Here is a 57,369-nt window from a genome sequence, read left to right as displayed (position 1 = left end):
CGCGCTGGTATGTGATCCAGTGCAAGGGAAGTGAGTCGTTTCGTGCCGCCGAGCATCTCGCCAATCAGGGCTTTGATGTCTTTCATCCGGTACTTGAGGTGCAGAAGAAGCGCCGTGGCAAACTTGCCTGGATTGCAGAGCCGCTGTTTCCCTATTATCTGTTCATTCGCCTGGATCGCATCGCCAGCAACTGGCGTCCGATCCGCTCGACTCGTGGAGTGCTCAAACTGCTGACCTTCGGCGACGAGCCGGTGGCGGTAGCCGATAGCCTGATCGAGACCCTGAGGCGCAATGCCAGTACATCGCCGGAGAACGAGACGGCCAACGTCTATTTCCGCGCCGGCGAGAGCGTCGAGATCATCGAGGGTCCCTTCCAGGATCTCAAGGCGGTCTTTGAATCCCAGAAAGGCGAGGAGCGTGCCATCGTGCTGCTCAACATGCTGCACAAGCAGCAGCGCTTGGAAATGCCCATCGCCCAGCTACGCCGCACCCAGTGAACGTAGGGCTGCGCGTCCAGTATTAGGAGTGTTCTACATGCAAATCGCCCCTCATCGGGTCGTCAACCTGCACTATCGCCTGACGGATGCCGACGGCACCCTGCTCGATGACTCCCGCGCCCGTGAGACTCCCCTCGAGTATCTACACGGCCACGTCAATATTGTGGCTGGCCTGGAGAGCGCCCTAGAGGGCCAGGCTCCCGGCGCTACCCTGAGTGCCACCCTGGGCCCTGATGACGCCTATGGTCAGCGAGACGAAGCCAAGGTGCAGGAAGTGGGTCGAGGCTCGTTTCCGGTCGCCGAGTTGACCCCCGGCATGCGCTTTCAGACCCCCGGTGAGGATGGCCCTCAGGTTGTAACGGTGCTTGAGGTCGGGGCCACCCAGGTCACCGTCGACACCAATCATCCGTTGGCAGGCGAGACCCTCACCTACGATCTTGAGGTTTTGTCGGTGCGTGAAGCGACTCGGGCGGAGCTGGCCAAGGGCCATCCGCTGCCGGAAGGCACCGATCATGCCAAGGTCGAAGATCGCAAGGTGCTGTGACGGCGGCGCGCAAAAACTGATCCACATCAAGCCCTTGGAGTGCTATGTGGCCGAGGCTTGAGAAAATTGATCCAGATCACCCCCCTTCCTGTCGCCGCCCGTTAGAGTGACGCCATCACGTCGCGGCAGGAGCAGTGCCTGTACTGGGATGAAAGCGTGGTTTTCGGACTGGGCACCCTGGGCTTGGTGATCGCCTTCATGATCGGCTTGTTAGGCTTCGTGAGGCGTGATCATCGGCGCAAGGGGAAACATCGGCACTGAACGGCGAAGACGCCCGCAGGGGAGTCCAAGTCGCGCGACATGAGTCGTCAGGGGAAGGGGGCTTTGCCTCCTGTGGCCGGCCTTCGGGTCGGCTTTTTTATGGCTAGACGTTTTGTGGCGGTTCACTTTTCTCCCTCGCGCAGTGTGGGCACTTCCCTGGCCTGAGCGTTGACGTGAGGGCTGAAGAGAGCTGACGTGAAGGATGACGTGAGGGGCTTAGGGCTGGCGTAGCATCACCGCATCGTGAAGGCGAGCCAGGCGCCCCAGTAAGCGGTTGCGCGGGCCGGCGGGCACGTCCTGGTCGACTAGTGCGGCACGCAGGTGATCGACTACGGCATTGAAGTGCGCGTTGGTGATGCCCATCTGCTGGTGGGCACGAGCCATCGAGGGACCCGCGTAGTCACAGGGGCCGTCGCTGATATCGCATAGCTGGGTGGCGAAGGCCTCGGCGAAGTGATCGATGTTGGTATTGGCGAAAAAGTCGACGATGCGCTCGTCCCCGGCAATGCGATAGAGAAAGTCATTGACCACGGCGTCGATCACAGGCTTTCCGCCAAGAGCGGCATACAGGCTGTCGTCACTGGCGTTTGCCACAGCGCGTGAGCCGGCGTCGTCGGTGCTCGCCTGATACTCCTCTGCACTGGGGGCGGGAGGGGAATGAGCGCAGCCGCCCAGCATCACAAGGCCGACGATCAGCAGGGCCGGCCTCCATGCTGCTTGGAAAGCACTGACCCGAAAAGCACTGACCCGAAAAGCACTGACTCGAAAAGCACTGCCGCCAGAGGCATCGTCTCGATAAGCGCGGCTCCGAGAAGCGCCGCCCGTTGGAGTGTGAAAACAGCCGATCATAGCGCCACCTGCAGCGAGAGATAGCCGCCTTGCTGATCGGCCAGGCCGGCGATATCGCCAAGATCGAGCCAGGCTCCGGTCAGCGAGACGTGCTTGTTGAAGAAATGTGCCACATAGACGTCGCGCCAGTCGTTTTCGGCGGCGACCCCCAGGTTGTCGGGTTTCTGGCGATACTCGACGCCGACGACCCAGTCCGGCGCCAGCATCAGCCCCAGCGAGCCCTCCACGACCAGTGACCGACTTGCCTTCTGATCGCCGCCGAATCCCAGCAGCCCGCCCTGGTTGGCGCGGGTCGAGCGCAGGGTCAGGTTGGTCAAGAGGTTCCGCCCGCCAACCGCCGCGAACCAGAGCTTGCTCGTCGCGAGATAGATGTCGGTGCCTGCCGTATCCTTGGCGCCAAGCGCCTTGGCCAGTTCGCCATCGACAATGCGCTTGTGCTGCACCCCCAGACTCCAGGTGCCCCAGGTGTCATACAGAGGGTCGCCGTAGAGGCGCAGCTTGGCGCCGAGGATGTCCTGCTCGAGGCGACCGCCCAGGGTGTTCAGATCGAAACGTTGTCGGGCCAGCGATAGCTCAAGGCGGTCCTGGATGTTGCCGGCGATACCGGCTACCCCCAGGGTGTAATCATCGACTCGCGCCTGGCTGACGCTGGCCGTGGCGGCGAACTCGCCTTCGCTCGCGGTGCCGGCCAGCACCCCCCAGGGCGATATCCCGCCCCCTGCCGCGCCCTCGACCTGGGTGACGCCGCCGGTGGCCAGCAGGCGGCTGCCCGCCTGGGTGGCAGGGGAACTCAGCAGGGCAAGAATGGCCAGCATGATGGGGGCAAAAGAGAACCCGGATCGCCTCATCCTCAGGCTCCTTGTGTCGGGGGTTGCTGGGCTTGATAACGCTCGACCCATAAAGTGACCTCGTCTGCGGGTAGTGGCCGGGCAATCAGATAGCCCTGCAGGTAGTGGCAGCCGAAGCCTTTCAAGATGGTGCGGCTTGCCTCGGTCTCGACGCCCTCTGCCACGACCTTGAGGCCGAGGTTCTGGCCGAGCTCGATGGTCGAGCGCACGATTACTTCATCGTCGGGGGAGTCATCCAGGCGCAGGATGAACGACTTGTCGATCTTGAGCTCCTGCACCGGCAGCCGCTTCAGTTGGGCGAGGGACGAATAACCGGTGCCGAAGTCGTCGATCGCCAGCGTCATGCCGGCGCCGCGCAGCTCCTCCAGATGACGCGTGGCGAGTGCAGGGTCCTTGATGATGGCGCTCTCGGTCACTTCCAGCCCCAACTGGTCGGGCACTAGGCCGTTCCTCTCAAGTACCTCTTTCAGTCGCGCTGTCAGGGTCTCGTCCATGATGTCTTCGGCCGACAGATTGATGGCCACGCGCAGACCGTGGCCCTGTGTCTGCCACTCATGAAGTTGGGCGCAGACGGTTTCGATCATCCAGCTACTGAGCATGCGGATATTGCCGGAGCGCTCGGCAAGGGTGATGAACTCGTCGGGTGGAATGAAACCGAGCGTCGGGTGCTCCCAGCGCATTAGGGCCTCGAACTGGACGATATCGCCGTTCGTCGCCAGTATCTTGGGCTGGTAGACCATGGTCAGCTGGTGCTGTTCTACCGCGTCATGCAGGTCGCGGATCAGGGTCAACTGACGCAGGTGCCGTTCGTCCTGGCCGGCAATGTAGCGCTGGTGGGCATGGTGATGATGGCGGGCGATGTCCAGGGCCACGTCGGCGCGCCGCATCAGCAGGTGCGGAGTGTCGCCATCCTCGGGGAATCGCACCTCGCCGAACGACAGTCGCGGACGGATGGGTGACCCCTCCAGATCGATTGGCTCGGCGAGCTCATCCTGGAGCGTCTCGAACCACCCGGGTGGGCAGGACGGGGCATCCAGGCGCAGCAGGAACTCATCCCCGCCCATGCGGTAGGCCTGCACGGTTGGTGCCGGCAACCGATCGAGTCGGCGTGACAGCGTGATCAGTACGCGGTCGCCAAGGGCGTAGCCGAAGGTGTCATTGATGCGGCGGAAGTCGCCGATCGCCATACGCAGAAGGGTGAAACCACTGCCTTTCTCGATATCGCCCTGAACGTCGTGCTGCGCCGACGTGCGGTTGGGAAGATCTGTCAGAATATCATGCCGAGACTGGTGCAGGAGGCTTGCCTCCCGCTGTGCGATGTCTTCCTGCATGGTCATGAGTGTGTCCGCAAGCACACGCATTTCGCCGTGCTGACCAGACTTGAGGTCGGCTATACGCTCGCCCTGGCCGATACGCCTGGCGGCATCGGCGAGTCGCCGCAGCGGGCGGCTGATGCCTCTGGCGCTGAACGCCGCGACCAAGGCGGTCAGCGTCAGGGTGGCGGCGAACAGCACCAGCAGCTGCCACTGAATATTACGATAGGGTGCCAGCAGGCTCGTGCGTGAGGCCTGGATCAGGGCGAAGGCTTCATCCTCACCGGCGCGGCGCAGCAAGCGGGCGCGGGTCAGATAGTCGGCGTTTGCATCCAGTTCCGCGACGGAACCCATGCCATCGAGTGCGCTAAGCAGTTGAGTCAGCTCTTCGGGCGGCAGGTCAGCGCGAGACGTCGCCGTATAGCTTGCCTGGTCCTGACCGAGGTGGTGGCCAATGAAGCTGACCGGCAGCTGGGTGAGGGCATCGATTTCTTTGGCGAGTTCGGCATCTAGCCGAAAGCCCATACCTGCCCAGCCGATCAGGTTGGGCGCACGCACGGGCAGCAGGACGAACTGGTAGGGAATCCCGTCCTGCAGCACTACCTCGACGCTGCCCTGGCCTTCCTGAGCCGCGCGCCACAGCCCCTTGAAAGGCAGCTGGCTGCCGGTCTCGTGATGGCTGCTTGCCAGCAAGCGCCCGCTGGGGTCGGTGAGCAGCACCATATCTGCCTCGGCGCGGCTGCCATGATTGATCAGCACCGATTCGAGCGTGGAGGTGTCCTTGGTGGCCACGGCACTCTTGAAACCGAAGTCGTCGGTGAGGATGTCGACCGTATCACGCAGCCGCTGGCCGCGCGTATCGAGCACCTCGCGCAGCACGCTCAGGCCGACGTCCAGGTCGCGCTGGCCGGATGCCATGATATCGGCGCGGATGGCGCTCAGGGTGGCGGCCGCGGTGACGACCTGAGCCAGTATCACCACCGAGAGCATGGTAATCAGCAGGCGGGAGCGGAATGTCATGCGGGCCTCACTGGCTCAAGGCCCGATTGAAGCGCTGTTGCAGCGAAGACTGCTCAGCCGCTGGTTTCGCTGCGACCGAAAGCGATAGGGAGACGCTGCGCAGGTCGCTGGCGCTGACCGGTCTTGGTGCTTCCCACCACTGCTGATGGGTTTCTTCAAGGCGAGGGTGCCATACCCGCAGTCGGTGCTCGCCAGGTGGCAGGTCCTCCAGATTGACTTGCCCATTCTCGTCGGTGATGGCGAATTTCTCGGCATCGCTGACCACGATGAAGGCCTGCATATGGTCGTGGATGTTGCAGCCGAGTACCGCCACCCCGGCAGTATCGAAGGGTACGGGAGGCGGTGTCTCCTGTCGGTAGAGGTTCAGGTCGAAGACACCGGTGGGGGAAAAGGAATAGACATGGTGGCGAGTGGTGTCGCGATTGGGAAAGCTGACGCGGCTGCCTACGCTTACGGCACTGACATGGGGATGAAAGGCGGCATTGCGTTGATAGACGTCCACCGATGAAGGGGCCGCCTTGGAAGCGCCCTCAATATCTACCTCGACCACCGCTTCTGGAAGCGGTTTGCCGGTTGCGGCATCGGTGACGGTGATGCGGGCGGCCTGGGCGGCCAGGCTGCTCAAGAGGCCTGTGGCCAACAGCAAGGAGCTCAGCAATACGTGAGGGGCTCTGGTCACATGGGTTCCTTTTCTCACAGGCGTTTCACAGGGATTTCGAGGCAGCCAGAGCATCGTGTCACCTGCATCATCGGTGCTGTAAGCAGCACAAACTGTTTTTCTGATAAAGCGTGAGTGCACCAATACCGGTGATAACCGGGCAGATCAAGGGGGCTGCCACCAGTGCTGGCGCCAGGCCCTCATCACCCGCTCAGGGTACCAAGTCTCGCCCCGGCTGCCGTTGTAGCGGGCCAGAGCGCGAGTCAGATCACCGTCCTCCACGTCCAGGTAGTGGGCGAGGATGGTACAGCCATAGCGAAGGTTGAGCAGAGGGTCGAAGAGGTCATCCTCGGGGCGCCCCAGAGCTTCGACCCAGAACGGCATCACTTGCATCAGACCCTGAGCGCCAGCACTGGAGACGGCATTGGACCGAAAAGCGCTCTCGACCTGAATCAATGCCATCACAATGCCGGGGGCCAGCCCCGCCAGCCGCGCTTCCTGTTGGATGTTGTCCAGCAGGCGTGAGCGGCGTGCGGGGTCTTCGATGTAACGGGAAAGTCGTGTCGCCATGGTCGAGCGCCACTGGAGGTCCGCCCAGAGGTCGATGGCGGGCCTTGGCGTGTCGAGTACGCTTTCCAGCGTCTGGTGAAGGGGCGCGGAATAGCCCGGGCCAGTATCAGCCCGGGCCAGGGAGTCGGCCATCAGCAAAGCCGAGCCCAGGATGGCCAGGCTCAGCAGCGCTGTGCGTGGCAGGCGGGGCCCGGCGACAGGCATCAGCCGATGCGAGAGCGCAGGAAGTCGACGATGGTGTCGGCAGGCACCATGGTGGCCTCTTCATCGCGACGTCCCTTGTACTCGAGTTCACCCTTGTCGAGGCTGCGGTCGCCGATCACCAGGCGATGGGGGATGCCGATCAGCTCCTGGTCGGCGAACTTGACCCCGGGGCGGATATCCCGGTCGTCGAGCAGCACATCGATGCCCTGAGCCTTCAGCTCGTGGTACAGGCGTTCGGCGGTCTCGCGTACTCGTTCCGACTTGTGGGCGTTCATGGGCACCATGGCTACTTCGAAGGGCGCCAGCGCATCCGGCCAGATGATGCCGGCGTCGTCATGGTTCTGCTCGATGGCAGAGGCCACCACCCGGGTCACGCCGATGCCGTAGCAGCCCATCCACGGGTGCACCGCCTTGCCGTCGTCGCCAAGCACGGTGGCATTCATGGCCTGGGAGTACTTGGTGCCCAGCTGGAAGACGTGGCCGACCTCGATGCCGCGCTTGATCGCCAGTTCGCCCTGACCGTCCGGCGAGGGGTCGCCCTCGACCACGTTGCGGATGTCGGCGACCTTGGGCAATGCCAGGTCACGCTCCCAGTTGATGCCGAAGTAGTGCTTGTCATCGATGTTGGCGCCGGCGCCAAAGTCGCTCATCAGTGCCACGCTGCGGTCGACGATCACCGGCATGTCCAGATTGACCGGGCCCAGCGAGCCGGGGCCCGCGCCCACGGCGGCACGGATTTCGGCCTCTGTCGCCATGGTCAGCGGCGCCTTGACCTCGGGCAGGTTCTCGGCCTTGATCTCGTTGAGCTCATGATCGCCACGCACCAGCAGAGCGATCAGGCCACCGGCGTCGGCATGAACCATCAGCGTCTTGATGGTCTTCTCGATGGCGAGGCCATGCTTGTCGACCAGCGCGGCGATGGTCTTGGTCTCGGGGGTATCGACCAGGCGCAGTTCTTCGCTCGCGGCAGCAGCAGTGACCTGACTGCCCAGCGGTGCCGGCAGGGCTTCTGCCTTCTCGATGTTGGCGGCATAGTCGGAGGCGGTGGAGAAGACGATATCGTCCTCACCCGAGTCGGCCAGCACGTGGAACTCGTGGGAGCCGGTGCCGCCGATGGAGCCGTTGTCGGCGATCACCGGCCGGAAATCCAGCCCCAGGCGGGTGAAGATGCGCACGTAGGCGTCATACATCGCCTGATAGGTTTCTTTCAGGGAGTCTTCATCGATATGGAAGGAGTAGGCGTCCTTCATGATGAACTCACGCGAGCGCATCACCCCGAAGCGCGGGCGGATCTCGTCACGGAATTTGGTCTGGATCTGGTAGAAATTCGACGGCAACTGCTTGTAGCTCGAGATCTCCTTGCGCACCAGGTCGGTGATCACTTCCTCGTGGGTCGGCCCCACGCAATAGTCGCGGTCATGGCGATCCTTGAGGCGCAGCAGTTCCGGGCCATACTGCTCCCAGCGGCCGGATTCCTGCCACAGTTCGGCGGGCTGCACGGCCGGCATCAGCACTTCCTGGGCTCCAGCGCGATCCATTTCCTCGCGGACCACCCGCTCGACCTTGCGCAGAGTGCGCAGGCCCATCGGCAGCCAGGTGTAGAGCCCCGAGGTCAGACGGCGAATCATGCCCGCGCGCAGCATCAGCTGATGGCTGATCACTTCGGCGTCGGCGGGCGTTTCCTTGAGGGTGGAGAGCAACAATTGGCTGGCGCGCATGGGTCCGGCGTTTCCTTCGTATCTTGAACGGGCACCGGCCGGCCTGATGGCCGGCGGGCAGAGTTACACGTATTGTACGGTGAAGCCCGGGTGGCGGCAAAAGCCTGTTGGGTGGGTGCCGCGTGGTCCGTGTTAAAAATGTCGATGTATTAGACAATTGCCGATAAAATCCGGATATCGATAGTGGAGTTATGATTTACGTGCAATCATTGAGCTTCTGAATTATCAACCCTGAGCGACGGAGGACCCCGGGCGTGCATGACGAGACCACCATTCAGGAACGTTGCCGCTGGCCCCATTGGCGTGATCGGCTGTGCAGCGCCGACGAGGCCGCCGCGCTGATCACCGACGGCATGACGGTGGGCATGAGCGGCTTTACCCGCGCCGGTGAGGCCAAGGCAGTGCCGCTGGCGCTAGCCGAGCGTGCGGCCCGCACGCCTCTCTCCATCACGCTGATGACGGGCGCCTCGTTGGGCAACGACCTGGATCAGCGGCTGACCGAGGCCAAGGTGCTGTCGCGACGCATGCCCTTCCAGGTGGATACCACCCTGCGTCGCGCCATCAATGCCGGCGAGGTCATGTTCATCGACCAGCATCTCTCCGAGACCGTTGAGCTGCTGCGCAACCGTCAGCTCGCCGATCTCGACGTGGCGGTGGTTGAGGCCTGTGCCATTACCGAGGAGGGCGGTATCGTGCCCACTAATTCGGTGGGCAATTCGGCCAGCTATGCGATCCTGGCCGACAAGGTGATCATCGAGCTCAACCTCGATTCTCCCGCCGAGCTGGAGGGGCTCCACGATATCTATATCCCGCAGATGCGCCCTACTCGCCCGCCGATCCCCGTGGTGGCGCCGGACTCGCGCATCGGCACCCCCTACATCCCCATCGATCCCGCGAAGATCGCCGCCATCGTCGTCACCCATGGCCACGACAGCCCCTCCACGGTATTGCCACCGGATGTGGATACCCGGAGTATCGCCGATCAGCTGATCGGCTTTTTCACCGCCGAGGTGGAGGCCGGGCGCCTGGCAGCCTCGCTGCTGCCGCTCCAGGCAGGGATCGGCAGCATGGCCAATGCGGTGATGAGCGGGCTGGCCGAGGGCCCCTTCGAGCACTTGACCATGTACTCTGAGGTGCTGCAGGACTCCACCTTCGATCTGCTGGACGCCGGCAAGCTGGAGTTTGCCTCGGGCTGTTCGATCACCCTTTCCGAGGCGTGCGGCAAGCGGGTATGGCCGCGTCTGGACGACTACCGTGACCGCCTGATCCTGAGGCCCCAGGAGCTCTCCAACCATCCTGGCATCGTGCGTCGACTGGGCATCATTGCCATCAACACCGCGCTGGAGTTCGACATCTACGGCAACGTCAACTCCACCCATGTCTGTGGCACTCGGATGATGAACGGCATCGGGGGCTCAGGTGACTTCGCCCGTAACGCCCAGCTGTCGATCTTCGTCACCAAGTCACTGGCCAAGGGGGGAGACGTCTCGAGCGTGGTGCCCTTCGTCAGCCATGTGGATCATACCGAGCACGACGTGGACATCCTGGTCACCGAGCATGGTCTGGCCGACCTGCGCGGCCTGGCTCCCCGGGAGCGGGCAGAGCGGGTGATCGAGCACTGTGCCGATCCGCTTTACCGTCCAGCGTTGCGGCGCTACTTCGAGCAGGCCAGGGAGCGTGGCGGCCATACGCCCCACTGCCTGGAGCAGGCACTCATCTGGCACGTGGCCGTGGAGCGAGACGGGCATATGCGCAGCTTCCGGGCCGATGAGGAGATGAAGGTCACCGCCTGACGGCCGCTTGCCTCAGCGGTGGGGCATTGCTTCGGGCCGGTAGCCTTCCAGCAGCGCCCAGAGGATCGCCGCGGTCTCGGCATCGGGGAGCCCGCGGTAGTCCTCCGGGCGAAAACGCATCTGGAAGGCGCGCAGCGCACCTCGGGTCGCTTCATCCAGGACCTCGCTTTGTTCCAGCGCGAAACCCCAAGCTGTAAGCCCCAGCTGCAGGTCGCCAAGCGAGGGTGGGGCTTGGGTGAAGTATCGATGATAGCGGGCGACCCTTGCCGGATCCGGCCAGGGGCCAATGCCCGCCGCGTGAAGCCGCTTCCAGGGAAAGGCCGGGCCGGGATCGATCTTGCGGGTCGGGGCGATCTCGGCATGACTCAGCACTGCGGTGGGGGCGATGTCGTGGCGGGCGATGATGTCCCGGGCGAGCGCGATCTGCGCGGTGACCTGGGCGTCGGGGAAGGGCGCCCAGGTCACGTCCGCACCGTCCTTGAGGTCTGCAAAGGGCCGATCCGGCCCCGCATTGACGATCTCGATGCCAATGGAGGTATCGTTGAGATTCTCACGCCCCGCCCAGCCGCTGGCACCGGCATGCCAGGCCCGCCGTGACTCGTCGACCAGCTGGTAGACAGGGGGCGGCTTGCCGCTACGCGGCGGGGGGATCAGATAATGGCTGCTGACCCGCGGACCGGTAAGAGCGCTGAGCGAGTCGGCCTCATCGGCATCGGTGTAGTGGATCACCAGGTAGCGCACCCGGCTCGAGTGAGACGTTGCGGTATGGCGATGATCGACGCTATAGCCGTCGCGAGTTTCTACTGCCGGGGCTGCGCAGGCACCAAGTCCCAGTCCCAGCAGTAAAATGACGAAGAGTCTGCCCATGAACTATTGGCCTTGATCATTGACGGTCAGGGGAGTGAATAACGTCACCTGTTGGGCTTGAGTAAGACAGGGCGCATCAGATGCGATCCCCTTACCTGTCAATCTTGAGTCACCATGATAGCCCTAAGAGGCCACGACGGTGGGGCCTTTATCATGCCAGGCGATCAGTGTGGCAGGTCGGTTTGCTCGCCTGGGGAACGACCCTGGACATGGGTCGATAGCGGCAAGGAACCTGCTTCGATTCCTTGAGGTCAGGCTCGATACGCTGACGGGCCTGACGACGTAAGCCGCTTCGCGCGACATGCAGGACGTGGCTGGTCATGCATGCAGTGATCAGGCCATCGCGCTGGTTTCCTCCCGATCGGTCCGGGTGACCGTTCGGCTTATCACCCGGTTGCGGCCGGTCTCCTTGCATTCGTAGAGGCCGGCATCGGCGGTGGCAATGATATCGTCGAGGCTGGCCGGTTCGCCGGAACGGGTGACGGCAACGCCGATGCTGACGGTGACCACGTCGGTGACACTGGAGGCTTCGTGCTCGATACCTACTGCTTGCAGCATGCCACGCATGGCCTCGGCCAGGCGCACGGCTTCCTCTTCATCGGCATCGAGCAGCACCACCAGGAACTCCTCGCCGCCCAGACGTACCACGATATCGGTCTCGCGCCGGAAGGTATCGCGCAGCACGTTGGCGATCTCGACCAGGCACTCATCGCCTGCCTGATGACCATAGAGATCGTTATATTCCTTGAAATGATCGACGTCGATCACCAGCGCTGACACCGCATGTAACCAGCGACGGCTAAGAGGCAGGGCGATATCGAGACGCTGTTCCAGCAGCCGGCGGTTGCCAAGTCCCGTGAGCGGGTCCTTGATCGCCTGTTCCTGCAGCTCGCAGTTGGCCGCGCATAGGTGGTCGACTCGCTGTGCCAACCGGTCAGCCAGCGATCCATGCATGGTCTGACCAGGTGGCAAGCGTTCTGGGTTAGAGGCCCCGCCAAGGGCGTCGATGCGTGCGATCATCTGCTTCAAGGGACGTCGGTAGCGGTGCTCGATCGACCACCAGGCGAGCACTATGGCGCAGGCAGGCATGATCAGGAGTAGCAAGGTAGACATGAATATCGGCTCGTCCATGACCGTGAGTGACGACGAGGTCAGCTAATTTAGTGTGTTTTCTAATATGCAAACCATCGGCCGAGATGCCCATACCTTTAATCACGCCTTCTTACTTCTTGTCACGCTTTGACATATTTGCAGTAAATTGCAGGCTCGCGAGCTGCCGATAGAGTGCGCTGGACTCCAAAAGGCTGGCGTGGCTGCCCGATGCGATCAGTCTTCCCTGGTCGAACACCAGCAGGCGGTCGGCGGCGATAACCGTTGCCAAACGATGGGCGATCACCAGGCTGGTGCGTCCTCGCATCAGGCGGTCCAGTGCCTCCTGGACGACGCGTTCGCTTTCCGCGTCCAGCGCGCTGGTGGCCTCGTCCAGCAGCAGCACTCGCGGGTCTCGCAGCAGGGCTCGGGCGATGGCCAGCCGCTGTCTCTGGCCGCCCGAAAGCTGCACTCCACCGGGCCCCAAGGGGGTCTCGAAGCCATCCGGCAGGGCCTCGATGAAGCTCAGAGCATTGGCGTCTCGGGCTGCCTCACGGACGTCCTGAAGGCTTGCCTCGGGCTTGCCGTAGCGGATGTTGTCGGCCGCGGAGCCCGAGAATAGCACTGGCTCCTGGGAAACCAGCCCCAACTGGGCCCTCAAGGTGTGCGGGTCGAACTCGCGAAGATCGATGCCATCCAGGGTAAGGCGTCCGGCCTGGGGGTCATAGAAGCGCAACAGCAAGTGAAGGAGTGTGCTCTTGCCGGCGCCAGAAGGCCCGACCAGCGCTACCCGTTCACCGGGGCGGATATGCAGGTTGATGCCATCAAGCGCTGGAGTGCCTGGACGGTTAGGATAGGCAAAGCGCACTGCCTCGATGCCGATCGCTCCCTCGACCCGGTCGGGCAGCGTTCGCGGCACGGCAGGGGCTGTGATCGTCGGGCGGGCGTCGAGCAGTTCCAGCAGGCGCTCGGCAGCGCCGGCGGCACGCTGTACATCACCGGCCACCTCGGCCAGCGCCGCTACACCACCGGCGGCCAGCACCGCATAGAAAACAAACGCCGACAGCTCGCCAGCACTCATGTCGCCAGCCAGCACCGCATGGCCCCCTTGCCAGAGCATCAGGCCGACGGCCGTGAAGACCACCAGCATGGCGATACCGGTCAACCAGGCTCGCTGACGGGTCCGGTTGATGGCCGTGGTGAAGGCGGTCTCGACCCGGGCTCCGTAGTCGCGTCGGTCGATATCCTCATGGCCGAAAGCCTGGAGCGTGCGGATGCCGGTCAGTGCCTCGCCGGCGTAGCGGCCAAGCTCGGCGACCTGGTCCTGGCTCGAGCGCGACAGGCGTCGGACCCGGCGCCCGTACCACAGGATGGGTAACAGCGTCGCAGGAATGCCCAGTAGGACAACCGCCGAGAGCCAGGGCTGGGTGGCCACCATCATGATCACCGCGCCGATCAGCATGAGCAGATTGCGCAACGCCACGGACAGTGACGAGCCAAACAGGCTCTGCAGCACGCTGGTGTCGGCGGTCAACCGCGACTGGATCTCTCCGGCACCGCCATGACCGGCTCCGCCGGCGGTGGCCGATTCCTGCTCGAAGAAGGCCGGCTCGAGGGTCAGCAGATGATCGAACACCTGGCGACGAAGGTCGCCGGCCAGCCGCTCGCCGATCCAGGTGACCAGGTAGTAGCGAAGCGCCGAGGCCCCGGCAAGCAGAGCAACGATAACCAGTAAGCCAAGCAAGGCCTGATTGAGGCGCGCGGCATCTTCAGCGATGAAGCCTTGGTCGATGACCATCTTGAGTCCCTGACCAACCAGCAGCACGCTACCCGAAGCCACCAGCAACGCGACTGCCGCCAGTATCAGGCGGATGCGGTAGGGGCTTAGCAACGAAAGCAGGCGAAGCAGGATGCGTGGATGCGGTCGTGATGTCATGGGGATATGTCAGGGCCTCGGTGGAACTGCAAAAAAGCGGTTAAAGAGCGATGAAAAAAACAGTGAGAAGAAGCCTCAAGAGCGGCGGCAACTTGATAGGGCGCTCTGCCTTGAAGGCAGCGGGGCGCTTGGCCATATTACGAGCGACTGACCGCTTTCTGACAATTTACGACTGAATCAATTCTTGGAGACATCATCATGACTGACTCATCAAACGACGCGACCGCCGACAGTCTGACACTGGCCTGCCCGCATTGTGCCGCCTTGAACCGGGTGGCACAGGCTCGGCTGGCTCAGGGCCGCTGTGGCAAGTGTAAGCAGGCGCTATTCACCGGCGCCCCCGTCGAACTTAACGGCGCCAACTTCAATGCCCTGGTCAATCGCAGCGATCTGCCGGTGGTCGTGGATTTTTGGGCGGCCTGGTGTGGGCCCTGCAAAGCGATGGCACCGATCTTCGCCCAACTGGCCGGTGAGCTTGAACCACGTATCCGCTTCGCCAAGCTGGATACCGATGCCGAGCAGGCACTGGCCGGGCGCTTCAACATCCGCAGTATCCCCACCCTGGCGGTGTTTCGTCACGGTCAGGAAGTCGCCCGACAGGCCGGTGTCATGCAGGGGCCGCAACTGAAACAGTGGCTGGCCCCGCACCTGCTTTAACGCATGCCTCAACGAATCTCGGCGCTGGACGTTGGCGCTGATAACGGAACGCAGCGTAGGGAACGCGATTGCTCGATAAGCACGCCATCCTGATTTCCTAAAAATGGCAAGCTGTATATAATACGAAGGTGGTAATGGCGTCATGGGTTGGCTTGGCAGTGCAATCCAGTTAATATTAGCATGCTAATCGTTTTTCTCGCAGTGATTCTCAAGCAAATCGTGCTGTCACTGTCTGGCGTGCCTCGACTGTCATTTCCGGTTTCCCATCATGCGTTCTACTCTCTTTCTTCGCTGGCGCTGGATAGGCGCCTGGACCCTGGCCAATATGCTGTTGGCCTGGTCGATCGCCAGTCGCTATGTCGACTACATCGAACCCAGCGGGCTTGCTCAGTGGGGCTACCTGGGGCTTGTTTTTGTAGGCCATATCTCGCTGCTGGTATGGCTGGGTGCACTGCCGCTTTTCGTGCTCGCACCGCTGGTGCGTGGGCGGGTGATGTGGCTATTCGGAACGCTCTGGGCCAGTTCGCTGCAGTTGCTGCTGCTGCTCGATACGCTGGTCTACGATCAATACCGTTTCCACCTGAGCGGCTTCATCCTCGATCTGTTGGTCAACGCTGGCGGAGACGTCTTCAGCTTCTCATGGGTGGCCATCTCGATCACCTTGGCGGGGATTCTGGGCATGCTGGTGCTGCAGGGCGTTCTTGGGCGCGTGCTCAAGAAGCGCAGCACCGGTGGCGCCAGCCGATTCGCGTTTGTGCTGACCTTCCTGGCACTGGTGGGCGTACATGGCTGGCATGCCTGGGCGGATGCCTTCTATGACCAGAAAATCACGGCCATGACCCGCCATTTTCCGCTGTTCTATCCGGCAACCGCCAAGCGGTTCTTTATCGAGCAGGGCTGGGTCGATGCGCAGGCAGTTCGCGATAACGTTGAGCTGGGCGCGTCGTCCAAGGCCAGCCATGGCCTCAATTATCCTCTTGCCCCGCTAGCGTGTCGTGCCAGCGAATCACCGGAGAACGTCATGTTGGTGGTGATCGACACCCTGCGTCACGACATGCTCAACCCGACAGTGATGCCGAATCTGTACCGCTATGCCCATAGCCCCGGCTGGATCAGTGCCTCAGAGCATTTCAGCGGTGGCAATTCCACCAAAGCCGGCGTGTTCAGCCTCTTCTATGGGCTGCCGGTGAACTACTGGGATGCCTTCACGGCGAGCCAACAGCCGCCGGTGCTGCTGGACACCCTCGAGTCCCAGGATTACCGCTTCAAGGTGCTGTCGTCGGCCACCCTGGTCAGTCCTGCCTTTGATCGCAACGTATTCTCGGGGCTCGATGATGTCTCCCTGTCGCCCGCTGAGGGCGAACCCTGGGAGCGCGATCAACAGATCACCGAGGACTGGCTGGCGTGGAACGCACGCAATGACAAGGTCGATGGCCAGAGCGGTGCTCAACGTGACGAGCCAGGTAATGATCAACGGCCATTCTTCGGCTTCCTGTTCTTCGATGCCGTCCACGGCTATAGCAGCCCGCCAGATTTTCCGCGTTTCACGCCTTACTGGGAGACCGTTAACCATTTGGCGCTGGGCCCTGATTTCGATGCCGAGCCTTATTTCAATCGCTATCGCACTGCGGCTCACTATGTGGACCAGCAGCTCGGCAGAGTGCTGGATGATCTGAAGGTACGCGGTCTTCTCGAAAACACGGCGGTGGTTATCACCGCCGATCACGGCGAGTCCTTCAACGAGCATGGCAAGAACTACTGGGGACACGGCAGCAACTACTCCCGTGAGCAGGTCGAGGTGCCCTTGGTCATGCATCTGCCAGGGCATTCGGGGGGCGAGATCGACTACCGTACTCAGCATGCCGATATTGCGCCGACGTTGCTCGAAGAGGTGCTGGGCTGTGAGGCTGCCCCACAGCGCTATACGCTGGGACATAACCTGATCAAGGGGGCTTCTTCGAAGGACTGGATGCTCTCTGGCAGCTACATGGGCTACGGCATTCTGCTGCCGGATCGCCAGGTGGACGTCGAGCCGACTGGCCGCTTCCAGGTGTACGACTATCAGATGCAGCCGCTCAATGCGGCCCGTCCTGACGCGTCGACGTCTCAGGAAGTCCTCAAGGCGCTGTCACGCTTTTATCGCTGAGTGCTTGTATCGCAGACTGCTTATCATTGAAAAGAGCAGGGCGCTGTGATGTAGCGCCCTTTATGGATGAAACCCGTAGCGGATGATGCAGGGCGTCGGATGCGTTAGTGCGGAGTCATTCGCCAACTGACGAGAGCGGGAGTCAGGGGCGGCAGTCGAGGCCATGCCTACTCGGCATAGATCATCTTTCGCGTCATGCCGCCGTCGACCACGAAGTTCTGGCCGGTGATGAAACCCGCCTCATCGGAGAGCAGAAAGGCCGCCATGGAAGCGATGTCGCGTGGCTCGCCGACCCGCCCGGCCGGGTGCTGTGCGTGGTCTTCGACACTCAGTTTGGCTGTCTGGCGACGCGACGGCTTTTGCCATTCGCCGACCTCTATCCATCCTGGGCTGATGGCATTGACGCGCACCGCTGGGCCAAGGCTCATCGCCAAGGCATGCGTCAGCGCCACGATGCCGCCCTTGCTAGCGGCATAAGCCTCGGTGTCGGGTTCGGATTGCAGGGCCCGGGTCGAGGCGATGTTGATGATAGCGCCCCCTGGCTTTTACGCAAGGTCTGCGCCGCATGCTTGGTGGTCAGAAACGTGCTGGTCAGGCTGGTGTCGAGTACCTTGTGCCAGCTCTCAAGCGTCAAGGATTCGATAGGCCCCAGGAAGGGATCGGCGAGGGCGGCATTGTTGATCACTCCATCGATCCGCCCGTGGCGGGTCAGGGTCTCTGCAAGGCTGGTCTTGACCTGATCTTCATCGGTCACATCGACCTGCTGGAAGCTCAGGGCCTCGGGATCGCCGGGGGCCGCTTGCCCCTTCACGCATTCGCCAAGCTCAGCCAGGCAGGCCTCACCTGCCTCCCGGTCGAGATCGGCGATCACCACCCGGTAACCTCGCGACAGCAGCCAAAGCGCCATGCCTCGGCCGATGCCCTGGGCGCCACCTGTGATATATACCACCTTGCCGTCGCTCATCGTCCGCTCTCATCAAGTGCACATGGCAATACCCTGCGGTTTGCCTGCCGGCAACGCAAGCGTATGGCCAAGCTCGGGGAGCGGGACCGCATGCCCGGGGTTGTCTTATACGGCTCTGCTGGCAGGTGATCACGGATCCGGCCGGTGTCGGCTCATCAATGATGCTCGTGCTACTCGGCGCGTTTGCCCAACCGCCGCAGCTTGCGGAACCAGGCCAGGCGGGTCTTGTCGCTCATTGTCTCGACGCTGCCGATCAGGGTTTCACGAATCGGCATGAATCCAACGAAGCCGAGGATGTTGCGCTCCAGTGCCTTGACGCTGTGGGCACGGAAAAAGTGACGATAGACCAATGCCGGCATGCCCATGGTCACCAGGATTCTCGCCGAGCGGCCCGTCAGTCCTTTTTTGCCAAGCGGGTTGTTGTCCTGATACTCGAAGGCAAACCCAGGGCGCGCCACCTGCTCCAGAAACCCCTTGACCAGCGCCGGCATGCCGCCAAGCCACAGCGGGAAGATCAGCACCAGGTGCTGGGCCCACTTGATCTCCTGCTGGACGGGCTCAAGCGCGGCGGGCAGGACGCCATGCTCCCAATCCTGCTGGCTTTTAAGCAGTGGGAAATCAAGCTCGGTGACGGTGATCTGGTGCACGTCGTGCCCCGCCGATTCGGCCCCTTCCCGGTACTGGTCGGCCAGCGCATGGCAAAGGTGCGGCCGGGTAGTGTCTGGGTGGCCCTGGACGATCAAAATACGGCTCATAGCTTGCCCTCCTGGCTGGCTATCCCTGTGCTGACTACCCTGGTGCCGGGTTTTTTCTCGTTTGTTTTTCTATAACCCGAGCCTGCGCGAATGCACAGGCTATGCATGAAGCGTAGTCAACCTCGCGCGGGGGAGGGCTGCTGCTGGGCAATATGTACCCGTTGTGGGTGCTGAGACGTTGCCTGGCGTCTAGCTCCTCTGGAGCTGGTCGCGCAGTCCCGTTGGCACCTTTTTGATGATTAGTCGGTCCTGATCCGCGTCATATTCCACGCTGGAGCCCAGGAGATGCGAGTCGAAGCTGATCGACACGCCGCCGGCACGCCCCGTGAAGCGGCGGAACTGATTGAGGGCGCGCTTGTCCGGCGGGATCTCCGGTGACAGGCCGTAGTCCTGCTGACGAATGTAGTCATAGAAGGCCTTGGGCTGCTGTTCGTCGACCAACTCGGAGAGCTCGTCGAGGGTGATGGGCTCGCCGCGGCTGGCCTGGTCGCTGGCATAGTCGATCACCGCATCGGTCTTCTCGCGGCTCTGCTCCTCTGGCAGATCCTCCTGCTCGACATAGTCACTGAAGGCCTTGAGCAGGGTGCGGGTTTCGCTCGAGGCGTCTACGCCCTCCTGGGCGCCCAGCAGCGTCGCGAAGTCGTCGGCGAGCTTCTTGCCGCCACGATCGCGCAGGAACGACAGGTACTGGCGTGACGGCGAGGCATCGTCCTGCCACTGGGTCAGGTTGATACGTGCGGCAAGCGAGGGCTGGGTCAGGTTGAGCTGGCTGGTCGCTATCACGTTCTGCTCGGCATCCAGACCGAAGCCCTGGCGCATATGCAGCAGCGCCAGCGAGAGATAGTCGGTGTCGCCTTGGCGTTCATGGGCGATGAGCAGATGCCCGCCCAGCGGCAGGTGGTCGTCGACCAGCGCGGTGATTTTTTCAGCGAGCTCGCGGCTGAACGTGACGAAGTCCTGATCATCCGCCAGGTAAGCCGAGAGGCGTGGGGTGAAGTCACCGGCCTCATCGCCTTCGGCGAAGCGCCCCCACGCCTTGGCCTTGCCGTGATAGGCCTTGTTGAGGCCGGCCACCAGCTCGCTCATGGTGGCCGAGTCGTTTATGGCCGCGGCGGCGGGTGTTAGGGTCGCCGGCGCGTCGCTGCCGGCCTTGTCGATGGTGTGAACGATGCTGTTAAGAATCGGCATTAAGGACCCTTGGCTCGTGCATGGGGCGCCGATGATACCGCATGATCGCGCTTGGCTCGCCCGTCAGTGATGGCCGGGAGCGACACTCAGGCCATTAGCCCCTTGCCGATCAGGTTGAGGCTGGCCAATAGCAGGATGGCATAGGCGGCGCGGCGCAGGTTGTGATCACTAATCGGTGGTGGCCGCCGTCTCGCCAGTTCAGTCGTGCCAGCCACCACGACAGCGCCGACGGCACCCAGGATCATCAGCTCGGAGAGATGGTCGCCGGCGCGCCCGGGGGAAAGCAGCGAGAGCCCCATGCGTGCCAGCCCCATGATCAGGAAGGCGCCCAGCAGGGTGCAGCGGATGGCGATCAGCGTCATCGGCTGACGGTAGAGCATCACCACCAGCGGCGGACCGTTGGTGGAAAAAAGGCCGCCCATCAGCCCGGAGAAGAGTCCGGCCACATGAAACTGCCAGTTAGGTGAGGGTGTCTGGCGGGGCGCCGGGGAGCGCATCAGGATGATGCAGGCGATCAGGATCACCACCCCCAGCAGCAGGCCGAGAAAAGGCGCACGGGACTCCCCCAGCCATATCGACAGATAGTAGCCCACCGGCAGCATCGCCAGGCTAAACAGCAGCAGGCGGCGCATCAGAGCCATGTCGACCTGTTGCCAGCGGCCTCGAAGGGCCATGGAGTTGTTGAACAGGCTCAGCAGGGTGCACAACAGCGCCGCGCTTTCGATGGGCAGCACGTCCATCGCTGCCAGGAGTCCCATCACGATCAGCCCGAAGGCAAAGCCAGTGAGGGTCTGGACATAGCTTGCCAGGGCCAGGCTTAAGAAAATGGCGGCATATTGCCAGAGATGCATGACGTGATTTCCGGACGAGGACAAGTCGCTCCATTGTCCATGTCCGGGCTCGCACTGGGTAGGGACAAGGCGGATGCCGATGCTGGCCAGCCTGCCTTGCAGTGTTGATCATTGGTTGATCAGGCCTTCAGCAGGCGCTGTATTTCCTCGGCGCTGGCCACCTTGCCCTCTAGTACCACCTCGCCGTCCACGCCTAGGGCCGGGGTGCGCATCACGCCCTTATCGATGATGGCGTTCATGTCGGTGATCTTCTCGACCTCCACGCTGAAGCCCAGTGCCTCCGCAGCGGCCCTGGCGTTATCGGTCAGCTGTTCGCACTTCCTGCAGCCCTTGCCGTAGATGCTCAGTTTCATGGACATGCCCCTTGAGTAAGTCGCTACGGCCATAGCTGACCGTAGAGGTAACCGGTGATCGTTGCCATCACCACCACTAGGCTGCAGTAGACCAGCGTCTTCTGGGTGCCAAGGATGGTGCGGATCACCAGCATGTTCGGCAGTGACAGGGCGGGACCGCCCAGCAGCAGCGCCAGCGCGGGTCCCTTGCCCATGCCATTGCCCAGCAGGCCTTGAACGATGGGGACCTCGGTGAGGGTCGAGAAGTACATGAAGCCACCCAGCAGAGAGGCCAGGAAGGTGGAGCCCAGGCTATTGTCACCCACGGCCATCATCACCCACTCCGAGGGGATCAGCCCTTCCTCGCCGGGGCGGCCCAGCAGGAGCCCTGCCACGAAGACCCCGGCCAGCAGCAGTGGCAGGATTTGCTTGGTGAAGTCCCAGCTTTGTCCGGCCCACTCCCGGTCGCCCTCGCGCAGCATGGCGATCAGCATCAGGCCGATGATCCCCACCGCAAAGGCCAGTTCGGGGGCGCCGGGTGCGACCAGCGCCGCCAGTGCCACGGCGCCGCCCAGCGCCAGTAACCAGCGAGCCGGCCAGCTCCAGCGTGCCCACAGCAGCCAACCGAATAGCAGCGCGAGCGCCGCGGTGATCGGCCATTTCCAGGCGTAGATAGCCATCCATGCCGGGCTGTCGGCGGCCGCCCAGTTGGCGAACACCAGGATGCCCACCATCAGCCCAAAAAAGGCCGCCACCTGGCCCAATGGGCGACCGCTATCGTCATCGCCGAAGCCGCGGGCATTGGCCTTGCTCCGGGACCGCTCCTCGCGGCGGTAGATGAGATGCATGATTACCCCGATCACCACGGCGAAGACGATGGCACCGATGGCCCGGGCCAAGCCAAGTTCCAGGCCCAATACCTTGGCGGTAACCACGATGGCCATAACGTTGATGGCAGGCCCCGAGTAGAGAAATGCCACCGCCGGCCCCAGCCCTGCGCCACGACGATAAATGCCGCCGAACAGCGGCAGCACGGTGCAGGAGCAGACGGCGAGCAGGGTGCCGGAGACGGATGCCATGCCGAACGCCACCGGCATGGGCGCATCGGGTCCCAGGTAGCGCATCACCGCGCTTTGGCTCAGGTAGGCGGCCATGGCGCCGGCGATCACAAAGGCCGGCAACAGGCAGAGAATCACATGCTCCTGAGCGTACCAGTGCGTCAGCCGGATGCCCTCCAGCACCGCGTTGTCGAACCTCGCGGACCCGGCAGGGAGGAAGTAGATCAGCAGGAAGATGCCCACCACGGCACCCAGCCAGCGGACTTGGGTGGGATTGTCGCGTACCAGGTTGCGCAGACGGGAGACCGGCGATGAGGCGTCTAGCATGACGTGGCGCTCAGTGGGGAAGGCTATTTCAAGGCTAGCAGGCGCCTGATGGGACGGCCTTGATGTGTCTCAGGGTTTCGTCGCAGCGGGTGATGTTGGCGCTGACCATGTGGTCATCGCCTCGGTAGTCGGCGTTCGGGCGACCGACATCGCCCTGGCGTTATGTTTCTGGGGCCAGTGCCTGCCTGCATCGCTCTTCGCCCTTGGCTCGGGTATGTTAGGGCTTTGTGCTGCACTGTTTCTGTGCAGCCGGATGAGCAACTCACCGAGAGATCACGTCTAAGGGGGAGGCATGTCGTCATCGCTGCTGTCGTCATCGCAGAAAGGCATTCTGTGGATGTGTGCCGGGGTGTTCTGCCTCTCGGTAGGCGATGCGATTTCCAAGTGGCTGGGTGACGTGCATTCGCCGATCCAGATCATCTTCTTTCGGACGCTGGTGTCGCTGCCGCTGATCGCCCTTATCGCGCACTTTAACGGCGGTCTGCGTAAGCTATCGACCAAGCGTCCCGGCGTGCATCTGGTGCGTGGCCTGCTGGCGACCGGCACCATGCTTTGCTTCGTGTTCGGCCTGACGGTGCTGCCGCTGGCGGAAACCACGGCGATCGCTTTCGCCGCGCCGATGTTCGTGACGCTGCTCTCGGTGCCTCTGCTGGGCGAGCGGGTCGAGCGACTGCCGCTGATTGCCGCCGTGGTCGGTTTCTGTGGCGTGCTGGTGGTGGTGCGCCCAGGCGCAGAGGGGTTCCAGCTCGGCGCCCTGGTCGTGGTCGGCGCCGCGCTCTTCTATGCACTGGTGATGATCACTGCGCGGCGCTACGGGGTACGCGAATACCTGTGGGCGATGGTCTTCTATGTGACGCTGGTGCCGTTGGTGGTCACCGGCGCCATGCTGCCCTGGGTATGGCAGGCGCCGTGGCCGCTGCACTGGCTGGGGTTTCTGGGGGCCGGTGTCTTCGGCATCGGCGCCATGGCCTGCATTACGCTGGCTTTTCGCCATGCGCCAGCGGCATTGGCCGCTCCCTTCGACTACACCGGCATGGTCTGGGCGGTACTCCTGGGCTGGTGGTTCTGGGGTGAAATGCCCGATCTGTGGGTGTATATCGGCACCTTTATCATCATTGCCAGCGGCCTGGCGATCGCCTATCACGAGCGCCGTACCAGCCTTAAGCGCCGGCCGGCGTCTTGAGTCTGCTCGCGCCTGGCCGTCACATCCCGGTCACTGCGCTTGGCTAGCCTGTTGGGACGCATTGCCTCATTGCATTCCACAAGAGCCTGGCGCCGAATGAAAATTCTGATGATCTCGGATGTGTACTTCCCGCGGGTCAATGGTGTATCCACCTCGATCGAGAGCTTTCGGCGGGCGCTGACCCGCCTCGGCCATTCGGTGACGCTGATCTGCCCGGCCTACCCAGTAGGGCATGAAGACGATCCGGGCATTCGTCGCATCCATTCCCGAGGCGTGCTCACTGATCCCGAAGATCGGATGATGCACTACAGGCGCATCCTTGCCCTGGCCCCGGAGTTAGCCGCGCAAGGCTTCGATCTGATCCATGTACACACGCCTTTCGTGGCCCACTATGCGGGCCGAGCGCTGGGTGCTCGGCTCGGGCTGCCGGTCTTCGAGACCTGTCATACCCTGTTCGAGGAATACCTGCATCACTACCTCACCTGGCTGCCCGCGAGCCTTCTGCGCTTCGCGGCGCGGCGAGTGGCGGTGCGGCAGTGCCAGACCGTGGCGGCGCTGATTTCGCCCTCGACGCCAATGCGCGAGGCGCTTGTGCGCTACGGCGTCTCGCGGCCGATTTCGGTGGTAGCGACCGGGCTGCCGGTGGAGGCGTTCGCGGCTGGTGGCGAGGGTCAAGTGAGCGCCGCCGATACCCGCCGAGGCTTCGACATTGATGCCGAAGCGCCGCTTTTGCTGTTCGTCGGCCGGGCGGCCCATGAGAAGAACATCGCTTTCCTGATCGAGATGCTGCCCCGGGTCCTGGCCTGCCATCCTCATGCCACGCTGGTAGTCGCGGGAGAAGGGCCGGCTCGCCAGGCGCTGGCGCGCCAGGCTCGAGCCGCGGGTGTGGAAGCGTCGGTGCGCTTCGTCGGCTATCTCGCGCGTGACGGCGAGCTGCAGGCGTTGTATCGGGCGGCCGACGTCTTCGTGTTCGCCTCGCGCACCGAAACACAGGGCCTGGTGTTGCTGGAGGCGATGGCGTTGGCCACACCGGTGGTCTCGACCGCTGTGATGGGCACCCGAGATGTGCTTTGCGACGGTGAGGGCTGTCTGGTCGCCGAGGACGACGAGTCGGCGTTCGCGGCGACGGTGAATCGACTGCTGGAAGATCCTGCGCTCAGCTCGGAGCTCGCGCAGCGTGCCGTGGTCTATGCCGGGCGGTGGCATGAGGTTGCCCAGGCCACTGCGCTGCTCGAATGCTATCAGTCGCAGCTGGCACCTAAGGAAGAGGTGGCACTGCCGTCGATCGGGTCACCCTGACACCCGAGTGCCCGCCGTGCCCTTCAGGATGGCGACGGCATCGGCAAGTCGGCCAATGCCGCTGATGCCTCCGCTGGCGGCGAAGTCACAGGCGGCCGCAAGCTTCGGGCCCATGGAGCCGGCGGGTACGGTCAGGGCCTGGGCTTCGCGAAGCGTCAGTACCTGCAGCGGGGCGGCAGCGTCAGTACCAAAATCCCGGTAGACGGCCGCTACATCGGTCAGCAGCAGCAGGGCGTCCGCACCAAGCTGGCGCGCCAGCAGGGCGCTGGCGGCGTCCTTGTCGATCACCGCCTCTACCCCGAGAAGGCTACCATCCTCTCGGCGCACGACCGGTATCCCCCCGCCGCCGGTGCAGATCACCACCACATCCTGGGCGAGCAACAGCTCCAGTACCCGTAAATCCGGAATCTCCAGCGGCCTGGGGGAGGCGACGACGCGACGCCATTGGTCACCGTCCTTGGCAATCTGCCAGCCGGCCGCCGCCGCCCGGCGCTCTGCTTCGGCCTGCTCATAGACCGGCCCGACGAACTTGGTGGGCTGGGCAAAGGCCGGGTCATGGGCATCGACCACCACCTGGGTCAGCAGGGTAGCGACCGGCCGGTCGTGCTCGAGCGCGTTCTCCAGTTCCTGCTCGATCATGTAGCCGATCATGCCCTCGGTCTCGGCGCCCAGCACATCCAGCGGATAGGCCTCGTCCGGCTTGTAGGCGGCCCCCTGCAACGCCAATAGGCCCACCTGGGGGCCGTTGCCATGGGTGATCACCAAGCGGTGACCGGCTTGCACGATGTCGGCAAGTGCCCGGGCGGCAACGGTGACGTTAGTACGCTGAGCTGCTGCCGTCAGCGGCTCGCCGCGCTTCAAGAGGGCATTGCCGCCCAAGGCCGCTACGACCAGCATTTTAGCCTCCCAGCGTGGCGACGAGAATCGCCTTGATGGTGTGCAGGCGGTTCTCGGCCTGATCGAAGACAATAGAGGCGGGGCTCTCGAAGACCTCCTCGGTCACTTCCATGGCGGAGATACCAAAGCTTTCCTGCATCTCCTGGCCGATGGTGGTCTCGATGTTGTGAAACGCCGGCAGGCAGTGCATGAAGCGCACTCTGGGATTCCCGGCCTTGGCCATCAGAGTGGCGTTTACCTGATAGGGCATCAGCAGCTTGATGCGCTCAGCCCATTTCTCCTTGGGCTCACCCATGGAGACCCAGACATCGGTGTAGACAAAATCCACCCCGGCAACGGCGGTATCGATATCGTCGCTGATCATGATTCGGGCGCCAGTCAGTGCTGCGAGCGCCTGTGCCTCGTCCTGTACGGCTTGAGTCGGCCAGCAGGCTTGCGGGGCGCACAGGCGTACATCCATCCCCATCTTGGCACCGCCGATCAGCAGGCTGTCGCCCATGTTGTTGGCGGCATCACCGATGAACATGTAGGCCACCTCGCGAAGCGGTTTGTCCACGTGCTCCTGCATGGTCAGGAAATCCGCGAGGATCTGGGTGGGGTGGAACTCGTTGGTCAACCCGTTGTAGACGGGCACGCCCGCATAAGCCGCCAGCTCCTCGACAATGGCCTGCCCAAAGCCGCGATATTCAATGGCATCATAGACTCGGCCCAACACTCGCGCGGTGTCTTTCACCGACTCCTTGTGTCCCAGGTGGTTGCCGGTGGGCCCCAGGTAGGTGACGCGGGCGCCCTGATCGTAGGCCGCTACCTCGAAGCCAACCCGAGTGCGGGTGGAGTCCTTCTCAAATATCAGGGCAATGTCCTTGCCCTTGAGTGTCGGTACCTCGGTGCCGGCATATTTGGCGGCTTTCAGGTCCGCCGACAGCTTGAGCAGAAAGGTGATTTCCTGCGGCGTAAAATGGCGCAGCGTCAGCACATGTCGGTTCTTGAGGTTGAATGCCATGAGGGTACTCCTTGAGGATCAGACAGGGTCGCGGGACGTGGGGCAGCTCATGCAGTGCCCGCCGCCGCGGCCGCGCCCCAGCTCGGCACCCGGAATCGCCAATACTTCGATTCCTGCGGCCTCCAGAGCGGCATTGGTGTCGTCGTTGCGGTCATAGCCCACGACGACGCCGGGGCTCAACGCCAGTACGTTATTGCCGTCGTTCCACTGCTCCCGCTCCCGCTCTTCCGGGCTATCCCCGCCAGTGGGCACTATCTCAAGCGTCGGGTAGCCGAGGATTTCCGCGACCAGGTCAAAGATATGACGCGGGTCCTGATGGAACGCCAACGTCTTGCCGCCTTCACCGGGACGCAGGTCATAACAGACCACAGCATCCGCGACTTCCTTGAAGGTGGTCACCACATTGCCGCCGCAGCAGGTGAACACCGTATCCAGGTGCATGGCCGAGCGGGACTTGGGCAGCTGGCAGGCAATCACTCGATGTACCTGATCGCCGTCGAACAGCGCGTTGGCCAACTGGCCGATGGCCTGGGGGGATGAACGCTCGCCCATGCCCACCAGCACCGTGCCGTTGCCCACCGGCATGATGTCGCCGCCTTCCAGAGTGGCAAGTCCATGGTCGACCAAGGGGTCCCCCCAATGTACTTTCACCTTGCCGGCAAACCTTGGGTGGAAGGTATAAATGGCCGCCATCAGCAGGGTTTCGGGCCGTCGAGCGGCCCAGTACATTGGATTGAGGGTGACGCCACCATAGATCCAGGCGCTGTTATCCCGGGTGAACAGGAGATTGGGCAGCGGCGGCAACACAAAGCCGAAAGGTCCGAGATGATTGCCGAACAGCCCCGACGGATCGAAGGGTAGGTCCGTCACTTCCAGCCCGCCGACCAGAAACTCGGCCAGCGTCTTGCTCGGCAGTTCATCCATCCAGGCGCGCAGATCGGACACCATGCCCACGCCGATGTGGTTCCAGGTGATGCGATGATCCAGCACCCACGCGCGGCCTGCCTTGATATCGAGGATGTCGGCGAGCAGATCGTTGACGTCCAGTACCTCGATGCCTCGGGTTCTCATGATGCTTGCAAAGACGTCATGGTCCTTCTGGGCCTGTTTGACCCAGAACACATCGTCAAACAGCAGGGCATCGCAGTTGGAGGGCGTCAGCCGCCGATGGGCCAGACCCGGTCGGCAGACGATGACTTGGCGCAGGATGCCGGTTTCGGAATGTACGCCTAGGGTGGCCTCAGACATGGGGTAACTCCTTATGAAAGCAGGGCGCCAAGACTGATGACCACGCTGATGAACAGGGTCAGTATCAGCAAAAGCGGCCAAATAAAGGCGAGCCAGCGGTCATAGGACACCCGACCGATGGCCAGGCCCCCGACCACCACCGCGAAGGTGGGGTTGATCAGGTTCACCAGGCCATTGGCGGACTGATAGGCGGTGACCACCAGATCCCGTCCGACATCCGCGAAATCCGCCAGCGGCGCAAGAATCGGCATGGAAAGCACGGCCAGGCCGGAAGAAGAGGGCACAAAGAAGCTCATGCCCACTTCGATCCAGAACATTAGGTTGATGAAAGCGAGTTCTGGCAGGCCGCCCAGTGAGGTTTCGGCACTATGCAGGATGGTGTCGGCAATCATGCCCTGTTCCATGATCACCACGATGCCGCGAGCCAGGCCGACCACCAGGGCTACACCCAGCAGGTCTCGTGCACCGTCGACGAAACTGCTGGTCAGTTTTTTCTCGCCCAGCCGGGCGATGATGCCGATCACGATGGCTGAACCGAAAAACAACGCGCCCATGCGCGCCATCCACCAGCCCTGTGAGGCGACGCCCCAGATCATGACCGCAAAGGTCAGCGCAAAGATCGAAAGCGAAATCATCTGGCTGGTACTGAGCTTCGCGCTTTGCAGCTCGCTATCCTGAGACTTCAGGAACAGCTGACGGTGTGCATCCCACTGCTTTGCCACCACAGAACGGGAGGGGTCAGTCTTGATGCGTGAGGCATAGCGCATCACATAGCCGATACATATCAAAAGACCGCCAATCAGCAGAATAAACCGCAGCACGATGCCATCGGTGAACGGGATATTGGCCGCGTTGGCTGCAATGACCGTGGCAAACGGGTTGATGGTGGAGCCGAGAACACCGATACCGGCACCAATCAAGATAATGGCAACGCCGGTGACGACATCGTACCCAGCTGCCAGTATTACCGGTATCAGGATGGCGTAGAAGGCCAGCGTCTCTTCCGCCATGCCATAGGTCGTGCCGCCCAGGGAAAAAAGCACCATCAGGATAGGAATCATCCATATTTCATGGCCCTTTAGGTGTCGCATGGCGCTGCGAATGCCGGTATCGATGGCCCCGGTCGCATTCATGACACCCAGGAAGCCCCCCAGGAACAACACGAAAAGTGCCACATCGATGGCGTTGGCGGCGTAGCTGTCCGGGTCATAGAAGCCGGCAGTGGGGGCTAACATCACGTCCACAAACCCTTGCGGATGTGGCTCGACTACCTGGTAGGTGCCGGGCACCGCCACCTCACGCCCGATTTCTTCATTCATGACACGATCATATTGACCGGCAGGAATAATCCAGGTCAGCGCAGCGATAACAATGATGAGACCGAAAAGAATGGAATAGGCGGTTGGAAATCGCGAGGCGAGGTCATGTGCTTCGCTATCTGGTTGACTGTCATCATTGTTCATGACGCATCTCCTTTGCATGGCTTATTGCTTCAGTAATACGCCATAAATATTTCATGGTTTTATGCGTGTATGTGCCATTTTAACCAAGTGTTGTGAATTTTCCTGAAGTCAGCATAGCTCATTTATTGACCTGTGGTGTTGTTGGTAGCACATGGTCTAGGCTGTTCATTGCTAATGAAAAAACAATGTCCTCTATCATTGCTGGGGTTGGGCATTTCATCAAAATATCTGAAGTGCTTTTCAAAGGGGGTCGTGATGAATGATAAAGTAGTTTCCTTTATTCGGACGGTGTTCGCGAAATTATTTGCCTTGATATTTTTAGGGCTGGCTATAGCGATTATTATTTCATTGCTGATGTCCGTTGCGAAAGGGTTTTTAGAAGGCACGGAGTTTATGCAGATTTTTTTGAGCAGCGTCAATACGGCAATTATTGCCTTGGCGCTCTTCGAATTGGCGTTAGTTATCAATAGAGAGCACTCAGGCGATGAGCACGAAGAAAACGCTGTCGCAAGCTTAAGGCGGACCATACCTAGATTTATAGGGTTGGTGTGCATTGCGCTTTCGCTTGAGGGGTTGATTATGGTGATCAAGTATAGCCAGCTGGAGTTGGCAGGTAATTTATATTATCCGGTCGCTATAATTGCCAGTACGGCGTTGCTGCTGGCAGCGCTGGCCTTCTTCCTGCACTTAACCGCCAAATAATTAAATGTAGGGTCCCTGATGATCAGATGAGCTATAGAAATTATCCTCTGCTGGTAGCAAGAGAGCTTCTACGGCAATGCATCTGGGAGCAGAGACATGGACATCAAGCTGCATCAGCAAGCCACAACGACTCCGAAGATCCGTGCCGAGATCCCAGGCCGCCCCCGCCAACATCAGCGATAGCAAGCTGGCCCGCCAGTACGGTGTCTGATTCGCCGTTGGCGATACAGAGATGATGTTCATGATCGATCCCATACACGGCACAATCTCTTGGCGACGCTGACGACCGAGCAGGAGGAGGTGCTGATCGCTGCCAATGCCTTCCTGCGCCTCGGCCTGAGGAAGGCTTATCCCTCGGGGTCTCCCATGCTGGCGGGGTGCCGCACCCAATGGAATCAGATGAAGAAGCGAATTATCTAGCAGCAGGGCTTCTCGGTTTGCAAACTGTAGGGCTTGGCCCACAAGGTGGCCTTCACTCGGCCCATCAACGTCGGTGGCTTCCCGTGCGTATCCATACGGCTGCCCTTCTGCTGCATGGATATGGATACAGTGATGCTGGTGGTGGTGGCAAAACGCGCAGGCGCGCGAATCCCGAATAGACTGCGGAGCTATACTTAATGCTTGAATGCGGGGATTGAAGCGGTGCGTTGGAGAACATTGATGAACATGCCAGCGGGTTCACTCAATATCGGAGCATTCCGCCAAATTACTGTTAGGCGGCAGGGCTTCCGGTGTTTCCGAGGCGAAGAGGTCCGATGAACGACGTGAGTAACAGCGAGACGCAAGATAAGGCCGCTTCTGCCGAAGAGGCAGTAAAAGTAAAAAAGGAGCGATACCAGCTACTCCAGCGCCTGGAGGACTTGCTGGAAACGCCGATGCTCATCCTTGCCTTCCTATGGTTGGCGCTGCTAATGGTGGAGTTGATCTGGGGCGAGAGCCTATTGTTCGAGATCGTAGGCACGATCATTTGGGCCATTTTCATTCTCGATTTCGCGGTTAAGTTCGTTTTGGCTCCGCACAAGGTCGGCGGTCTCAATGACCAAGTGCAACACGTAACCCATCAGGTACGGTGTTGCCATGACCTACTGCTACCGCCATCTCACTGCTGAAGACCGAGCTGCCATCATGATGATGCGAACGACTCACTCGATCCGAGCTATCGCCTGTTATCTGGGCCGTGCCCCGAGTACCGTATCGCGTGAAATCGCTCGCCATACGATTGACTCCATCAAAGGCTACGATGCCAGTCTCGCCGGCTACCGGGCCCGCCTAACGCGTCATCGGCCACGTCAGCGCCCCAAGCTGCATCCCGACGGCGAGTTGTTCGAGGTCGTGGTCCATCTGCTGCGCAAGTACTGGTCACCGCAGCAAATAGCCCGCACACTGAAACGCATGTCTCCCAACGATTCACATCGACAAGTTTCTCATGAGGCCATCTACAACGCGCTCTATGTGATGCCCCGTGGCAGCCTCAAAAAAGAGCTCATCGCCTGTTTGCGGCAGGGCAACGGCAAGCGTCGGCCACGCAGCCGTGGCTCAGATCGACGCCAGCAGATTCCCGATCTGGTCAGTATCCACATGCGGCCGCCTGAGATCGAAGACCGCTTGATGCCTGGCCACTGGGAGGGCGACCTCATCATTGGCGCCAACAATCGCTCCGCGGTCGGTACATTGGTGGAGCGCACCACGCGGCTGGTGATCCTGGCGAAGGTGGATGGCACCACGGCTACGGCGGCGGCGGTTGGCTTCAGCGACAAGCTCAATGAAGTGCCTCGATCCCTGCGTCTGTCCATGACGTACGACCAAGGCAGGGAGATGGTTAAACATGCCGAGATCACCCAAAAGACCGGTACGGCCATCTACTTCGCTGACCCGCATAGCCCATGGCAGCGGGGCTCGAATGAGAACACCAACGGGCTGTTACGGCAGTACCTGCCGAAAGGCACAGATCTTTCTGTCTACAGCCAAGAAGAGCTCGACGCGATCGCGGACTCACTAAACACGCGGCCGCGCAAGACACTGGACTGGCGCACGCCACTGGAAGTGTACGCCGAGGTGCTCAAGAAATCGGTCGCCGGTCCCGGCACCCTTCAATAGCGTTGCACTTGGAACTTGAGACCGCCGTCGCTTACTTAAAGCAGAATTGGCTGATTGCTCTTTCGTTACTGATGCCTGCGCTGCGCCTATTCCGTGTCGTCCGGGCGTTTCGACTGCTCCAGCTGGCCCGCGTGGGGCGTGGTTTGCGTTTGTTTCGCGTCGTCAGCTCGCTGAACCGCGGCATGCGTGCGCTGCGAGCGAGCCTGAGTCGGCGGGGTTTCGGCTACGTGATTGCCCTCACGATACTGGTCATGTTCGCCGGCGCGGCCGGAATGTATGCCTTCGAAAGCGGGACACCCGGTGGCATGAAGAGCTACGGTGAGGCGCTGTGGTGGACCGCAATGGTGCTCACAACGATGGGCTCGCAGTACTGGCCGGAGACGGTCGAGGGACGCCTGCTGTGCGTCTTCTTGGCGTTGTATGCCTTCGCCGTTTTCGGCTACGTAACGGCGACGCTTGCAACCTTCTTCGTCGGCCGCGATGCGGAGAATGAAAAAGCCGAGCTGGCAGGGGCCAAACAACTGGCGGCCCTCAGGGAGGAGGTGATCGCCTTGCGCGCGGAAATCCACGAACTACCGCGGCGGATGCCGTAGTTGTGGAGCCTGATACGGTGGAGTGTGGAGTAGAGGCTGGCCACGGAGCTGGCCTCGGCGATGTCCTTCTCAAGCACGGCGTAGAGGTCAAGGCTAACGTCTACTTTAAGCGGACGTCCTGAGGCAAGCCGCCTTTACGTCGAACGTTGGGCGTCGCATGAAGCAGTGCGTTCGCAGGTGAGCTGATCGCGCCAACTACCCCACGAGTGGAGTGGTCTCTGACTCACCTTGGCGCCGCACAGGCTCCTCCTCACGCTACTACTACTTCTTCTTTTGCTGCTTGATCACCCAAACCACCAAGCCGACAACTACGGCCAATACCAGAATGGGTAACCAGTATCCGCCGTTCCCCATCCATCCGGGGCTCCACATGCCGCCATTCATCATGGTTCCGTTCTGCGCCAGAGCGCTACCTGTGGCTAGTAGCGGCGCCAGGCCAGCGCCAACGCTGCGTAGTGTATTCATGAGTTCACCCGCTTGAAGTAGTTGAAGAACCATCGACACTCAAGACTCACGAATGTTGAGGGAGCCGCTTATGGCGCGCACCCACTCATACTCGTGCCATTAGAACTAGATTACTCAGCTAATCTCCCGCTGTCGGTGCGGTAGCGAATATAGCGCCATTGCTCGCATGCCTAGCCCTTCGCTCCACCCGACGCGCTAAGGCCTACTGCCTCCGTATGCGGCTGAGCTCAGACGTTGGGTGTGCCAGTAGGGTGCAATGTCTGTAAAACGGGAAGATGCTCTGAGGATAGCTTATAAAAACGAGCGGTTCTGTTCTTGAGTTCAAGCTCTAAGCGCAGCAATGGGGACGCCTGATGGTGAAGGTGATCCCGGTCCCGGCCGGCGTGTCGTTGGCGATGCTGCTCTCTATGCCGAGAGGCCTGCCGCGGTGCTGTCGAACACCTCCACGCCAACCTCGAGTACGGCGAGGGGAATGGCTAGTGGCTGGACGCAGGTGTCGTGGATGTACTCCATGCGCTGGCCATGGACACGTAGTTGATCACGGTTTACTAGAACTGGGCACAGCCCCAATGTCTTTCCCTGCCAAAGGCGCCATGGCTGGGCTTGTCTGGTCCGCCCTCAACGTGCTCGCACCCAGGCCGGTGATTTTTGGTCAGCGCCCAAGACGAAGGGCGCCAAAAACTGGATAATGGCGGGTTACGCCTTACCGCCTCCCCATCCACATATCCGGTGCTTTTTCCATGGAAATCAAGGTCAACTTCCTCGAAAATCTCAGACTTGAAGCCAAGTTTGACGATTTTACCGTCATCACCGATCAGCCCATCCGATATAAGGGCGATGGGTCGGCGCCGAGTCCGTTCGACTATTTCCTGGCATCCTCGGCGCTCTGCGCGGCCTATTTCGTGCGGTTGTACTGCAAGGCGCGCAACATTCCCACCGAGAACATCCGGCTGTCGCAGAACAACATCGTCGACCCGGAAGACCGCTATAACCAGATCTTCAAGATCCAGGTCGAGCTGCCGGAAGATCTGTCGGCCAAGGATCGCGAGGGCATCCTTCGCTCCATCGAGCGCTGCACGGTCAAGAAGGTGGTGCAGACCGGTCCCGAGTTCCAGATCGAGACGGTCGAGAACCTGGACGAAGACGCCCAGGCGCTGCTGATGGCCGAGCCGCAAGAGGGCGCGAGTACCTGGATCGAGGGCAAGGATCTGCCGCTGGAGCAGACCATCGCCAACATGACGGCGATCTTCGAGGATCTCGGCATGAAGGTCGAGATTGCCTCCTGGCGCAACATCGTGCCCCATGTGTGGTCTCTGCACATTCGCGATGCTGCCTCCCCGATGTGCTTCACCAACGGCAAGGGTTCGACCAAAGAGAGCGCCTTGGCCTCGGCGCTGGGCGAGTTCATCGAGCGGTTGAGCTGTAACTTCTTCTATAACGATCAGTTCTTCGGCGAGGAGATCGCCAACCGCGAGTTCGTTCACTACCCGAACGAGAAGTGGTTCCAGCCGGGCCCGAATGACGAGCTGCCCGATGGCATCCTGGACGCGCACTGCCTTGCGATCTACAACCCGGACGACGAGCTTTGCGGCTCGAACCTGATCGATACCAACTCTGGCAAGGTGGAGCGCGGCATCGTCTCGCTGCCCTTCGTGCGCCAGTCGGACGGCGAGACGGTCTATTTTCCCTCGAACCTGATCGAGAACCTCTTCCTCAGCAACGGCATGAGTGCCGGCAACACCCTCGAGGAAGCCAAGGTGCAGTGCCTGTCCGAGATCTTCGAGCGGGCGGTGAAGCGCGAGATCATCGAGCAGGAGATCGTGCTGCCGGACGTGCCGATGGAGGTGCTGAAGAAGTACCCCGACATCCTCGAAGGCATCGAGGCGCTGGAAGCCCAGGGCTTCCCGGTGCTGGTCAAGGATGCGTCCCTAGGCGGGCGCTTCCCGGTGGCCTGCGTGACCCTGATGAACCCCAAGACCGGCGGCGTTTTCGCCTCCTTCGGTGCGCACCCGAGCTTCGAAGTCGCCCTTGAGCGCAGCCTGACCGAGCTGATGCAGGGCCGCAGCTTCGAAGGTCTGAACGACTTCATGCCGCCGACCTTCAACTCGCTCGCCGTCACCGAGCCCAACAACTTCGTCGAGCACTTCATCGACTCCTCTGGTCTCATCTCCTGGCGCTTCTTCAGCGCGAAGTCGGACGTGGACTTCCGCGAGTGGGACTTCTCGGGCAGCGGTTCCAGCAGTACGGAGGAAGAGGCGGCGACGCTGTTCGGCATGCTCGAGGAGCTGGGCAAGGAAGTCTATGTGGCCGTGTTTGAAGACCTGGGCGCGCCAGTGTGCCGCATCCTGGTGCCGGGCTATTCCGAGGTCTACCCGGTAGAGGATCTGGTGTGGGACAACACCAACAAGGCGCTGTTGTTCCGGGAGGACATTCTCAACATTCACTCGCTGGATGATGACCAGCTGGCCGGCCTGCTCGAGCGCCTCGAAGAGACCCAGATCGATGATCACGAAGACATCATCACCCTGATCGGCATCGAGTTCGATGAGAACACCGTCTGGGGCCAGCTCACCATTCTTGAACTGAAGCTGTTGATCAACCTGGCGCTTGGGCAGCTCGAAGATGCCCTGGACCGGGTCCAGATGTTCCTGCAGTTCAACGACAACACCGTCGAGCGTGGGCTCTTCTTCCAGGCGTTGAATGCGGTGCTCGAGATTGCCCTCGATGATGAGCTCGAGCTGGAAGACTACCTCCATAACTTCTCGCGCATGTTTGGCGAGAACACCATCGGCGCCGTAGTCGATTCCATTAACGGCGATGAGCGCTTCCACGGCCTGACCCCGACCAACATGCAGCTGGAAGGGCTCGAAAAGCACCAGCGGCTGATCGAGAGCTACAAGAAGCTGCATGCCCATCGCGCGGCCCAGGCCGCCAGGCCGTAAGCCGAGCGCCGTTAGCGCTTTGTGTTAGCGCCTGCCGTTGACACAAGCCCCTGACAAGCCCCCGCGCCGGTTCTCCAGTGCGGGGGCTTTTTCGTTCGAGGGCAGCCGCCCTCGCCGGGCGCCTAAGACAGGTCTAGCAGCGGATGGGCCAGCAGCTCCGAGACCACGGCCGGCATGAACTCCCGAGGCAGGGTGATGGCGTAGAAGTTCTCGTACACGTTGGGCAGCCGTTTGAAGCGTGTCAGCCGCCCCAGTTCCAGCTCGTCCTTGACCACCACCTCGGGCAGCACGCTCACGGCGCCGCTGTCCCGGGCCAGCAGGCGCAGCATGGCCATGTCATCGGCCTCGGCGAGAATGTCTGGCCGGTACTGATGCAGGCTGCAATAGCCATCGAAGGCGCGCCGTACCTCATGATGTTCGCCCGGCAGCACCCAGCGCAGGCCATCGTAGCCCTGGGGAAAGGGCAGGGGCGGCTTGGAGTCGGGTGGGCCGATGATGGACAGCGGCTGGCGGGCCAGCAACTGGCTTTGCCAGGCCGCCTGTGGCGAGTCGGAGGGCTGCAACTGGGTGTTGGTCAGCACCAGGTCGAACTCGTGGCGGGCGAGGCCATCGAGCAGGTCGCCCATGCTCCGGGCGTAGAGGCTGAACTGCACCTTTGGCCCGTCCCGGTGCAGCAGTGGGGCGATGAAGCCCTCGATGAAGTTACGCGACATGGTGGAGAGCGTGCCGATGCGGATGTGCTGATGCTCAGGCTCGATGCCCCGGTTGATCAGCGACTCCAACTCCTCGCCCTTGGTAAAGATTACCTCGGCATAGTTGAACACCTGCCGGCCCGCCTCGGTCAGCACCAGGCGGCGGTTGCGTCGCTCGAACAGCGGCTTGTCCATCCTGTCTTCCAGTTTGCGTATCTGTGCCGACAGGGCGCTCTGCGACAGATGCAGCGATTCGGCAACCCGGGTGAGGTTGCCCTCGGCGGCCACGCGCCAAAAGTAATAGAGATGGTGATAGTTCAAGCGGCTCATGTCGTTCTCTTTTGTAGAACAATGCGTCAATTTATATCTATTTTTATTAAAAAACGAGTCACAGGATACTGCTCGCTCCACGGATTTTCGGAGTTTTTCCATGCACTGGAACGAGCTGTTGCCCACTATCCTGCTCTCCATGGTGCCCACCGTGCTGGCGCTGGGGGCCTTGGCGAGCGCCCGTCAGCCGCGTAAGCGCGCCTGGCGCACCGCAAAGATTGCGACTTCGAGCGGTCTGCTGCTCGCGGTGGTCCTGCTGGGGCTGGGTGTGTTCCAGCTGCTGCCGGCGGTGAGCGGTGCCTGGTTGACCACGCCGCTGCACCTGATCATGCTGTTGCTGGCCAACTTTATCGGCTTCGTGGTGATCCGCTACAGCGCTACCTATCTGCAGGGCGAACCCCGGCAGCGGCGCTTTGTCGTGCTGGCCCAGACCGTATTTGCGGCCGTCAGCGTGGCGGTGCTGAGCAACCATCTGGTGGTGTTCCTGGTGGCCTGGCTGACCATCGGCCTTTCCATGCATCAGCTCCTGATGTTCTATCCCGATCGCCCCCGGGCGGCCCTGGCGGCCCACAAGAAGTTTCTCTTTGCCCGCGGCGCCGAACTCTGCGCGCTGGCGGCCTTCCTCTTGCTGTACCTGCACCACGACAGCGCCCGCATCAGTGTGATTACCGGCGCCTATGCAGCGCCCGGCGTCGCGCTATCCATCGGCGAACAGGCGGCGGCCTGTCTGCTTGCCCTGGCGGCGCTGATCAAGTGTGCCCAACTGCCCCTGCACGGCTGGCTGATCCAGGTGGTCGAGGCACCTACTCCCGTTTCGGCGGCGCTTCATGGTGGTGTGATCAACCTTGGCGGCTACCTGCTGTTGCTGTTCTACCCGCTGCTCAGTGCGTCGACTCCCGCTCAGGCATTGATCCTGGTAGTGGCAGGCGTCAGTAGCGTGCTGGCGGCACTGGTCATGATGACGCGCATCAGTATCAAGGTGCGGCTGGCCTGGTCGACCAGTGCACAGATGGGGCTGATGCTGGTCGAGATTGCTCTGGGGCTGGTAGAGCTGGCGCTGCTGCACCTGATCGCGCACTCCTGCTACAAGGCCTACGCCTTTCTCAGCTCGGGGGAAGCGGTACAGCAGGACCTGCAGCGCCGGCAGGCGCCCGGAAGCCACCCGACGCTTTCGCAGTGGCTCTCGGCCGGCGGCATCAGCGCGGCGATGGTGGTGGCGCTGGGCGTCTTGGTTCGCTCGACTACCGACTACACCGCCTTCGATGTGCTGAGCCCCTGGGTGCTGCTGACCCTGGCCCTGACGGTCTTGCTGGCCGAACGGCGCCGCCAGGGCGCGCCCGACTCCGGCGCGCGTTTCATCGGTCTGGCCGCATTGGTGATGCTTGCCTATTTCACCCTCAAGTCGCTGTTCGCCGCGCTTCTGCCCGCTTTCGAGCACACGACGTCCCTATGGGCGGATCTCTGGGTCAGCCTGCTATTTGTGGTGCTGTTTGCGGGCTACTGCCTGCAGCGCTATGGCCTGCACCTTGGCTGGGCGCAGAAGCTGAACCTCTACTGCTACGCCGGTTTTTATCTGGATGAGTGGGTCACCCGAAACACCCTGAGACTCTGGCCGCATGCGTTGCCGAGTCGCATCCAAGCCAAGCAGCTGCACTCCGACTCTCGTGAGGGTTCGCTATGACGATTCAAGAAAACGCCAAGATCGCATTGACTCACCCGTCCGTGACCGTGGACGACCACCCGCCGCTGACGCCCGCGCACGAGCAGGCACTGGATCGGGCCTGCGGAAGCGTCGCCCCGACCTGGCCGCTGGATCGCCAGATTGCGGTCAGCCCATACTGGGCCATGCGCGGGGACAGCGCGGCCAACGTCTTCGCCCGGCTGTCGGCGCTTGCCAACATTCGCTGCCTGATGCCGCCAAGCCACTATCTGGGAGCCTGGCAGCGCGGCGAGATCAGCGATGATCATCTGACCCAGGCGGCCAAGCGGATCGGCTACCAGGGGAGCTACAAGAACCTGCTGCAGGTGGTCGAGGACCTGGCCCGGCTACCGCACTGGCACAACATCAGCGATCTGGTGGATGCGCGCCGCGACCGGCAGCACAAGATGGCCTGGCGTGACGAGATCACCCACCAGATCAGCCAGTTCTGCGCCGCCTACTTCCAAGAGGACGGGCCGCTCAACGCCGAACGCCTGACCGCGCCTGCCGACAAGCGCCTGTATCAGCACTGGCGCGACATGACCCTCAAGGATCGCGGCATCGCCATCCTGATGGGCGAGCCGAAGCTGCGGCGTTATTTCGAGACCCTGCCGCACACCGAGGACGACCTGTTCCAGGCCGCGATCGCCGAGCTGGATGTCGATGCCAAGCGCCTCGACGGCTATGCCCAGGCGCTGCTGCTGGACATCAATGGCTGGGCGGCTTGGGTCGCCTATCAGGATTGGCAGCGTGCGCTTGCCTCAAGCGAGGCCAAACAGCGGCCGTCCGACATGCGCAGCCTGCTGGCGATTCGCCTGGCCTGGGAGCTCGTGCTGTGGCGCTACATCCGTCAGGAGCGACCCGATCAGGCCGAACGGCTGATGGCCCTGTGGCACCGCGAGCTGGTGGAACTGCCGGAGCAGATCGAGCGCCATCACCGCGCACAGCAGCCGCTGTGGGTGTGGCAGATCGCCAGCGAACTCGCTTACCAGCAGCCGCTGCATCGGGCGCTGGGCGAGTCGATACGTGCTCCATCGCCGGCCACCCCACCCGAGCTTCAGGCGGCGTTCTGCATCGATGTGCGCTCCGAACCCCTGCGCCGAGCGCTGGAGCAGCAGAGCCCGGCGATCCAGACCCTGGGGTTTGCCGGTTTCTTCGGTCTGCCGCTGGAACATCGGCCGTCCGGCGCCGCGCTGGCCCAGCCCCACTTGCCGGGCCTGCTGGCCCCGAAGGTGGCCCTGTGCAGCGGCTCGGCCGAAGGCGACCGCCGCTCCGCCCAGCGGCTCAACTGGCAGGCGCGCCTGCAGGAATGGAGCAAGGCGGCCAGCGCCACCTTCACTGCGGTGGAGGCCGGAGGCCTCATGTACGCCGGCAAGCTGCTGCGCCGTTCGTTGGACCCCAAAGCTAAGCGCGCCCCCATCGCCATGGATCAGCTCAGCTGGCACTGGCGGGACAGCGGCGAGGCGCTGAGCCTCGATGACAAGGCAGGGCTCGCCCACACCATCCTCAACGCCATGGGGCTCACCGAGCAGTGCGCCCCCCGGGTGCTGCTGGTAGGCCACACCAGCCAAAGCAGCAACAACCCGCATGCGGCGGGGCTTGAGTGCGGCGCCTGTGGCGGGCAGTCGGGGGAGGTCTCGGTGCGGGCCCTGGCCCGGTTGCTCAATGACCCGGTGCTGCGTGAGAAGCTTGCCGATACCGGCCTCGTCATTCCGGAGCAGACCCGCTTCGTGCCCGCGCTGCACCACACCATCACCGACCGGATCGAATTGCCGGAGGCCGAGGGGGATAATAATGACCCGCTGAGCCCGGCCGAGCGGCAATGGTTCGAGCAGGCCGGTGCTCAGGCCCGTCGTGAGCGTGCCCCGCGGCTCGGCCTCTCGGCGGAGGAATCGGATCTTGCCAAGACCCTCGATCGCCGTGGCGCCGACTGGTCACAGACCCGCCCAGAGTGGGGGCTTGCCAACAACGCCAGCTTCATCGCTGCCCCTCGCCAAATCACGGCGCCTATCGATCTGGCCGGTCGCAGCTTTCTGCATGATTATGATTGGCGCACCGATCCAGACTTCTCGCGGCTTGAGCAGATCATGACCGCGCCCATGGTTGTCGCCCACTGGATCAACATGCAGTACAACAGCTCCGTGCTGGACAACCGCAAGCTGGGCAGCGGCAACAAGGTGCTGCACAACGTGGTCGGCGGGCATATCGGCGTGTTCGAGGGCAACGGCGGGGACCTGCGCATCGGCCTGCCGATGCAGTCGCTGCACGACGGCGAGCAATGGCGCCACGAACCCCTGCGCCTGAGCGTTTACCTGGCGGCGCCGACTCTCGCGATCGAGGACATTATCAGCCGCCACGAGATGCTTAGCTCACTGGCAGATAACGACTGGATCAACCTCTTCGCGCTCAATGACCAGAACGGCGAGATTGTCGCCTACCGCGGCGGGCAGTGGGTCACCAGCTAGAGACAAGACTCGCCACGGACGGCACGAACTCTCGGCAGCCTCGCGGTTGAGTGAATTGGCCAAGAGCTGGAAAAGAAATAAGTGTGATGTGAAAAGCCCCCGAGCCAGTACTGGCTCGGGGGCTTTTTTTGCAGGGGTGCTTTACTGTTGGATGGTGCGACTGATGGAACTGACCGTAGCTTTGAATCCACCTACACTACTGAATACGTTGGATGGTCTAGGTCGCTGAGACGACCAGGGTAAATGACAACATTGCTGAATGCAGGGACTACCGCATGGTGGCTTTCACACGAACCATCAACTTGGGCGGTCTGCTGTGCGTATTCATAAGCCGCTCCATTTCAATATGGATGTATATACAGTTCTATTGGTTCCAGCAAAACGCGCAAGCACACGAATTCTGCATGGATTGCAGCTCTAGAATAAATTTTTATACATATCAATGGATTAGGTGTGGCAAGGGCGCGCAAGACAACATTGTTGAACGCGCATACGTGTTCAAGTCAATAAACGAGCGTGTGGTCTAATGCCTGTTATACGCAAAAAAATCAGGAGAGATGATATGTACTATGTTGTGGATACAGAAAAGTCTTTTGAGCAAGCTTCCACGGATCTTGAAATCGAAGTCAAGAACCTAGGGTATGGTGTACTTCATATTCATGATCTTGGAAAAACCCTTCGTAGTAAAGGCGTAAGCTTTGAAGAAGATTGCAGGGTGTTTGAGGTCTGTAACCCAGAGCAAGCCGCCAAAGTGTTGTCAATCGACATGCGGCTCAATATGGCTTTGCCATGTCGTATTTCAGTGTTTACGGAAAGAGGGTCTACCAAGATCGGGCTGATAAAACCGGCCCAAATGCTGTCTGCCTTATCGAATGACCCAGCCCTGATAGAGATAGCAAATGATGTTGAGGATAAAACAATTCAAATGATAGACAACTCAAAATAATGCGGGTGCGTATAACAATTTCTTGCAGTCGGAAAAATTGCTGCGCTGGAATTAGCAATTTGCCGTTGATGCTGGGTGTTGTGTGTAACCGGGATGGAAATCGCCGATCCTGGATAAAGGAGATATCAGTGGAGATATGAATACTACAGATGATAGGACACCGCGGTATCGTAAAGATAGTCTGACATTGGTTGGAGCTGTTGCGCTTGGCACTGGGGTTATGATTGGGGCAGGCATATTTGCCCTGACCGGTCAGATGGCTGAGATGACCGGGAGTCTTTTCCCGCTGGCCTTTCTTTCGGCCGCACTGATTGTTTCATTCAGTGCTTACTCATACGTAAAATTGTCGAATGCTTATCCGTCCGCTGGTGGAATAGCCATGTACCTGGAAAAGGCTTATGGCAGTACGCTGACAACGGCTTTCCATGCCTTGTTGATGTATTTTTCCATGGTCATTGCCCAGAGTTTTCTGGCTCGCACATTTGGGGCTTATACCCTGCAGTTGTTTGAAATCGACGATACCAGTTTTCTGGTGCCAACACTGGGTGTCGGGTTGTTGGTGGTGGCCTTTCTGATTAATTTATCCGCTAACCGTATGATCGAGGGTGTGTCGTCGGTGCTCGGATTTATCAAGATAGGCGGTATCGTTCTGTTTGGCGTTGTTGGGGTCACGGTGGCGGATTCGGTGGAGGTGAATTTCTCAGCCCAAGGCCCTGAAACATCATTGGCCGGTTTTCTTGGCGCGACGGCCCTTGGGATTCTGGCCTTTAAAGGCTTTACTACCATTACCAACAGTGGCTCGGAGCTGAAAGACCCGCACCGGAATGTGGGCAGAGCCATCATGATCTCCATCGCGCTTTGTGTTGTTATTTATGCGCTGGTGGGTTTTGCTGTCGCTAGCAACTTGTCTCTTCAGGAAGTTATCGAAACGAGAAATTACTCGCTGGCCGCAGCTGCCAGGCCGGCACTGGGCGAATATGCTGTGTGGTTTACGGTTGTGCTGGCTATGCTGGCGACAGCAGGTGGAATTATCGCCAGCATATTTGCAGTTTCCCGGATGTTGGCAATGCTCACGGAGATGAAGCTTGTCCCTCACAGTCATTTTGGGATGCCGGGCAGCATCCAAAAGCATACTCTGGTCTACACCGTAGTCCTGGGTCTGCTGCTGACGGCTTTCTTTGATCTGACACGAATCGCAGCCTTGGGCATTATCTTTTATCTGATAATGGATGTAGCCGTACATTGGGGCGTGTTGCGTCATCTCCGACAAGAAATTGGTGCCCGTAGCGCCGTTCTTATTGGCGCTATCTTTCTTGATCTTATCGTTCTGTCTGGCTTTCTCTGGATTAAGATATTCACCGATCTACTGGTGGTGGGCGTGGCTTGTGCCGTAATGCTGACGATCCTGGTTGTTGAAGCCCTCTTCTTGCGACACAACCCCATCGTGCCTAAATGAAAACGCATAACAAAAGCATGCAACGGACGGTGCTACGCGCCGCCTCGGATGCCTGGCGTTATACGCCAACGGAGGAGACGTGCATCGGTCGCGCTCCAGTGAACCGTGCGGTTGCGGGAAGATTGGAATATCCCCTTTCTGATCTGAGCAGGGCTGGCGCCAAGGTACGGCTCTGGGCGTGAGCTGAACGGCATCGACCTTTTCATGCCCGGCGAGCATTTCTCGTCAGTGGTTCAGGCCGGCCAGGCGTTCGTCTCCAAGGCCGCCGCTCACCGCCAAGAGGAGGGCTGGGATCTGACCTACGTCCAGTTCAAGTATGAGGGCGCCAAGGTGGAGGTCGGTAGCGCAGATGGCCCGCGAATCCTTGAGGCAGGCAACCAGACCTGGATCCCGCTCGATATTGATTTCTCCCGTGATGAAACCGTTCAGTTGCTGGGCATGGCGTTGCCCCTGATGCTGAAAGAGGCCTTGGTCAGGTATACGTCGGCGCTTGCACGATCCGTGGGTATTCAGGATGTTCGTTCCATCCTTGAGAGTACGTAAGCAGGCAATGCACCGGATGCCAAAACCTGCGCTTCGCGGCGGCTGTGTCATCGGTGGTGGCCGGCCTCAGGCGCCCGCACTCTGGTGTTATTTCCGAACCAGGAGGGAGGCTTCGCCTGGCATCCCTCGGTCCGACCTGGCTGTCTTCCGTTCAATTCTCGCGCTGACGACACGCGAATGAGGCGCACCAGTCAGTGCTAGACTGGCCCGTGACGCCTAGGGTGCGACCGTATCGGGGCGCACGCTCTTGGGAGGAGGGCGACGACGACCCGTGGCGCCGGCGTGTCCGGCGGCTATCGGCCGACTCTGCCAGTGTCACCCTGCTCCCCGTACCCGCTGCATCGGCGCGTACGGCCAGGGCCCGTGACAGGCTGGACGAGGGAGGGGATTCGGATGAGCAACATCGATGTCGCGTTCATGCTGCTGGCCCTGGCCCTTGCCACGGCGCTCGCCGCGCGGCACACCAGCCTTCCTGCGCCGGTCCTCTTCGCCGCGGTGGGCCTCGCTGGCGGCGCGGCCTGGCACCTCGTTCCGAGCCTGCCGCCGGTGCGCATGCCCCCCGACCTGGTGCTGTTTGCCTTCCTGCCACCGCTGCTCATGACGGCCGCCTACGCGCTCCCCCTGCAGGCATTCCGCCGACAACTCCTGCCGATCGTGCTGCTCGCGGTCGGCCTGGTCCTCGTCACTATGGGGGTCGCTGCCGTCGTCGGACATGCGCTGGTTGGATTATCCTGGGCGGCTGCGTTTGTCCTCGGTGCGATCATCGCACCACCGGATCCGGTGGCGGCTACGGCCGTCGCTGGCAAGACAGGACTTTCGCAGCGGCTGGTTGTCATCCTCGAAGGCGAAGGACTGGTCAACGACGCCGTCGCGATCGTCGCCTACGGGATCGCTGTCGAGGCGCTGGTCTCCGGGCATTTCGCCTGGGGCGGGGTGTTCTGGTCGCTGTTGCGCGAGGCGCCGACTGGCATCCTGATCGGACTGCTGATCGGTGGCGGGGCAGCGCTTTTGCGTCGACACGCTGACAGTGTGCCTCTCGAAGTCAGTATTTCTCTGGTCATGCCCTACCTGGCCTACCACCTCGCCGAACGATTGGGTTGCTCGAGCGTGCTTGCCGTGGTCACGCTGGGCTTCATGTTGCGCTGGTCGAGTTTCCTCGTGTCTTCGCCGGTGGCGCGTCTGGCGGCGCGCACGGTATGGAATTTCGTGCGTTACGCCAGCACGGCGCTGGTGTTTCTGCTGCTCGGATTACTGATCGGCGAGATCGCCGTCGGCTGGCCGGGGCGTGACGTGGTCATCGCCGGGGTCATCCTGTCCGCCGCGATCGTGGCGATCCGCATTGCCTGGATGTTGCTGGTGCCGCGACTGGTCGCGGCGCTGGGGGGCAGCCAGGCGGTGAAATCATCAACCGCCGAACAGTTCGTGCTCGGCTGGGCCGGCATGCGCGGCGTCGTCTCGCTGGCGCTTGCCCTGGCCTTGCCGCTGAGCCTGGGCGGCGACGAGACGCGGCACACGATCGTGTTCCTGACCCTGATCGTGATCATTGCCACGCTGCTCGTGCAGGGGGCGACGCTGATGCCGCTGGTGCGTTGGCTGAAGGCCGGAGACCCGGAGCGCGAGCATCGCGATGAGCGCCGCGCCCGCCTGAAGGCGCGCCAGGCAGGGGTGGCGGCGGTTCGCGACGCCAGCACGGCCGGTATCGACCCGGAGGCGAGACGAGGCCTGATCAGCGACCTCGAGGCAGGCAAGCTTGGCATCGCCGGGGCGAGCGCAGATGGCACCTGCCACCCGCGCACCCAGCTGTTGCTGCAGGCGCTCGACGCGCAGCGCGACGTCGTGAACCATCTGCGCGAGGCGGGACGCCTGAGTGACGAACTGGCCGAGCGTCTCGATACCGAACTGGATGTCGACGCGATGAGCGCACGCGGCGAGGGGACGCACCTGACCGACGGGGGCAAAGACTGAGCGGCGTTCGCCGGGGGTAGCGCGGCCAGCTGGCCGCCGGCGCATTCCACGGGTGTATCCATGCTTTCCCGGCGGTTTTGTTGACGAGCAGCGACCATGGAACCGGAGTTGATCGGTGTCCCGCAACCGGCTGACGCCTGTGGTAGCGTAAGGTAGTTCGCCGCTTTTTTCTGAAGTAACGGAGGCGCATGTGCTGGAACGGCTGCAACGTCGGTTGGGACTGCAGATCATACCGGGGGTGTTTTTCACCTCGGCCGGGGTAGCCGCACTTTTTGTCGCGCTGGCGGTCCCGTTCGACCAAGCCGTTGCCGACAGCTTCGGGCTGCTCACCGGCTGGGTGGCTCGTAACCTGGGCTGGTTCTATATCCTCGCCGTGAGTTCTCTGTTGATCTTCCTGCTCGGTCTGGCGGTCAGCCGCTATGGCAACATCCGCCTGGGAGCCGACGACAGTCGTCCCGATTACTCCAATCTGACCTGGTTCACCATGCTGTTTGCCGCCGGCATCGGCACGATCCTGATGTTCTGGGGCGTGGCGGAGCCGATTTCCCACTTTGCCCACCCGCCTTTTGACGGCGTGGCGCCGGGGTCGGAGCGGGCGGCCAGCGATGCCATGACCATCGCGCTTTACCACTTTGGCTTGCACACCTGGACCATCTTTGCCTTGCCGGGGCTGGCGATCGGCTACTTCGCCTACCGCCATAACCTGCCCATGCGCATCAGCAGCCTGTTCTATCCCATCCTCGGGGAGCGGGCCTTCGGGCCCTGGGGCGGGGCGGTGGATGTGATCGCCGTGCTGGGCACCCTGTTTGGCGTGGCCACCTCGCTGGGCCTCGGGACCCTGCAGCTGAACAGCGGCCTGAACTATTTGTTGGGTGTGCCGTCCTCCGGCCTGGTCCAGGTCATCCTGATTGCCGTCATTACCAGCATCGCCGCGACATCGGTGGCGCTGGGGCTGGACAAGGGAGTGCGCCGGCTCTCCCAGCTCAACATTGTGCTGGCGATGATCTTGCTCGCCTTCGTGCTCGGTGTAGGCCCCACCGTGTTCATTGCCGAAGGAATGGTTCAGAGCGTGGGGGATTACCTCGATGCGTTGCCCCGCTTGGCGTTCTGGACCGAGACCTTCAAGGACACCGACTGGCAACGCCAGTGGACTCTGTTCTACTGGGCCTGGACTATTTCCTGGGCGCCTTATGTCGGGATCTTCATCGCCCGCATCTCCCGGGGGCGGACCATCCGCGAGTTTGTGGGCGGTGTGCTGTTTGCGCCCACGGCTTTCACTCTGGTGTGGTTCGGCATCTTCGGGCTGTCCGCCATCCAGGTGGAAATGAACGGCCAAATCGCCCTGGCCGAGCAGGTACAGCAGGACCCCTCCGTGGCCATTTTCGCCTTCCTGGAAAGCTTGCCGCTGGCCAACGTGGCATCGGCATTGAGTGTGGTCATCATCGTGATTTTCTTTACCACGTCATCCGATTCCGCCTCGCTTGTGATCGATATGCTGACGCGGCGCGACGACCAGCGCTCCCTGGTGCGCCAGCGCATCTTCTGGGCGGCAGCCCAAGGGGTGATCGCATCGACGCTATTGCTGGCCGGTGGGCTGGACGCCCTGCAGAACGTGATTACCTCCCTTGGGCTGCCCTTCTGCATTCTGCTGATTTTCATGGCGGTGGCGCTTTTCAGGGCGCTCCGGGCCGATTATCGGGGCTACAGTATGGATGAGCTGGTCCAGGGAAGAGCGTTTCCGGAAGTGGAGGCCGCCGCTGACACCACACAGGAGATCGAGGATGTATCGGAAACTGTTGATCGCCATTGATCCGGAAGACGACGGCGAGGGCAAGCGCGCGATTGAGGCCGCCATGGAACTGCTGGCCGATGACGGTGAGCTCCACCTGGCCAGTGCTTACAGCCCGGGCGGTGGCGGGTTTTTCCCGCACGTGACGGGAGAGGCGCCGGGGGAGAAGGAGGCCGAGGTGCGTGACACGCTGGATCTGCTAGTGCGCAAATATCTGCCCTTGAACCGCAACGCTAACCTGCATGTGGTGGCGGGCAGCGCCGGCGAAAAGCTGGTGGGTCTGGCGGGTCAGCTTCGTGCCGACCTGATGATCCTGGTATCCCGTGGTTGCAGCGGTTACTGGCCCCTGCGCCGGGCGACCGTGGAGTATGTATCGGTGAATGCCCCGTGCCGGGTCCTGGTGTTGCCGTCGCTGGAGAAGGCCGGCCCTCAGGCAGCGGACGAAGAGGGCGATTGACCGGCGGCGCCCTCCTGGACCAAGCTGCCTGGATCAGGTCCGGATGGGCACGTCGGCTCTGGCAGAAGTACCGACATACGCACCGAACACGCCGCGGGAAGTGACGCCATTCACTGGCGTTCACGGCGATCGTCACCGCTGAGCGCGCCCATCACACAGCCCCCGAGCCGGTCCCCCGGCTCGGGGGCTTTTTATGCGCGAGCGAGCGACGGCTGCGACCAATCGACGTGTGGTATCTATCAGCACGTTCGCATACGCTGGCGGGTTAAGGTTGCTTAGATAGCCGGGGAATACCGACTTCGCTCCAACGCAGGGACTACCGCAGGGATGGCAGGAAGCCATCACGGCTTGCCGGGTAGGGGCGGTAGCGTGCCCGGTTCCCTTTGCGAAATCTCCAGGGCCGGTGGTGCGTCTGTCTCTTTTCTCCCTCCGCATGTTGGCCTTCACTCGCTCCATCAGCTTGGGTGGTCTGCTCTGTGCGCCCATCCGTTGTTGCCTGATAATATGGATGCATATACAGTATTATTGGATCTGGCAAAATGCGCCAGCACGCGAATTCTGCATAGGTAGCCGAGCTATTCTTAGAAATCTTTGCTATCAATGGGTTAGGTAAAAGACGCCGCGCTCGGTAATATTGTTGAACGTGCCAGCGCGTTCAAGTCAATAAACGAGCGCGCTGTCTAATCACTGTTAGCCCTCAATGCACCAAAGGTTGATGGAGTACAAATCCAATAAGCAAATAGTTTGTTATTGTTTTGGAAATTTAATTATTAGAGAATAAATATGCCGTTAAGTCATTCTTTTGAAGATCTTGCCCAAACATTTAGAGTACTAATTGAAGCTGATTTTCGTTATAAGAAGCTTGTTGCCATTGACCGTCCAGAAGCTGTTGGGAACGTGGAAACAGCAATAAATGCAATGCTAAATGCGTTTCACAATTTGTACGATTTGATGCAACAAGAACTTGGTGCTCCAGTCGATTGGTACGATACACCGGAGCTTTGTGTGATATTAGCAATCAGAAATGCTCGCCATCACAACAAAGCGAATAGAATAAGAAGCATATACAATTATCACGTTCAAACCGCAGCGACACCAAATACCGAACACACATATTATTATGCTAACTTTCTTGCTAACCCAGAAGAGGAGGGGGGGAGCTTTTTTGATATTCCGATCTCATGGGGTGATATAAAAGAGCTTTTAGAACTACCAAGAGCTGAATCAAGGCTTCGTGCGTCTGCTTCAGATATCATTCGCAATTATGTTAACGCCGACTTAATTGAGTCTTCTGCAGAGGAGGCAGGGGTTGAAGAGAACGATATTTTTATTAACTTTGTTCCATTGGCGATGAATGCAGGTATCAAACTACATAGTTACATTGAAACACATGTAACACCACAGTCTGTCGAGGCAACATCATTTCTAGACTTATTTGGTTTGGTCGCTCCATCAATTACGTCAGAACCTGACTGCGATACCATGTCATTTAGCTTACCCGAGTAAAAGGGCTAACAAACTGTTTAAGAGTGATTCGCAACGCGTGGCATTTTTACTATGCGTTGCGTGTAGTGTTTAAGGTGTTATGCGGAAGCTTTTGTATTGCGTTGCTCACACCTTAACAGGGCGTTAGCAATCTTAATGTGAGTAAGTCGGAGTATATGGATGTTAGATGAAGTAAAAGAGTTCATTCAAAGCAAAAGGGCAGAGTATTTAGGTGATTGGGGAGATGGTAATGCATCAAAGTTTGAAGCTGATGAGCACTACAAATGGATGGCTGACTTTCTAAATGGATTTGAAAGAATACTTGAAATCGGGACGGGGGATGGGCGAGCAACTCTAGAGTTAGTAAAACGCGGTCATAAGGTAATTAGTTTGGACGAAAATTCAGTTTGTCTAGACGCAGCTCAACAACGATTAGAATCAAATGGTTTTTCTGTTTGTCGATTACAAAGAGAGACCATAGAATTGGCTCCTCAACAAAAGTATTCAATTAGTTACTCAAAAATAAATCACGACTTATCAAGTCAAATAGATGTGTATTTAATTGAGAGTGATGTCCTGAATGATCCAGAGGTAGTGAAGTGGCTCCAAACAATAACTAAATTTGATGCTGTGATTTGCTGGCTAATGGGGACCAATGCAGCTAGAGCTCACAATGAAGCAATAAATATTAGTCAAATGCCGACGCCTTTTCACTATCGAATATTTGTTCAAAATGAAGTCTATGAAATAGCTGACAAAATACTGCGAAGTAATGGGATCTTGCACATTGTAGACAGAGGGAAAGAGTTAGCTGGGAAAAATGAGAAGGATGACTTAATTGAGTCACATAGGGATCAAGCAAGTGTGACTAATTTAGTAGTCCAAAGTGCAGTGGAAAGTCGCGAATACGAAGACCCAAATAACGGATATGATGTTGGTATGGTTACTAATGTTGATGATAAAATTGTTCAGGCAGCATTTGATAAAAAATATCTCCATTCAATAATAAGTTTGCAACCATAGAACGATTGCTAACAAGGCCTTAAAGTAGGATTCGTAACAGTTGGCTAGGTTCCGCTTCGCTTCACATTTTTGCCAACGATTACTCACCGCTTAAGGCGGCGTTAGAGGGCTAATGAGAGTGATGGAGTCTCATGGAAAATAGGAAAGTAAAATGGCTAATCTACACAGTATTGGTCGGCTTGATCCCTATAGCATCTAGGGTTCTAGTTTGGGGTGTAACTCAGCCTGGAACGATTAGCATCCTCGCTGCATCCGACTTTATTGCATTTGGGTTGATTCTTCATATATCAAATATTAATGAAATAGAGCACCTTGGCGATGGTGAAAAAACATGGAAAACCATACAGAATGGGACCTCGATACTATTTATTGCTTTGTATAGTGTTCTTTTCGCCTTGACAATGTTGAGCGAAGGGGTTCCGGGCTTTGTTGATTCCGCAGTGATTAAAATTTGCGTTGTTGTTTTAGCGGTTGTTTCATTTTTAATCAGCTTTTCGGTATTTCATAGGATTTCAAATATTCAGAAGTCGGAGGCAATCCAATGAACACTTTGGTGTTGGCTGCAACAGTGACTATTGGGCTGGGTGGCATTGGCGTTGTCGTTTGGTCATTCATTAATACTAGAAATAAGTATTACAGCGAATATATCGAAAGGAAGAGAAGATGATTAAGAGTTTTATTTATCTTGATGAGCAGAAAATGTATTCGCTCTCTTCCCAAATATTTGAAGGGATTACTGAGTATGTATTGAATGAATCTGGCAACGACAATGAAGAGAAAGAGAGTCAGAAAGGGCCTGTTGGTAGTGGAAAGATTTTAGCGGATGTTATTAAGAATAGCAGCAAGTCTACCGAAAAAAAGTTTTTACACGATTATTCATTTACAGTATTTGAGAACTATTTAAGACAAGAAGGTAGGATACTAGATTTATCTGGTTCATCTATTGATCTAGATGAAGTAAAAAAATCTATAAACGACGTTTCATTTGTTAAGGTAAAAGCTAGAGCTATATTCAACGATGTAGATAAAATTACTGAGTTGTTTACTGAATTTAACACCATCGGCGAAGCTCTTACTCACATGGGAACATATGAAGAGATACAAAGCCTGAAAGCGCAGCTTGACGAGCTGAAAGGTCAGACGAATGATAGAAATGAAAAGTCAAGACTGGAAGCGGAACACAAACGATTAACGAATATACCAAAGTTGGCAAAGGAGAGGGGGCTGCATAAAGATCCTAGATTTATGAGCGATCTTGCTTTGCTTACAAAATACGGATTTTCTGATCAGTTTGAGATCCAGCAAATTGGTGGAGATATAGTTTTCACATCATGCCTTAAGCGAGAATTTTTAAGAGAAAAAGAAGATTTGCTGGTAAAAAAATATTCTAGGAAGACTGAAAAAGAGGTCGTGGTATTTGGCCTGATTTCACAGGCTTTCTCTGCTTTTGAGCCAAAAATCGACGATGAGTCTGAGTATGAGAACATGAAAGCAGGCCTAATGAATATTGTCGAGCACTTAACCAATATTGAAAACTCGATCTCTGGAAAACAAGAAAACGAAATTGTTATCGACCCTATTGCTGCTTATTTCGAGGTGTAGGCACCCTCTAACAATTGCAGGCAGAGCGACAGTTTCGTCGTTGCTCCTTCGTCACAACAACAAAACCGCGCCTGCTGCAGGCGTTAATTCCCCACCAAGGATACATGGCTGCCACAACGCAAAGCTCCCGAGCCAGATCACTGGCTCGGGAGCTTTGCGTTTCCGCGTAGGCATTACTTCGCGGCCAGCGCCACGCCCACCTTGGAGCGGTTGGGCCGCCCGATGGCCTGGGTGATCCAGTTACCGCTAGCGGCAAGTGCATCGAGGTCGATGCCGCTCTCGATGCCGAGCCCGTTGAGCAGGTAGATCACGTCTTCGCTTGCCACGTTACCTGAGGCGCCCTTGGCATAAGGGCAGCCGCCCAGGCCGGCGACGGAGCTGTCGATCACGGCGATGCCTTCTTCAAGTACGGCATAGAGATTGGCGAGGGCCTGGCCGTAAGTGTCGTGGAAGTGGGCGCCGAGCTTCGCCATGGGGATGTCGCGGGCCACGGCCTCGAGCATGCGCTTGGCCTTGAGCGGAGTGCCGGTGCCGATGGTGTCGCCGAGCGAGACCTCGTAGCAGCCCATCTCATACAGCGCCTTTGCCACCTCGGCCACCTTGGCCGGGGCGATCTCGCCCTCGTAGGGGCAGCCCAGTACGCAGGAGACGTAGCCGCGCACGCGCACGTTCGCCGCTTTCGCGCGAGCGAGTACCGGGGCGAAACGCTCGAGCGACTCACTCACCGAGCAGTTGATGTTCTTCTGCGAGAAGGACTCAGAGGCGGCGCCGAACACCGCGACCTCGTCCACGCCACATTCGAGCGCGGCCTCCAGCCCCTTGAGGTTGGGGGTCAGCGCCGAATAGACGACGCCCTCGCGGCGGCGGATGCCCTGCATCACCTCGCGGTGGTCGGCCATCTGCGGCACCCACTTGGGCGAGACGAAGCTGGCCGCCTCGATGTGACGGAGGCCGGCGGCGCCCAGTCGGTCGATCAGCTCAAGCTTGGTTTGGGTGCTGACCGGTTCGGGCTCATTCTGCAGGCCGTCGCGGGCGCCGACCTCAACCAGGCGCACGGATTGGGGAAATGCCATCTACTGTCTCCTCGTCTCTCGGGCTAGCGCGATTCACTCATCGACGGTGAATTCGAGCAGCACCTCGCCCTGGCCAACGGTGTCGCCAGCCGCGAAGTGGAAGCTCGCGACCTGGCCATCCGCGGGGGCGCTCAGGGTGTGCTCCATCTTCATGGCCTCCATCACCATCAGCGGCATGCCTTTCTCGACCGGAGTGCCGGGTTCCACCAATAGCGCCACCACGGTGCCGTGCATGGGCGCGGTAAGGGTCGATTCGGCTTCGTGCTGGCCGTGATCGACGGCGTCCGCGCGCAGCCAGTCAAGGCGGGTCTCGCCCTGGGCATCGGCGAGCACGATGGCGTTGCCATCGAGCCTTGCCAGCAGACGACGGCGGTGGCCGTCGAGCGTCACCGCCACGGCATCGCCGTCGAGTCGCTGCAGGTTGGCCGAGAGCGTTGTGCCCTGGATGCTAAGCCGCCACGGGGCGGCGTCATGGGGGCGGCTGCCGTCGACGACGACGGGCTCGGCGTCGGTCGATTGGGGGTCGGTCGCTTTGGGGTCGCTCAAGGCTACACGGATGCGATGATCGGCGTTGAGGCGAAAGCCGTCATGGCGGTCCCAGGGGGAGTCGCTCGCGCCCTCGCGGCCGAGCTGGTCCAGCGCCACCAGGGCGGCGCTGGCGTAGTCCTCGGCGCTTGGTTCGCTAACCTTGAACAGGTCATCGTGATGGTGCTCGATGAAGCGGGTATCGAGCTTAGCGGCCTGGAAGGCCGGGTGGCTCGCCAGCCGCTGCAGGAAGGCGCGATTGGTGACCACGCCGCGCACGTCCAGCGCGGCCAGGGCCCGGTTGAGGGTGGCCAGCGCCTGGATGCGGTCGTCGCCATGCACGATCAGCTTGGCGAGCATCGGGTCGTAGTGCATCGAGACTTCGTCCCCGCTCTCCACACCGCTGTCCAGCCGCACTTGCAAAGGGTCGAGGCCGGCGCCGACCAGATCCAGCCCGAAGTGCTCGAGGTGACCGGTGGCGGGCAGGAAGTCCTGCGCCGGGTCCTCGGCATACAGGCGCGCCTCGAAGCTGTGGCCATGAATGGCGAGTTCGTCCTGGGTGCAGGGCAGGGCGTCGCCCATGGCCACCTTGAGCTGCCAGGCGACCAGGTCCTGACCGGTGATCATCTCGGTGACCGGGTGCTCGACCTGCAGGCGGGTGTTCATCTCCATGAAGTAGAAGCGGCCGTCCTGCTCTTGTGAAGAGTCCAATAAGAACTCGACGGTGCCGGCGCCGACGTAGCCGATCTCCTGGGCGGCGCGCACCGCGGCCTCGCCCATCTCGCGGCGCAGGGCCTCGCTCATGCCCGGGGCGGGGGCCTCTTCCAGCACCTTCTGGTGGCGACGTTGCACGCTGCAGTCGCGCTCGAAGAGATAGACGCCATTGCCGTGGCGGTCGCAGAACACCTGCACCTCGACGTGGCGCGGCTGGGTCAGGTATTTCTCGATCAGCATGCGCTGATCGCCGAAGGCGGCCTGGGACTCGCGGCGGCAGCCGTCCAGGGCGGCCTGGAAGCCGTCGCCGGATTCGACCACCCGCATGCCCTTGCCGCCGCCGCCGGCGCTGGCCTTGAGCAGCACGGGGTAGCCGATCTGGTCGGCCTCGGCGCGCAGCAGCTTATCGTCCTGGTCGTCGCCATGATAGCCGGGTACCAGCGGCACGCCGGCCTGCGCCATGCGGGCCTTGGCGGCGGACTTGTCGCCCATCGCCGAGATGGCGGCGGCGGGCGGGCCGATGAAGACAATGCCGGCATCGGCGCAGGCGGTGACGAAGTCGGCGTTCTCGGAAAGAAAGCCGTAGCCCGGGTGAATGGCGCCGGCGCCGGTGCGTTTGGCGGCCTGGAGCACGGCGTCCACCTTCAGGTAGCTGTCACGGGCCGCCGCCGGGCCGATGCGCACGGCCTCGTCGGCCTCGCGGACGTGGCGGGCATTGGCATCGGCGTCGGAGTAGACGGCCACGGTGGCGATCCCCATGGCACGGGCGCTGCGCATCACCCGGCAGGCGATCTCGCCGCGGTTGGCGATCAGGACCTTGGAAAAGGGCGTGCTCTGAGGGGGCGTGAAGGAGGTCATGACGTCGAATCCTTGGGGTGGTGGTCCCAGCGCGGCGCGCGCTTGTCGAAGAAGGCGGCGAGGCCTTCCTGGCCTTCATCGCTGACCCGCAGCTGGCCGATCACGCGGCAGCAGCGCTCGCGGGTGGCCTCACTGTCGGAGTCGCGGCCGACGGTGGCTAGCAGGGCCTTGGTGGCACGCTGAGCCTGGGGCGAGGCGGCGAGCAGGGTGTCGAGCATCGCCGACACGGCATCGTCCAGGTCATCCGGCTCGGCGACCCGGTGGACGAGGCCCAGCCGCTGTGCCGTATCGGCCTGCATGACTTCGGCGGTCAGTGCGTAGCGGCGCATCTGGCGCGCGCCGATGGCGCGCTGCACATAGGGGCTTATCACCGCGGGCGCGAGGCCGATCTTGACCTCGGAGAGGCAGAACCTGGCCTTCTCGGAGGCGATCACCAGATCGCAGCAGGCGGCGAGACCCACGGCACCGCCGAAGGCTGCGCCCTGCACGCGACAGAGCGTGGGGCAGGGCAGGGTGTCGAGGCCATGCATCAGGCGTGAGAGCTCGCGGGAGTCCTTGAGGTTGTCCTCGAGTGAATAGTCGACCATGCGCTTCATCCAGCTAAGATCGGCGCCGGCCGAGAAGTGCTTGCCCTCGGAGCGCAGCACCAGGGTGCGGACCTCGCTGCGTTCGGCGGCGATCGCGACCCTGTCGAGATGGTCATTGAGCTCGCTGATCAGGTGATCGTCGAAGGCATTGAGTACCTCGGGGCGATCCAGCGTCAGCCAGGCCACACCGCGCTCATCGATGGCGAGATGGGAAAAGGACGTTGTCCCTGACGGATTGGTCTCTGGCGAAGTTGTCCCTTGCGAAGTGGTATTAGTCATGAGGCCCTCACATCCTGAAGACGCCGAAGCGGGTGTCGTCGATCTCGGCATTCATTGCCGCGGCCAGCGCCAGGCCGAGCACGTCGCGGGTCTGCAGCGGGTCGATCACGCCGTCGTCCCACAGCCGGGCGCTGGCGTAGTAGGGGTGGCCCTGGTGCTCGTACTGCTCGCGGGTGGGCGCCTTGAAGGCTTCCTCTTCATCCTTCGTCCACTCGCGGCCCTCGCGCTCGTACTGGTCGCGCTTGACCTGGGCCAGCACGTTGGCGGCCTGCTCGCCGCCCATCACCGAGATGCGGGCGTTGGGCCACATGAACAGCAGGTTCGGGTCATAGGCGCGGCCGCACATGCCGTAGTTGCCGGCGCCGAAGCTGCCGCCGATCAACACGGTGAACTTGGGGACCTGAGCACAGGCCACCGCGGTGACCAGCTTGGCGCCGTGCTTGGCGATGCCTTCCTGCTCGTACTTGGAGCCGACCATGAAGCCGGTGATGTTCTGCAGGAACACCAGCGGGATCTTGCGCTGGGCGCACAGTTCGATGAAGTG

General features: G+C 60.7%; 51 protein-coding genes and 1 pseudogene (2 of these 52 cut by a window edge). 26 read left to right on the top strand and 26 right to left on the bottom strand.

The window, feature by feature from the left end; genetic code table 11:
• The 3 genes from rfaH to ccoM form a co-directional block, all read left to right on the top strand.
• On the top strand, positions 1–497 hold the 3' portion of the coding sequence (rfaH, locus tag BCL93_RS09045) for a transcription/translation regulatory transformer protein RfaH (protein ID WP_112054947.1). 61 nt of this gene lie to the left of the window's left edge; only the last 497 of its 558 coding nucleotides appear in the window; the start codon falls outside the window, past its left edge; the stop codon is at positions 495–497.
• Between the two features lie 37 nt (positions 498–534).
• A complete protein-coding gene (locus BCL93_RS09040; protein WP_112054946.1) occupies positions 535–1,041 on the top strand; it encodes an FKBP-type peptidyl-prolyl cis-trans isomerase in 507 nt (168 codons plus the stop codon).
• A gap of 114 nt (positions 1,042–1,155) precedes the next feature.
• Positions 1,156–1,302: a cytochrome c oxidase subunit CcoM gene (gene ccoM / locus BCL93_RS17695; RefSeq protein ID WP_369700317.1), complete on the top strand. Its 147-nt coding sequence runs from the start codon at positions 1,156–1,158 to the stop codon at positions 1,300–1,302.
• A 216-nt stretch (positions 1,303–1,518) separates the two neighbouring features.
• Here the strand turns inward: ccoM and BCL93_RS09035 are convergent, their stop codons facing one another.
• The 6 genes from BCL93_RS09035 to BCL93_RS09010 form a co-directional block, all read right to left on the bottom strand.
• Positions 1,519–1,980 (bottom strand): group I truncated hemoglobin, encoded by a 462-nt coding sequence (locus BCL93_RS09035; RefSeq protein WP_112054945.1) that lies wholly within the window; start codon positions 1,978–1,980, stop codon positions 1,519–1,521.
• A 167-nt stretch (positions 1,981–2,147) separates the two neighbouring features.
• Positions 2,148–2,999 (bottom strand): DUF3034 family protein, encoded by an 852-nt coding sequence (locus tag BCL93_RS09030; protein ID WP_112054944.1) that lies wholly within the window; start codon positions 2,997–2,999, stop codon positions 2,148–2,150.
• Positions 3,000–3,001: 2 nt separating this feature from the next.
• Entirely contained in the window at positions 3,002–5,332 is a 2,331-nt protein-coding gene (locus tag BCL93_RS09025; protein ID WP_112054943.1) for a putative bifunctional diguanylate cyclase/phosphodiesterase, read from the bottom strand.
• Positions 5,333–5,339: 7 nt separating this feature from the next.
• On the bottom strand, positions 5,340–6,011 hold the full coding sequence (locus BCL93_RS09020; RefSeq protein ID WP_146742476.1) for a carboxypeptidase regulatory-like domain-containing protein: 672 nt from the start codon (positions 6,009–6,011) through the stop codon (positions 5,340–5,342).
• Between the two features lie 144 nt (positions 6,012–6,155).
• On the bottom strand, positions 6,156–6,764 hold the full coding sequence (locus BCL93_RS09015) for a transglycosylase SLT domain-containing protein (RefSeq protein ID WP_112054941.1): 609 nt from the start codon (positions 6,762–6,764) through the stop codon (positions 6,156–6,158).
• Complete coding sequence (locus BCL93_RS09010; RefSeq protein ID WP_112054940.1) at positions 6,764–8,482, bottom strand: proline--tRNA ligase; 1,719 nt, start codon at positions 8,480–8,482, stop codon at positions 6,764–6,766. The genes BCL93_RS09015 and BCL93_RS09010 overlap by 1 nt, the downstream gene beginning before the upstream one ends.
• Positions 8,483–8,736: 254 nt before the next feature.
• Here BCL93_RS09010 and BCL93_RS09005 point away from each other — a divergent pair, with 254 nt between their 5' ends.
• Positions 8,737–10,275, top strand: coding sequence for an acetyl-CoA hydrolase/transferase family protein (locus tag BCL93_RS09005; protein ID WP_258396214.1), 1,539 nt, complete (start codon positions 8,737–8,739; stop codon positions 10,273–10,275).
• 12 nt (positions 10,276–10,287) lie between these two features.
• Here BCL93_RS09005 and BCL93_RS09000 read toward each other — a convergent pair whose 3' ends face one another.
• The 3 genes from BCL93_RS09000 to BCL93_RS08990 form a co-directional block, all read right to left on the bottom strand.
• Positions 10,288–11,142 carry an N-acetylmuramoyl-L-alanine amidase gene (locus BCL93_RS09000; protein WP_112054939.1) on the bottom strand — a complete coding sequence of 285 codons (855 nt, stop codon included), beginning with the start codon at positions 11,140–11,142 and terminating at the stop codon, positions 10,288–10,290.
• 333 nt (positions 11,143–11,475) lie between these two features.
• Positions 11,476–12,255, bottom strand: a complete 780-nt coding sequence (locus tag BCL93_RS08995) for a GGDEF domain-containing protein (RefSeq protein WP_181463068.1) — start codon at positions 12,253–12,255, stop codon at positions 11,476–11,478.
• 109 nt (positions 12,256–12,364) lie between these two features.
• Complete coding sequence (locus BCL93_RS08990; RefSeq protein ID WP_112054937.1) at positions 12,365–14,167, bottom strand: ABC transporter transmembrane domain-containing protein; 1,803 nt, start codon at positions 14,165–14,167, stop codon at positions 12,365–12,367.
• 198 nt (positions 14,168–14,365) lie between these two features.
• Between BCL93_RS08990 and trxC the strand changes: the two genes are divergently transcribed.
• Together trxC and BCL93_RS08980 are read left to right on the top strand one after the other, a co-directional pair.
• On the top strand, positions 14,366–14,824 hold the full coding sequence (trxC, locus tag BCL93_RS08985; protein WP_112054936.1) for a thioredoxin TrxC: 459 nt from the start codon (positions 14,366–14,368) through the stop codon (positions 14,822–14,824).
• 268 nt (positions 14,825–15,092) lie between these two features.
• Positions 15,093–16,970 (top strand): DUF3413 domain-containing protein, encoded by a 1,878-nt coding sequence (locus BCL93_RS08980; protein ID WP_112054935.1) that lies wholly within the window; start codon positions 15,093–15,095, stop codon positions 16,968–16,970.
• A gap of 167 nt (positions 16,971–17,137) precedes the next feature.
• On the opposite strand, the gene BCL93_RS17465 is transcribed toward BCL93_RS08980, so the two are convergent.
• The 7 genes from BCL93_RS17465 to BCL93_RS08950 all read right to left on the bottom strand — a co-directional run bounded on the left by BCL93_RS17465 (position 17,138) and on the right by BCL93_RS08950 (position 22,445).
• Positions 17,138–17,473 carry an SDR family oxidoreductase gene (locus BCL93_RS17465; RefSeq protein WP_258396234.1) on the bottom strand — a complete coding sequence of 112 codons (336 nt, stop codon included), beginning with the start codon at positions 17,471–17,473 and terminating at the stop codon, positions 17,138–17,140.
• Positions 17,413–17,934 carry an SDR family NAD(P)-dependent oxidoreductase gene (locus BCL93_RS08975; RefSeq protein WP_258396213.1) on the bottom strand — a complete coding sequence of 174 codons (522 nt, stop codon included), beginning with the start codon at positions 17,932–17,934 and terminating at the stop codon, positions 17,413–17,415. Before BCL93_RS08975 ends, BCL93_RS17465 begins: the two co-directional genes overlap by 61 nt.
• A gap of 170 nt (positions 17,935–18,104) precedes the next feature.
• Positions 18,105–18,689, bottom strand: a complete 585-nt coding sequence (locus BCL93_RS08970) for an NAD(P)H-dependent oxidoreductase (protein WP_112054934.1) — start codon at positions 18,687–18,689, stop codon at positions 18,105–18,107.
• 189 nt (positions 18,690–18,878) lie between these two features.
• The gene (gene yejK, locus BCL93_RS08965; protein ID WP_112054933.1) at positions 18,879–19,877 is read right to left on the bottom strand and encodes a nucleoid-associated protein YejK; all 999 of its coding nucleotides are present in this window, start codon (positions 19,875–19,877) and stop codon (positions 18,879–18,881) included.
• 86 nt (positions 19,878–19,963) lie between these two features.
• Positions 19,964–20,728: a TSUP family transporter gene (locus tag BCL93_RS08960; RefSeq protein ID WP_112054932.1), complete on the bottom strand. Its 765-nt coding sequence runs from the start codon at positions 20,726–20,728 to the stop codon at positions 19,964–19,966.
• A 119-nt stretch (positions 20,729–20,847) separates the two neighbouring features.
• A complete protein-coding gene (locus tag BCL93_RS08955; protein ID WP_112054931.1) occupies positions 20,848–21,081 on the bottom strand; it encodes a thioredoxin family protein in 234 nt (77 codons plus the stop codon).
• 23 nt (positions 21,082–21,104) lie between these two features.
• Positions 21,105–22,445, bottom strand: coding sequence for a permease (locus tag BCL93_RS08950; protein ID WP_112054930.1), 1,341 nt, complete (start codon positions 22,443–22,445; stop codon positions 21,105–21,107).
• Positions 22,446–22,737: 292 nt separating this feature from the next.
• On the opposite strand from BCL93_RS08950, the gene BCL93_RS08945 reads away from it, so the two are divergent.
• The gene (locus BCL93_RS08945; RefSeq protein WP_258396211.1) at positions 22,738–23,628 is read left to right on the top strand and encodes a DMT family transporter; all 891 of its coding nucleotides are present in this window, start codon (positions 22,738–22,740) and stop codon (positions 23,626–23,628) included.
• A 96-nt stretch (positions 23,629–23,724) separates the two neighbouring features.
• Positions 23,725–24,927 carry a glycosyltransferase gene (locus BCL93_RS08940; RefSeq protein ID WP_112054929.1) on the top strand — a complete coding sequence of 401 codons (1,203 nt, stop codon included), beginning with the start codon at positions 23,725–23,727 and terminating at the stop codon, positions 24,925–24,927.
• Here the strand turns inward: BCL93_RS08940 and arcC are convergent.
• Genes arcC through BCL93_RS08920 form a run of 4 tightly spaced genes read right to left on the bottom strand, consistent with a single transcriptional unit; the run spans position 24,919 to position 29,538 of the window.
• Entirely contained in the window at positions 24,919–25,824 is a 906-nt protein-coding gene (arcC, locus tag BCL93_RS08935) for a carbamate kinase (RefSeq protein ID WP_112054928.1), read from the bottom strand. The genes BCL93_RS08940 and arcC overlap by 9 nt on opposite strands.
• A gap of 1 nt (position 25,825) precedes the next feature.
• Entirely contained in the window at positions 25,826–26,827 is a 1,002-nt protein-coding gene (argF, locus tag BCL93_RS08930; RefSeq protein WP_112054927.1) for an ornithine carbamoyltransferase, read from the bottom strand.
• Positions 26,828–26,845: 18 nt separating this feature from the next.
• The gene (locus tag BCL93_RS08925) at positions 26,846–28,075 is read right to left on the bottom strand and encodes an arginine deiminase (protein WP_112054926.1); all 1,230 of its coding nucleotides are present in this window, start codon (positions 28,073–28,075) and stop codon (positions 26,846–26,848) included.
• A gap of 11 nt (positions 28,076–28,086) precedes the next feature.
• Positions 28,087–29,538, bottom strand: a complete 1,452-nt coding sequence (locus tag BCL93_RS08920) for a YfcC family protein (RefSeq protein WP_220086257.1) — start codon at positions 29,536–29,538, stop codon at positions 28,087–28,089.
• A 255-nt stretch (positions 29,539–29,793) separates the two neighbouring features.
• On the opposite strand from BCL93_RS08920, the gene BCL93_RS08915 reads away from it, so the two are divergent.
• The 5 genes and pseudogenes from BCL93_RS08915 to BCL93_RS08895 all read left to right on the top strand — a co-directional run bounded on the left by BCL93_RS08915 (position 29,794) and on the right by BCL93_RS08895 (position 32,930).
• On the top strand, positions 29,794–30,240 hold the full coding sequence (locus BCL93_RS08915; protein ID WP_112054924.1) for a hypothetical protein: 447 nt from the start codon (positions 29,794–29,796) through the stop codon (positions 30,238–30,240).
• Positions 30,241–30,336: 96 nt separating this feature from the next.
• Positions 30,337–30,579: pseudogene (locus BCL93_RS17460) on the top strand (IS481 family transposase); the annotation flags it as partial.
• A 416-nt stretch (positions 30,580–30,995) separates the two neighbouring features.
• The gene (locus BCL93_RS08905; protein WP_112054923.1) at positions 30,996–31,349 is read left to right on the top strand and encodes a hypothetical protein; all 354 of its coding nucleotides are present in this window, start codon (positions 30,996–30,998) and stop codon (positions 31,347–31,349) included.
• Entirely contained in the window at positions 31,318–32,337 is a 1,020-nt protein-coding gene (locus BCL93_RS08900) for an IS30 family transposase (RefSeq protein ID WP_112054922.1), read from the top strand. Before BCL93_RS08905 ends, BCL93_RS08900 begins: the two co-directional genes overlap by 32 nt.
• An 8-nt stretch (positions 32,338–32,345) precedes the next feature.
• On the top strand, positions 32,346–32,930 hold the full coding sequence (locus BCL93_RS08895) for a potassium channel family protein (RefSeq protein ID WP_220086255.1): 585 nt from the start codon (positions 32,346–32,348) through the stop codon (positions 32,928–32,930).
• Positions 32,931–33,191: 261 nt separating this feature from the next.
• Here the strand turns inward: BCL93_RS08895 and BCL93_RS08890 are convergent, their stop codons facing one another.
• Positions 33,192–33,395 (bottom strand): hypothetical protein, encoded by a 204-nt coding sequence (locus BCL93_RS08890; protein ID WP_146742475.1) that lies wholly within the window; start codon positions 33,393–33,395, stop codon positions 33,192–33,194.
• Between the two features lie 740 nt (positions 33,396–34,135).
• Between BCL93_RS08890 and BCL93_RS08885 the strand changes: the two genes are divergently transcribed.
• The gene (locus BCL93_RS08885) at positions 34,136–36,337 is read left to right on the top strand and encodes an OsmC domain/YcaO domain-containing protein (protein ID WP_112054919.1); all 2,202 of its coding nucleotides are present in this window, start codon (positions 34,136–34,138) and stop codon (positions 36,335–36,337) included.
• Positions 36,338–36,459: 122 nt separating this feature from the next.
• On the opposite strand, the gene BCL93_RS08880 is transcribed toward BCL93_RS08885, so the two are convergent.
• Entirely contained in the window at positions 36,460–37,359 is a 900-nt protein-coding gene (locus tag BCL93_RS08880) for a LysR family transcriptional regulator (RefSeq protein WP_112054918.1), read from the bottom strand.
• 100 nt (positions 37,360–37,459) lie between these two features.
• Here BCL93_RS08880 and BCL93_RS08875 point away from each other — a divergent pair, with 100 nt between their 5' ends.
• From BCL93_RS08875 to BCL93_RS08810, 12 genes are all read left to right on the top strand, one after another.
• On the top strand, positions 37,460–39,040 hold the full coding sequence (locus BCL93_RS08875) for an NADH-quinone oxidoreductase subunit L (RefSeq protein WP_112054917.1): 1,581 nt from the start codon (positions 37,460–37,462) through the stop codon (positions 39,038–39,040).
• A complete protein-coding gene (locus BCL93_RS08870) occupies positions 39,037–41,523 on the top strand; it encodes a YbcC family protein (RefSeq protein WP_112054916.1) in 2,487 nt (828 codons plus the stop codon). The genes BCL93_RS08875 and BCL93_RS08870 overlap by 4 nt, the downstream gene beginning before the upstream one ends.
• A gap of 562 nt (positions 41,524–42,085) precedes the next feature.
• Positions 42,086–42,469, top strand: a complete 384-nt coding sequence (locus tag BCL93_RS08860) for a DUF302 domain-containing protein (RefSeq protein ID WP_112054914.1) — start codon at positions 42,086–42,088, stop codon at positions 42,467–42,469.
• A 136-nt stretch (positions 42,470–42,605) separates the two neighbouring features.
• Entirely contained in the window at positions 42,606–43,925 is a 1,320-nt protein-coding gene (locus BCL93_RS08855) for an APC family permease (RefSeq protein ID WP_112054913.1), read from the top strand.
• Between the two features lie 204 nt (positions 43,926–44,129).
• On the top strand, positions 44,130–44,468 hold the full coding sequence (locus BCL93_RS08850; protein ID WP_258396207.1) for a hypothetical protein: 339 nt from the start codon (positions 44,130–44,132) through the stop codon (positions 44,466–44,468).
• Between the two features lie 393 nt (positions 44,469–44,861).
• On the top strand, positions 44,862–46,433 hold the full coding sequence (locus BCL93_RS08845; protein ID WP_112054912.1) for a cation:proton antiporter: 1,572 nt from the start codon (positions 44,862–44,864) through the stop codon (positions 46,431–46,433).
• Positions 46,434–46,623: 190 nt separating this feature from the next.
• On the top strand, positions 46,624–48,243 hold the full coding sequence (locus BCL93_RS08840; protein WP_112054911.1) for a BCCT family transporter: 1,620 nt from the start codon (positions 46,624–46,626) through the stop codon (positions 48,241–48,243).
• Positions 48,215–48,679, top strand: a complete 465-nt coding sequence (locus BCL93_RS08835) for a universal stress protein (RefSeq protein WP_112054910.1) — start codon at positions 48,215–48,217, stop codon at positions 48,677–48,679. The genes BCL93_RS08840 and BCL93_RS08835 overlap by 29 nt, the downstream gene beginning before the upstream one ends.
• A gap of 783 nt (positions 48,680–49,462) precedes the next feature.
• Positions 49,463–50,185 (top strand): hypothetical protein, encoded by a 723-nt coding sequence (locus BCL93_RS08830; protein WP_112054909.1) that lies wholly within the window; start codon positions 49,463–49,465, stop codon positions 50,183–50,185.
• A gap of 159 nt (positions 50,186–50,344) precedes the next feature.
• Positions 50,345–51,187: a methyltransferase domain-containing protein gene (locus BCL93_RS08820; RefSeq protein WP_112054907.1), complete on the top strand. Its 843-nt coding sequence runs from the start codon at positions 50,345–50,347 to the stop codon at positions 51,185–51,187.
• 131 nt (positions 51,188–51,318) lie between these two features.
• Positions 51,319–51,732 carry a hypothetical protein gene (locus BCL93_RS08815; RefSeq protein ID WP_112054906.1) on the top strand — a complete coding sequence of 138 codons (414 nt, stop codon included), beginning with the start codon at positions 51,319–51,321 and terminating at the stop codon, positions 51,730–51,732.
• Between the two features lie 118 nt (positions 51,733–51,850).
• On the top strand, positions 51,851–52,789 hold the full coding sequence (locus BCL93_RS08810; protein ID WP_112054905.1) for a DUF6414 family protein: 939 nt from the start codon (positions 51,851–51,853) through the stop codon (positions 52,787–52,789).
• A 173-nt stretch (positions 52,790–52,962) separates the two neighbouring features.
• Here the strand turns inward: BCL93_RS08810 and BCL93_RS08805 are convergent, their stop codons facing one another.
• The 4 genes in view from BCL93_RS08805 to BCL93_RS08790 are tightly spaced (at most 33 nt apart) and all read right to left on the bottom strand, a layout consistent with a single transcriptional unit that may run on beyond the window.
• Entirely contained in the window at positions 52,963–53,862 is a 900-nt protein-coding gene (locus BCL93_RS08805) for a hydroxymethylglutaryl-CoA lyase (protein WP_112054904.1), read from the bottom strand.
• Between the two features lie 33 nt (positions 53,863–53,895).
• Entirely contained in the window at positions 53,896–55,959 is a 2,064-nt protein-coding gene (locus tag BCL93_RS08800) for an acetyl/propionyl/methylcrotonyl-CoA carboxylase subunit alpha (protein ID WP_112054903.1), read from the bottom strand.
• Positions 55,956–56,825: an enoyl-CoA hydratase-related protein gene (locus BCL93_RS08795; protein WP_112054902.1), complete on the bottom strand. Its 870-nt coding sequence runs from the start codon at positions 56,823–56,825 to the stop codon at positions 55,956–55,958. Before BCL93_RS08795 ends, BCL93_RS08800 begins: the two co-directional genes overlap by 4 nt.
• A 7-nt stretch (positions 56,826–56,832) precedes the next feature.
• Positions 56,833–57,369: the 3' portion of a carboxyl transferase domain-containing protein gene (locus tag BCL93_RS08790; protein WP_112054901.1), read on the bottom strand. 1,071 nt of this gene lie beyond the right edge of the window; 537 of the gene's 1,608 nt are visible here — the last part of the coding sequence; its start codon lies off the right edge, out of view; its stop codon occupies positions 56,833–56,835.

Source organism: Onishia taeanensis (assembly GCF_003268885.1).
Lineage (GTDB): Bacteria > Pseudomonadota > Gammaproteobacteria > Pseudomonadales > Halomonadaceae > Onishia > Onishia taeanensis_A.
This window is presented reverse-complemented; position numbering and strand designations above follow the sequence as displayed.

Excerpts from the sequence above, each read along its gene's own strand:
- BCL93_RS08815 (WP_112054906.1), top strand. The coding sequence starts at position 51,319 with ATGGAAAATAGGAAAGTAAAATGGCTAATCTACACAGTATTGGTCGGC.
- BCL93_RS09025 (WP_112054943.1), bottom strand. The coding sequence starts at position 5,332 with ATGACATTCCGCTCCCGCCTGCTGATTACCATGCTCTCGGTGGTGATA.
- arcC (WP_112054928.1), bottom strand. The coding sequence starts at position 25,824 with ATGCTGGTCGTAGCGGCCTTGGGCGGCAATGCCCTCTTGAAGCGCGGC.
- BCL93_RS08905 (WP_112054923.1), top strand. The coding sequence starts at position 30,996 with ATGAACGACGTGAGTAACAGCGAGACGCAAGATAAGGCCGCTTCTGCC.
- BCL93_RS08960 (WP_112054932.1), bottom strand. The coding sequence starts at position 20,728 with ATGCATCTCTGGCAATATGCCGCCATTTTCTTAAGCCTGGCCCTGGCA.
- BCL93_RS09015 (WP_112054941.1), bottom strand. The coding sequence starts at position 6,764 with ATGCCTGTCGCCGGGCCCCGCCTGCCACGCACAGCGCTGCTGAGCCTG.
- argF (WP_112054927.1), bottom strand. The coding sequence starts at position 26,827 with ATGGCATTCAACCTCAAGAACCGACATGTGCTGACGCTGCGCCATTTT.
- BCL93_RS08980 (WP_112054935.1), top strand. The coding sequence starts at position 15,093 with ATGCGTTCTACTCTCTTTCTTCGCTGGCGCTGGATAGGCGCCTGGACC.
- BCL93_RS08900 (WP_112054922.1), top strand. The coding sequence starts at position 31,318 with ATGACCTACTGCTACCGCCATCTCACTGCTGAAGACCGAGCTGCCATC.
- BCL93_RS08870 (WP_112054916.1), top strand. The coding sequence starts at position 39,037 with ATGACGATTCAAGAAAACGCCAAGATCGCATTGACTCACCCGTCCGTG.
- BCL93_RS08820 (WP_112054907.1), top strand. The coding sequence starts at position 50,345 with ATGTTAGATGAAGTAAAAGAGTTCATTCAAAGCAAAAGGGCAGAGTAT.
- BCL93_RS08970 (WP_112054934.1), bottom strand. The coding sequence starts at position 18,689 with ATGAGCCGTATTTTGATCGTCCAGGGCCACCCAGACACTACCCGGCCG.
- BCL93_RS08795 (WP_112054902.1), bottom strand. The coding sequence starts at position 56,825 with ATGACTAATACCACTTCGCAAGGGACAACTTCGCCAGAGACCAATCCG.
- BCL93_RS08800 (WP_112054903.1), bottom strand. The coding sequence starts at position 55,959 with ATGACCTCCTTCACGCCCCCTCAGAGCACGCCCTTTTCCAAGGTCCTG.
- trxC (WP_112054936.1), top strand. The coding sequence starts at position 14,366 with ATGACTGACTCATCAAACGACGCGACCGCCGACAGTCTGACACTGGCC.
- BCL93_RS09000 (WP_112054939.1), bottom strand. The coding sequence starts at position 11,142 with ATGGGCAGACTCTTCGTCATTTTACTGCTGGGACTGGGACTTGGTGCC.
- BCL93_RS08950 (WP_112054930.1), bottom strand. The coding sequence starts at position 22,445 with ATGCTAGACGCCTCATCGCCGGTCTCCCGTCTGCGCAACCTGGTACGC.
- BCL93_RS08845 (WP_112054912.1), top strand. The coding sequence starts at position 44,862 with ATGAGCAACATCGATGTCGCGTTCATGCTGCTGGCCCTGGCCCTTGCC.
- BCL93_RS08850 (WP_258396207.1), top strand. The coding sequence starts at position 44,130 with ATGCCCGGCGAGCATTTCTCGTCAGTGGTTCAGGCCGGCCAGGCGTTC.
- BCL93_RS08835 (WP_112054910.1), top strand. The coding sequence starts at position 48,215 with ATGTATCGGAAACTGTTGATCGCCATTGATCCGGAAGACGACGGCGAG.
- BCL93_RS08925 (WP_112054926.1), bottom strand. The coding sequence starts at position 28,075 with ATGTCTGAGGCCACCCTAGGCGTACATTCCGAAACCGGCATCCTGCGC.
- BCL93_RS08920 (WP_220086257.1), bottom strand. The coding sequence starts at position 29,538 with ATGAACAATGATGACAGTCAACCAGATAGCGAAGCACATGACCTCGCC.
- BCL93_RS08955 (WP_112054931.1), bottom strand. The coding sequence starts at position 21,081 with ATGAAACTGAGCATCTACGGCAAGGGCTGCAGGAAGTGCGAACAGCTG.
- BCL93_RS09010 (WP_112054940.1), bottom strand. The coding sequence starts at position 8,482 with ATGCGCGCCAGCCAATTGTTGCTCTCCACCCTCAAGGAAACGCCCGCC.
- BCL93_RS09035 (WP_112054945.1), bottom strand. The coding sequence starts at position 1,980 with ATGCTGGGCGGCTGCGCTCATTCCCCTCCCGCCCCCAGTGCAGAGGAG.
- BCL93_RS08875 (WP_112054917.1), top strand. The coding sequence starts at position 37,460 with ATGCACTGGAACGAGCTGTTGCCCACTATCCTGCTCTCCATGGTGCCC.
- BCL93_RS08885 (WP_112054919.1), top strand. The coding sequence starts at position 34,136 with ATGGAAATCAAGGTCAACTTCCTCGAAAATCTCAGACTTGAAGCCAAG.
- BCL93_RS08880 (WP_112054918.1), bottom strand. The coding sequence starts at position 37,359 with ATGAGCCGCTTGAACTATCACCATCTCTATTACTTTTGGCGCGTGGCC.
- BCL93_RS08940 (WP_112054929.1), top strand. The coding sequence starts at position 23,725 with ATGAAAATTCTGATGATCTCGGATGTGTACTTCCCGCGGGTCAATGGT.
- BCL93_RS08805 (WP_112054904.1), bottom strand. The coding sequence starts at position 53,862 with ATGGCATTTCCCCAATCCGTGCGCCTGGTTGAGGTCGGCGCCCGCGAC.
- BCL93_RS08915 (WP_112054924.1), top strand. The coding sequence starts at position 29,794 with ATGAATGATAAAGTAGTTTCCTTTATTCGGACGGTGTTCGCGAAATTA.
- BCL93_RS08945 (WP_258396211.1), top strand. The coding sequence starts at position 22,738 with ATGTCGTCATCGCTGCTGTCGTCATCGCAGAAAGGCATTCTGTGGATG.
- BCL93_RS08860 (WP_112054914.1), top strand. The coding sequence starts at position 42,086 with ATGTACTATGTTGTGGATACAGAAAAGTCTTTTGAGCAAGCTTCCACG.
- BCL93_RS08890 (WP_146742475.1), bottom strand. The coding sequence starts at position 33,395 with ATGAATACACTACGCAGCGTTGGCGCTGGCCTGGCGCCGCTACTAGCC.
- BCL93_RS08995 (WP_181463068.1), bottom strand. The coding sequence starts at position 12,255 with ATGTCTACCTTGCTACTCCTGATCATGCCTGCCTGCGCCATAGTGCTC.
- BCL93_RS08990 (WP_112054937.1), bottom strand. The coding sequence starts at position 14,167 with ATGACATCACGACCGCATCCACGCATCCTGCTTCGCCTGCTTTCGTTG.
- BCL93_RS09030 (WP_112054944.1), bottom strand. The coding sequence starts at position 2,999 with ATGAGGCGATCCGGGTTCTCTTTTGCCCCCATCATGCTGGCCATTCTT.
- BCL93_RS09040 (WP_112054946.1), top strand. The coding sequence starts at position 535 with ATGCAAATCGCCCCTCATCGGGTCGTCAACCTGCACTATCGCCTGACG.
- BCL93_RS08810 (WP_112054905.1), top strand. The coding sequence starts at position 51,851 with ATGATTAAGAGTTTTATTTATCTTGATGAGCAGAAAATGTATTCGCTC.
- yejK (WP_112054933.1), bottom strand. The coding sequence starts at position 19,877 with ATGCCGATTCTTAACAGCATCGTTCACACCATCGACAAGGCCGGCAGC.
- BCL93_RS08855 (WP_112054913.1), top strand. The coding sequence starts at position 42,606 with ATGAATACTACAGATGATAGGACACCGCGGTATCGTAAAGATAGTCTG.
- BCL93_RS08975 (WP_258396213.1), bottom strand. The coding sequence starts at position 17,934 with ATGAGCGACGGCAAGGTGGTATATATCACAGGTGGCGCCCAGGGCATC.
- BCL93_RS08830 (WP_112054909.1), top strand. The coding sequence starts at position 49,463 with ATGCCGTTAAGTCATTCTTTTGAAGATCTTGCCCAAACATTTAGAGTA.